Origin of the sequence: Psychrobacter sp. L7, from assembly GCF_002810365.1 — a bacterium.
GTDB classification, from domain to species: domain Bacteria; phylum Pseudomonadota; class Gammaproteobacteria; order Pseudomonadales; family Moraxellaceae; genus Psychrobacter; species Psychrobacter celer.
The window spans coordinates 461,374-519,044 of record NZ_NEXR01000001.1 but is presented as its reverse complement, the minus strand read 5'-3'; the positions used below and the strand labels follow the sequence as shown (position 1 = coordinate 519,044).

Genomic DNA, 57,671 nt, shown 5'->3' with positions numbered 1-57,671 from the left:
GGTGATTGCTTCGCGGCGACAAGAGTCTAGCATTTCGATAAAATCACTGCTGTGCTCGACGATACGCATGCCTTTACCGCCGCCGCCGGCACTGGCTTTAATCAACACAGGATAGCCAATCGCATCGGCCTTCGCTTTTAAAAACTCGGCATCTTGATTGTCGCCATGATAACCCGGTATCAGCGGCACGCCAGCCGCTTCCATCAAACGCTTGGACTCAGACTTGCCGCCCATCGCGCGAATCGCATCAGCGGATGGACCGATAAACACCAGCCCCGCATCCTGACAAGCCTGAGCAAAGTCGGCGTTTTCACTTAAAAAGCCATAGCCTGGATGGATCGCTTGCGCGCCCACATCGAGAGCAATCGCAATGATCGCATCGCCTTTTAGATAGCTGTCTTTCGGCGATGAGCCACCCAAATAAACGGCTTCATCACAGACAGCGACATGCTTGGCGCTGCGGTCGGCATCAGAGTAAACAGCGACGGTACGGACGCCTAAGCGCTTGGCAGTCGCGGCCACACGGCAGGCAATTTCACCACGGTTGGCGATTAAAATTTTAGAAAACATAACTATCCCTGTGTCTTGTCGTTTTTATTTGTCGGCTTGGCTATCGTTTTTTGTCGCTAGTCTGCCGTCAACCAATCAGGCTTACGTTTGTGCAAAAACGCTTGCACGCCTTCCTTACCTTGTGTGGATGAGCGGATATCAGCGATGCCTGTTACCGTCTCGGCGATCAGCTCGTCGCTAATGGGCGCGCCTGCGATATCATGTAATAGCTGCTTGCAGGTTTTTACCGCATCGGGGCTGTTTTTGACCATTTTGGCACAAAACGTTGCCACCGCATCGTCAAGCGCTTCCTCACTGACGCGCTCATGGATAAAGCCCAGCTGCCGCGCTTTTTTGGCATCAAACACTTCTGCACTTAAAAAGTAGCGATGCGACGCCCTAGCCCCTAATGCTCTTACAACATACGGACTAATGGTGGCAGGCGCTAAGCCCAAACGTACTTCACTGAGGCAGAAATTGGCAATCTTCACCGCGATGGCCACATCACAGGCGGCGACCAGACCCATGCCACCTGCATAGACATCACCTTGAATGGCAGCCACGGTTGGCTTAGGACATTCATAAATGGTCTTGAGCATTTGCGCCAGTTTATCGGCGTCGGCTAAATTTTCTTCATAGCTATAATCCGCCATGGCGCGCATCCAGTTTAGATCGGCGCCCGCACAGAACGCTTTGCCTGCTGCTGCTAGCACGATGACTCGCACATTATCATCAGTGCCAAGCATGGTGAAAACTTCCGTCAGCTCAGCAATCATTTCATCGTTAAAGGCATTACGTATCTCAGGACGGTTTAGCGTCACCGTCGCCACGTGCTGTTCGATATCAACCAATAGGCTTTTATAATTCTTCATATAGCGTTATCTCAATATTTTGTGGTAACTTTTTCATGTCTTTTTTTACGGATATTTTTGCGTAATGTTCTCGGCCTTAGTAACCCAGTTTTTATTTTAAACCAAAGCATTTTCTCATCGAAAACATGGTACCAATCTACATTCTAAAGACCCCAAACTTCGTCTCTTCAATCGGCGCGTTATAGGCGGCGCTTAGCCCCAATGCCAGCACTTGACGCGTATCAGCAGGATCAATCACCCCATCATCCCAGAGACGCGCGGTGGCATAATACGGATGGCCTTGCGCTTCGTACATATCTCGAATCGGTGCTTTAAAGGCCGCTTCGTCCTCGCTACTCCATGTCTCGCCCTTACGCTCGAAGTTGTCGCGCTTAACGGTTGCCAAGACCGAGGCCGCTTGCTCACCGCCCATCACTGAGATACGCGCATTTGGCCACATCCATAAAAAGCGCGGACTATAAGCGCGGCCACACATACCGTAGTTACCGGCACCGAATGAGCCACCGACGATGACGGTAAACTTCGGTACTTTGGCGTTGGCCACCGCCATCACCATTTTGGCACCATGACGGGCGATGCCTTCGTTTTCGTATTTACGGCCGACCATAAAGCCGGTGATGTTTTGTAAAAACACCAGCGGGATTTTACGCTTGCAGCACAGCTCGATAAAGTGCGTGCCCTTTTGTGCCGACTCACTAAATAAGATGCCGTTATTGGCGATAATGCCAACTGGCATGCCCTCGATATGAGCAAAGCCGCAGACCAGGGTGTTGCCAAAACGCGCCTTAAACTCATCAAACTCGCTGTCATCGACGATGCGAGCGATGATTTCCTTGATATCAAAGGGTTTGCGCTTATCGGTCGGGATGATGCCGTATAATTCTTTGGCATCGTAGCGCGGTGGACGTGGTTTGATTTGATTGGGGATGTGCTTGGCAGGACGGTTAAGGTGACTGACGATATCACGCGCAATCGATAGCGCATGCGTGTCGCTTTGTGCCAGATGATCGACGACTCCTGATAGACGGGTATGTACATCACCGCCGCCCAAATCCTCGGCGCTGACCTCTTCGCCCGTTGCTGCTTTTACCAGTGGCGGCCCACCCAAAAATATAGTGCCTTGCTCTTTGACGATGATGGATTCATCGCTCATCGCCGGTACATAAGCGCCGCCTGCCGTACAGCTACCCATAACCACCGCAATCTGCGGGATACCCGCCGCACTCATATTGGCCTGATTAAAGAAGATACGGCCAAAGTGCTCTTTGTCAGGGAATACGTCATCTTGGTTGGGCAAGTTTGCGCCGCCTGAGTCCACCAAATACACGCAAGGCAGATTGTTTTCTTGCGCAATCTCTTGCGCGCGCAAGTGTTTTTTGACTGTCATGGGATAATAGGTACCGCCTTTTACCGTGGCATCATTACAGACGATCATACACTCAGTGCCATTGATACGGCCAATACCGGCAATCACGCCCGCGGCGGGTATCTCTTCGCCATACATATCGTGCGCCGCCATCGGAGCCACCTCTAAAAACGGGGTGCCGGCATCCAGCAAACGCTCGACTCGCTCACGTGGCAGCAGTTTGCCACGCGCTACATGCTTGGCTCGCGCCCGCTCTGAGCCGCCCTGAGCGACTTTACGCAGGTGTACATATAAGTCATCGACCATTTCTTGCATGGCGGCACGGTTTTGCTGAAAATCGCTGGCGTTTGGACTCAGTTTACTGGTTATGATAGTGCTCATGATATCCCTTTTCTTTGCTGCGTAAGTGCAAGTGATTGATTGTGCGGTTTATAGTGACTGCTGGTTATACGACTGCTAACCGATAGCTTGCCAACCATTTGTCTTTTGTATCACTCACCGGTGTCGTAGATGTTTTGTACCCGAGAAGTGCGCTTAGTCTAAACCCAGCTCTGCTTTCATCTGCTCGATAATCTTATACTTTTGAATTTTACCAGTGATGGTCATCGGATACTCTTCAACAAACCGATAATAAGTCGGTACCTTATAATGAGCAATGTGCTCACTACAAAACTGGCGCACGTCGTCTTCACTCAAGCATCCTGGCTCTTTGGGAATAATCCAAGCGGCCAGCACTTCACCATACCGCTTATCTGGTACGCCAACGATTTGTACATCGCGAATCTTGGGATGGCGATATAAGTAGTTTTCGATCTCAACCGGATAGATGTTTTCGCCGCCGCGGATGACCATGTCTTTACTACGGCCGACGATTTTGACATAGCCGTCCTCATCCATGGTAGCCAAATCGCCAGTATGCATCCAGCCGTCTTGGATCGCTTCACGGGTTTTAAAACGGCTGCCCCAATAGCCTTTCATCACCGAGTAGCCGCGTGTGAGCAGCTCTCCTGTCTCCCCTAACGGCACAATCTCACCCGTCTCGGTATCGACGACTTTTACCTCAAGTGCAGGCTGTACCAAGCCAACGGTCGAGACTTGTTTCTCAAGCGGTGTGTGCTCGTTGGTCTGGCAAGAAACCGGGCTGGTCTCGGTCATGCCATAAGCGATGGTCACCTCTTTCATATGCATCTTATCAATGACACGGCGCATGACCTCAATCGGGCAGCTGGAGCCGGCCATAATGCCAGTACGCAAGGTCGATAAATCAAAGTTTTCAAACTCAGGGTGATCAAGCTCGGCGATAAACATCGTCGGTACGCCATGCAGCCCCGTACATTTTTCTTCTTCGACTGCTTGTAGGACTGATAACGGCTCAAAACCATCGTTTGGATAGACGATACAACCACCATGCGTCAAGATGGCCAAATTGCCGAGCACCATACCAAAACAGTGATATAGCGGCACCGGAATACACAGTCTGTCCTCGAAGGTAAGGTTCATCGCCTCACCGATGAAGTAGCCATTATTGAGGATATTGCGATGGCTTAAGGTCGCGCCTTTTGGCGTACCAGTTGTGCCACTGGTGAACTGAACGTTAATAGCATCGGTGTTTTTTAGCTGTGCTTGACGCTCGGCCACGCGCGGATCGTTGGCATCGCCTTCCGCCATCCAGTCAGAGAATTTTTGCATAAACCCAAACGTTTCGTCAGAGTCTGGCTCATCAATCCAAATGATACGTTCGATGGTGGGAATCTCGACCAAATCCAGCTGGGTGTAGTCTTTATGATAAATCTCAGGGCACAGCTCACGGATAAGGCCAGCGTAGTCGCTGCTCTTGAAATGGCGCATGAGTACGAGTGCTGAGCAGCCGAGTTTATTGAGCGCATATTGCAGCTCAAAAGTACGATAGGCCGGGTTGATATTGACGAGGATCACGCCGACTTTGGCCGTGGCAAGCTGCATAAGTAGCCATTCGGCATTGTTGTGCGACCAGATACCAATGCGATCGCCAATCTCAAGCCCCATCTCGATCATACTGCTGGCCAGCTGATTGACATGTTGCTGCAATTCGCGGTACGTCCAGCGGATGTTTTGATGACAGACAACCAGCGCTTCACGCTCTGGATATTTGGAAACAATGGCGTCAAAAAAGTCGCCGATGGTCGCCTCAATCAGCGGCACATCAGGGCCTTTGTCATAGCTTTGGGTCAGTGGCGCATTCGCCGAGCGCGCGCCCATATTTACGGTAGGGATGTTGCTTAATATGTGGTCAAATGCAGTAGGTTGCGTCATAACGAGTCCTTTCGTTGTGCTTTTTATTCTACTCAAAAACCGCCCGTGGGCCAATTTTTCTTCCTTGAGTATCTATCATAGATGATTCACTACTATACCGCCTAAAACGAAACTGTCAATAATAGTAATACATTATGTATCATTTAAATTAACTGCTAAAAATATTATCCCAGTAAAAGATAGCATAAAAATCCGCGATTATTGTCGGCAAAAAAGCCAGCTAGTATTTGTTACACAGCTGGCTTTTGAGAAAAATTAAAAATGAAAGCTAAAAGTTAAACTTACAGCGATTAAACGTTAGGCGCTTTAATCGTTACTGTCGCACTGACGTCATTGTTATCATCTAGCAATTCCATGATTAACGCGTCATCCGTGTCAGTCTTTACCTGCCAATTACCAGCAGCTTGTGGTACGCCAGTGGCCATGACAGAGATGGCTTTGTTTTTTAGGCGAATCATTGGCGGTTTATGATCATAGCCGTCATGTGCCACTCCTAAGAGGTCATCGGCAATGGTCGCCGCCTGCGCACGCAGCGGGGCAACATAACGGCAGGCAACGCCATTGATAGACATACAATCACCGATGGCATAGATATTTGACGCTTGCGTACGTAAGGTGGTGGCATCCACCACGATACCAGTCCGGCGATCGAACTCTACCCCTGCAGCAGTGGGCAGTCTTGCATCGACCGTGAGGCCAGTACTGGCAATCACATGATCGACGACCAAAGGCTCGGATGACTGAGCGGCCGCGCTGTCAGCACTGCCTGCCACTGGCGCATAGCGGACGTGTAGCTTGCCGTCCTCTTGACGCGTGACACCCGATACTTGATAACCACCCAAAAAGTGAATACCTTGGGATTGGACCGCCGCCGCGATACGAGCGGCCGCTTTTGTTGGTAGCATTTGTGATAAAGGCGCGTCATTTAAATCAATCAAGGTGACTTCATGTCCAGCTTTGAGTAAATCTTCGGCGATTTCTGTCCCCACCATACCAGCGCCAACGATGGCCACATGCTGACTGCCTGCTGCCAGCTTTTCTTGTAGCTGCCCAAAGCGCTCAATATGATTGACATGCCACACCAAATCCTCTGGCAGGCTCTTTGGAAAAATCGGCTGCGCGCCCATCGCCAGTACCAACTTGTCATAGCTGATGGTGGCATAATTGGTATAAACAGGATCGGAGCGCAGGGCAGAGACCAGCTGCAACTGCTGCGTAGTAGCATCAACATCCGTGACCTGCGTGTTGGCCAGCAGATTGACGTTTGCCGCTTTGGCAGCGTCAGCGCCAGTTGCGCGTACCAAGTCTGCCGCCCGCTTGTTTTGGCTGATGGCCATTGTCAGCATTGGCTTATGGTAACGATCGCCATTATCCGCTGTGATGAGAGTAATGGCGATGTCTTTGTCTTTTGCTCGAATGGCATCGATGACGTGCCAACCTGCCAAGCCGGCACCAACGATAACAATGCCCTTATTTTCCGCTGACGCATGGTTTTCCGCTGGTGCGGGGTTTTCAGTATGTAAAGGGTTTTCAGCATTGGCGGGGTTTGTTGAATTTGCTAGGGTGTCGGCATTTTCTATGCTCATAATAGCTCCAATATAATGTATAAACTTTTCATTGTCGGTATCTTGAGCGCTATTGTAGCAGTAAACAGTCATGCACTCATCTACTTGCTTATCCCTCCGCTACTGGATCGTTATAGCCAAAAAAACCAAAAAAGCGCCTAAAATTTATAGACGCTTTTTGGCAAATGCTTAGAGCTCATTGAACAGTCTCTACATCAAGGCGCTAAAGTAGCAGCAAAAACGTTGCTATTAATGATTTAAAATCTTGGACAAAAACAGCTGGGCGCGCTCGCTTTTTGCCCCTTCAAAAAACTCATCTTTGCTACAGTTTTCGACGATATGACCTTCATCCATAAAGATAATGCGATTGGCGACCTGACTGGCAAAGCCCATCTCATGGGTCACACACATCATGGTCATGCCATCACGAGTCAGCTCGACCATCACATCAAGCACCTCTTGAATCATCTCAGGATCAAGCGCCGAGGTTGGCTCATCAAACAGCATCGCCACAGGGTCCATCGCCAGCGCACGGGCAATCGCCACGCGCTGCTGCTGACCACCTGATAGCTCGGCGGGGTATTTTGGTGCCTGTGCACTCAGCCCCACGCGATCTAGATAAGCCATGGCTTTTTGTTTAGCCTCAGACTCTTTACGGCCCAGCACCTTGATTTGCGCGACGGTTAAATTGTCGATAATGGTCAAATGCGGAAACAACTCAAAATGCTGAAACACCATACCGACACGGCTACGTAGCTTGGGCAAGTTGGTTTTGGCCGCACCAACAGAGACACCATTGACCATAATCTCGCCTTGTTGAAAAGGCTCAAGCCCGTTGACCGTCTTAATCAGCGTTGACTTGCCACTACCCGATGGCCCGCAAACTACGACGACATCGCCTTTGTGTACATGGGCGGTGCAGTCAGTCAGCACTTGAAAGTCGCCATACCACTTACTGACATTTGCCATCTCAATGACCATCTCATCACTGGCATGACCATTATTGGTGACCAGCCCGCCAAAGGCATTTACATATGTATCAGCATTGTTCATTACTGGCTCCTAACCACATTATCTTGATAATCATTGTCTAAAAATCTCTTCAACCGCGACCGCGCAGTCTAGGGTGTGTCAGAACCGCAAACGCTTTTGTAGCTGCTGCACGCCCATAGACGCACTTAAGCTAATGACAAAATAAACCGCACCAGCGCCCAAGATATAAGGCGTCAGCAGCCCCATCAGCTCACCGCGCACGTAGGCTGCGCGGAAAAAATCCGTCAAACCAATGGCAAACACCAACGTCGTATCTTGGAATAAAATAATACACTGCTGCAAAATCAGCGGCAGCATTTTGCGAAAGGCTTGCGGCAAGATAACCAAACGCATGGTCTGTCCGTAAGTCATGCCCAGCGCTTTGGCGGCATTGACCTGCCCGCTGCCGATCGATTGAATGCCAGCACGCACCACCTCAGAAAAATACGCCGCCTCAAACATCATAAAGGCCACCACACAAGAGGCAAACGCCGCATCGAGCTGTAGATATTTACCCACGATCCAAAAATAAATCATCGGCACGGCAAAATAAAACCACAAAAGCACCAGCAGCAAGGGCACTGAGCGAAAATAATTCACATACAGTTTTGCTGGTATCTCAAGCACTTTGATACCCGATAAACGCATCAGCGCCAGTACCGTCCCCAAACTGATACCGCCCAAAATCGCCAAAAACAATACCTTAAGCGTGGTCAGCATGCCGCCCATCAACCCGGGATAGGCGGTGGCAAGCTCAGTCATCATATTCATTTTTGACCTCCTGCAATCAGCCCAGGCACGCGCAGTTTGCGCTCGATCAGTCCCATTATCGCGATTAAGGACAAGTTAAATACCAAGTAGATAATCGTCGCGTAGGTATAGATCTCAATGCTGTTTTGCGTGTATTCACTGATGGTTTTGGTTTGGCTAATCAGCTCCATCACCCCAACGAGCGAGGCGACTGAGGCGTTTTTAAAGCAGTTGGTCAGCTCAGAGCTGAGCGGCGGCAAGATGATACGAAAGGCTTGCGGCAGTAGGACTTCTTTGTAGACTTGCGGGATGCTAAAGCCAAGCGCATAGGCGGCGTTGACTTGGCCATCTGGTAGCGACTCGATACCCGTGCGCACCTGCTCGACGATACGAGCGGCGGTAAACAGCCCCAAACCGATACTCGCCGAGAGCATGGCAGAGGTATTGGGCGACAGGTCTTTATACCACCATTCTTGTATCGTCGGTGTCAGCCAACCAGGGGCGATATAAAACCAAAAAAACAGCTGTACGAGTAATGGGATATTACGAAAAAACGTCACGTAAGCGGTACCAATCGCTCGCGCCGTCTTGCTCGGCAGCGTGCGCATGATACCTAAGATGGTGCCGACGATCATGGCGATGGCCCAAGCGATACTGCCAATCAGTAGCAGCCAGCCAAGACCAGTAATCATCCAATGGATATACAGCTCGCTACCGATACCGGTCTGCTCAAACAGCACACCCCAGTTCCAGCTATAATTCATGGTTGTCTCTCCAAGCAGCGATAAAAAAGCCTATGCGTCAAACAACACATGACGTACGCATAGGCCAGCTAGGGTTTGGGACAACGATTACTGTGCTGGCGCCGCTTTTGGCTGCGCACCATCGTGCGGGTTGGCAATCAGTGCCTTTAGGTTGTCAGACATCTCAAAGTTGAGATTGACGTTTTTTGGCGGGATTGGGTTCAAAAACCACTTATCATAAATGCTATTGATCTCGCCTGAGCTAAAGACATTGGCCAAGGCTTCATCGACCACCGCTTTAAACTCAGGGTCGTCTTTACGCATCATACAGCCATAGATCTCAAACGATTGCGGCTCACCGACGATGACCCATTCATCTGGGTTTTTGGCTTTGGCTTTTTCACCAGCGAGCAGCACATCATCCATCATAAAGGCGCCAGCGCGGCCGTTTTCTAACATCAAGAACGCCTCGCCATGATCTTTTGCTGAGATGATGTTGGTGTCCATCTGATTGTCGTCATTATATTGACGGATATAGCGCTCTGATGTCGTGCCAGCAGTGGTGACTAGCGTCTTGCCTTTTAAGTCGGCAAAGTCATTGATACCAGAGTCTTTTTTGGTCAACAGACGCGTCCCAATCTCAAAAAAGCCATTGGAGAAGGCCACTTGCTTTTGGCGCTCTTCGTTGTTGGTGGTTGAGCCACACTCAAAGTCCACAGTACCGTTTTGTACCAAAGGAATACGCGTCTGCGAGGTAATAAGATTATAGCGGACATTAAGATCAGGCATATTGAGCCTTTGTTTGACGGCCTCGACGACTTTCATCTCTAGGTCGTGGGCATAGCCTATCGGCTGATTTGGGTCGTCCGCGATATAAGAAAAAGGAATAGAAGAATCACGGTGACCGACCACGATGGTGCCTGAGTCTTTGATTTTTTGTAGCGTGCCGTTTGCTGCGCTAGTCGCGGTACCCGCCTCATCGGCAGGCGCTGCTTCACTGGTAGCTTGGTTGCTGTTATTACATCCAGCGAGGCCAAACGCCATAAAGGCCGCTACGGTCAAGCTCTTAGAGAAAGGTTTGGAAGATAGATAGCTCATGAGATACATCCTTTTTATCACATTATCACTAAATTAAACGAGTGCTTGGACGATGAAGGGTTTATAAATCACCCCCTATCGACTGACTGGTTGTCATGCATCCTTGTCGTTGTTGCTATTGTTTATCACAATGCAACTTAATGTTACTGTACAACAAAATTGCAACGGGCGGTAAACTTTTTTGCGCAAAATATAGAATGATGGTTTTTGGCATTACCCATCTAGCCCACGCCGGCCATCAAGGGTAATTGATAAGATTGATAAATACGCAACAATCCCCATAAAGTTAGCAACTTCTCAATCACATAAGCCAGTTATGACTCAAGATATTCAAGCACCAAATACTGACACCCAAACCACCAGCTACAACGACATTCGCCAGCGTTTTTTTATTGAAGACTCGCCTGTACGCGGTGATGTGGTGCGTCTATCGCGCAGCTATGCGACCACGATTGCCCAAAAGCCCTATCCTGAAGCGATCAAACGCTTATTGGGCGAGATGATGACGGCGGCAAGTTTGCTGATCAGCACGGTCAAAATCAACGGCCGTCTGTCTATCCAGCTGCAGTCCTCAGACCCTGAGAGCCTGCTCAATTGGGCGATGGCAGAGTGTGACCAAGACGGCATCATCCGCGCGCTTGCCAGCTGGAAGGCCGACACCGACGCGCAAGCACAAGCGTGGGAGAGTATGACCACAGCCAAAGACGCTTTTGCCGAGCTTGGCGCGATGGGTCAAGGCGTATTGTTTATCAATATCCAGCCTGACGGCGGCGACTCTTACCAAGGTATCGTCGAGCGTAGTCATGACAATTTGGCAGACTGCTTGGCGCACTACCAAAAACAGTCCGCGCAGATTCCAACGCTAATCAACTTAGCATCAGACGGTCTACAAGCTGGGGGTATCTTGGTACAAATGTTGCCACGTACCGCTGAGGAAACCTACGAAGTCGAGCAAAACCAAGACGCCGGCATCGATGATGACCTATGGCCGCGCTTAAGCGTCCTTACGCGTACGCTAAAAGCAGAAGAGCTGACCACACTCGATACCAGCGAGATTTTATACCGCTTGTATCATGAAGAAAATATCGTGGCACCTGAGCCTGTGGCGTTATCATTTGGCTGTACTTGCTCACGCGAAAAATGCGAGATGGCCATCGAGCAAATCGGTGAAGCAGAAGCGTTAGATATCGTCGAAGAGCAAGGCGGGACGTTTGAGATGGACTGCGGTTTTTGCGGTGAGATCTATCCGTTCGATAAAGACGATGTGACCGCTATCTTTGCTAAATAGGCGGTATCTAGTAAAACATTTCTCAGTAAAAGAAAAGGCCCTCAACATAAAGCGTGAGGGCCTTTTTTTATGATGCTGTGCTTAGCAAAGGCAATCTAGCTTAACCTGCCTTTATACCATCAGTCCCAGACTTTTGGGATAAGAATATATCCGCGGCTGCTCAGCGTAGTCACTGCGGCCATTGTCTAACAGCCACGCCACTACTTGCTCGCGCACCCGTCTACTATGAATCAGATTCATATGACTGACGCCATAAAATAGTGCTTTATGCCCATCAGGGACAAACAAAGCATGTTCGGCATCATCTTCTCCAAGCGCTGAGGCGACAGAGACTAGACCATCGCCCAGCAGGTGTGTCATTCTCGAGTCATAATGGGTCTCGACCAATGCACTGGCGACAAAATACGTCTTTATACCACTTGGTAAGCGCGCAGGATGCCGAAAGTCTTGCGGCAGCACACTACGGCCCTCCAGCGCCCGCCAGTCTGCATCGCGAATACTACCGTGACGCAGATCAATGATACCCGCGCTGCGCATCTCGCCCAACTTGGCAAGCGAGCCTGCAAACGGCAGCTTGGCGATGATGTCTTGTACATGATGACCGATACGCTCTAGCACCGCGCCATGGTGCGGTGAGCCGAGGGTGATGAGATTGCCGGCCCGCTTAACCCAAGCCAGATGGTCTTGCTCGCCATAAAACAGCGCACTGCGAGCGACCAAGCCGCCCATACTGTGACCGACCAGATCGATCTGACCGATATCGGGATGCTGCTCAATCAAGTCCTGTAGCAGCTGGCAGAGCTTACGGCCGCTGCGCGAGATACGCCGCCCCGTATTATAATCAAGGTACAGCACTGTCGTTTCAGGCTGACTGCGCGCGATAGCCTCCCCCAGATGATTGCCTTCTGCAGATTGCCAGCTGAGATGACTCATACATAAGCCATGACATAAGATCACCACTCGCCCTGAGAGCGTCGCCAACTGCGTATCACCATTACCATCATAGAGCTGCATCGGTATGGCAAGCGCATTTTTATGATTGACCAGATGATCACCCATCACGCCGTTTAGCATATTGACCAGTTTTTTTAGGGTGTCGGGCAACGGCTGAGTATTTTTTTGGCGCATCATGGTTTTGTAGATACGCAGCACCGCGGCCAGATTGTTGCCCACCAGTAGCATGACTTGGCGTATGGTGCCATATATACGCCCCGTGATACCCCGTTGCCAATTGTTAAGGTGGTTTTCATTAAACCGTCCCAAAGGGCGTAAAATCACCTCGCGGTGAATGGCCTCCACAATCTCTGTCACCTCCATCACACCCATCGTCGCCAGCTGCGCAAGCCCTTCAAAAAAATCGGCATACAGTACAGGATGTGTCGTCACGGCATTGGCATCATCGGCTTGCAGTTTGATGATTTCGTCGATATCGATGGCGGCTAGCTGATCGATTTGCTCATACAGGTCGCGATGCGGCGCTACTGTGTGGTCTGTGGCGGCAGTCTCTGAGGCAAAATGCGCGGCCAGCTCATGACCTGCTTCATCTGAGCTATCAGGCCTCAAGCTGTCTTTCCTCATGCTGTCTTTATAAATAATCTCTACACTGTCCATAGTGTTACTCGTTAGTGCGTTCATAAAATGGACACATTTGGTCAAAAGATAGTTATATACTAGCCTGTAAACGCTTGAAATAGAAAAAAATGATGTAACCGGTAGCCGCTTTACGATAAAACATCGTGACATCTGCCGCTACTTACAGAAAAAAACCCCAAGCCTGCGCTTGCGGTTTTAGCTAACATCACTATCCGTATTTGTAATCACCGTGCCGCCGTTTTACCATCGCAGCCGTTCACTATTGCAGCCGTTTCACTATCGCAGCCGAGTCATCCAAGTACTCTAAGTAAAGGATTCTGCCAATATAACATCGCCATCTTCGCGCGTAATCATCACGGTGGCCGAGCGCGGCGTACTACCTCCAGCCACCGCGCCCCACGTGTTGCCAGGATGCTGGATATTGATAAATAGCGTTTTAAAATCTGGCGTCATGGTGATACCTGTCACCTCACAGCCTTCAGGACCGACAAAAAAACGTTTGATATTGTCATCACTAGCAGTCATTCCGACGCGGGTTTGCTGGCCTGCAGATGTGGTGATCGTCGCGCCATCATTGACCTGACCAGGCAACGCGGCCAATAGCATACAACTGCTGGTATCGGTATAGGCGCCATCATCGGTCTGAATCCATAATACCCCGCGCGGATCAAAGTACAGGCCATCAGGCGATGACAGGTCATTGTTTTTATTCAATTGCGATAAGTTCTCTGTCGCCAGCTCACTGGGCGCGGCAAACAAGTATATATCCCACTCAAAGCGTGTCGCCGCATGGTCACCGCCTGCTTCGGCCCAGCGAATGATATGACCATTATCATTTCCGCGGGATTTGCCACGCGCCTCGTAGCTGCGCGGGTTGGCTGCTGAGAGAGGCTGATCCTCACGCTCGCCGCGATATTTGTTGTTGGTTAAGGTCACATACACCTCGCCTGTCATGGGGCTCACCGATACCCACTCTGGACGATCCATCTTGGTCGCACCCAAGGCATCGGCAGCAGCGCGCGCAAAGACCAACACCTCATCTTGCCCAGCAAAGGGCAGCTCAGCATTGGTCGCATCTAGTCCATTTTGTCCATGGACCAGTGGCCGCCACTCGCCGCGACCGTCTTCGTGAAACACCGCCACATACAGCGTGCCTTCATTTAGGTACTTGTCGCCAGCTTTGAGGCCGCCGCCGATATCTGTATTGGACCATCGTGCCTTTGAGACAAACTTATAAATATACTCGCCACGCGCATCATCCCCCATATAAAACACCACAGGTTTACCTGACTCGACAGGTGCATACGCGCAGTTTTCGTGTGCAAAACGACCGAGTGCCGTACGTTTTTGCGGTGCTGAGTGCCGATCAAAAGGATCAATTTCGGCGATGTAACCAAAGGTATTAAAGCCATTGCGATAATCCTCAGTAGCATCAGCGCCTGTCGCGGTCATATCCCAGCGGGCAAACTCATCGGCTATGATTTCATCTTTGGCATAAGGCGTATGCCACAGATACTCCCAGCCAGGGAAGTTTTCGCCGGCCCCATAGCGCTCACGCCCGTAGTTATGAGTTGCGCTTAGCTGCTCGGCGTCTTGACCACGCGCAAATACGCCCAAGAAATTTTCTTCTGTCGTCAGGTAGGTACCCCACGGCGACAGTCCTGCGCCGCAGTTGTTATTGATGCCGCGCGTCTGAAACCCTGTTGGATCAAACTTTGTCTTGACCAAATCAGAGCCTGCCACAGGACCCGTCAGCTGGGCCGGCGTACTGCTGGTGATACGGCGGTTGTATTTTGAATCCTTGACCATCTCATAACCCATCCCATCGGTACGGCGCGTCATCTCAACGACAGCGACCCCGTGGCAGTTGACCTCGCGGCGCACATCACTGGCCAGACGACGGTTTTGATAAATGGGTGCCGCATTGTTATCCGAGATGACATGATAACCAAATGGGCTAAGCTCGCTGCTATTGACATACTCATGGTTCATGACCAGCAGGCCGTTTTTAGAGGCTTTGGCATCGTAGGTATTGCCTTTTTTGCCAAAAAACCACATGCCATCATGGTTGTCGCCCATGCGCCACTCAAACGACTCAGCGGACTGCTCACGGTTGTCCTTCCAGTCGGCGATACCAGACATCAGCGGTGTCCCTAGTGGCAATATCATCTCTGCCTGATAGCCTTCCGCCACACTCATGGTATCGGCTGTCGAATGCGCCACTGCAGTGAATTTTAGGGTATCAGGACGTTTGAGATTCCCTTGTGCTGGGATGGCGGCTTGGTCATCGTCGCTGGGCAGGCGAGATGGGCTGTCGTCATCATCGTCACTACAGCCAACCAAAGGCAGCGCCCCAAAAAACGCTGCCGCCGTCAGCCCTGTACCGCCTTTTAAGATATGGCGGCGATGCATACGGCGATTGATGATGGTTTGAAATTCGATATTATTGCTCGTGTTTGAGTCTTCTATGGCTTCATGAGCGAGCGGTTTGTTCAATAACGTCATGTTCAGTCACCTTGCTATTTGGCTATAGTGGCGTAAAGGATGGGTTGCGGCTTTATCAAATCCACCACAACGATATAAGTTACGCACAAGTCTACCGAGCATTTATGACAGTACGTTGACAATAACCGCTCAATCTATCACTCAGCGGCCCACCAAAGGCTGATAGATTGTTACAGAGATAAGCGTCAACCATGCTCATCAAATAGCTTCCTAAAACAGTCTTATAAAAACCACTCCCACAAAAGTCGTTTTCATAAAAAACAGCGCCAATAAAAAATCCCAAGCGGTCACTTGGGATTTTTTGAACAACTTCATTAGATAAAGTACGCACTAGCTAGGCAATGTCCTAGTGTACTTCTGCCTGCCACTCATGCGCGCCAAGCTTTAGAGTCAGCGTATCACCAGCATGTAACACCCCAACACCACTTGGCGTACCCGTCATAATCACATCGCCTGCCTGTAAGCTAAAGGCATGACTGATATTGACCAGCAGCTCATACACCGGAAACAGCATCAAAGCAGTATCGCCGTCTTGCTTGAGGCTATCATTGATATACAGCTGATAGGCGACATTGCGAAAGTCGCCAAACGCTTGGGGATCGAGCCAATCAGCCAGCACACAAGCGCCATCGAAGCATTTGGCGCGCTCCCATGGATGGCCTTTTGCTTTTAGCTCAGACTGCAAGTCGCGCAAAGTCAAATCCAGCCCCACCGTCACCGCACCGATGGCTTGCTTTGCTTCCTCCATCGTCGCAGCAGATAAATCCGTTGCCAGCTGGATACACAGCTCGGTCTCATAGTGCGTGTCACCAAATACTGCCGGATCTGGACGGACCACGCCTTGGCGGATAGACACCACCGAAGAGGCGGGCTTCATAAACAGCATCGGCGAGGTAGGTACCTCATTGCCCAGCTCGCGAGCATGCGCGGCGTAATTGCGACCGACACAAACCACTTTACCAATCGGCGCACGCAAGCTTTGATTGGCATCGGTCATGCTCTCATCATTATTGGCATTGGCCGCGATGGCATTGACCAGCGACATATGGGGCGATTGACTCATACTCGGCTCTCACAGCAAGTTATTCACAGACATCAAAAGCAGCGATGCTGACTGATATCCTTAAGGGATGGTATTGGTCGCCACATCGGGTGGTACATAGCTGGCATGGCGATTCATACGTTTTTCAAACATTCTAAAGCTAAACAAGATCACCCACGACAATAGCAGATAAATGACACCTGCTGCAAAAAACAGCTCCATCAAGGTATAGGTTCGCGCACTGATCGTCCGCGCCACCCCGGTGATGTCCATCAAAGCAATGGTCGAGGCCAGCGCACTACCTTTTAGCATAAAGATAACTTCATTACTATAAGCAGGGATAACGATACCAAAGGCGCGCGGCAGTGTCACGCGGGTCAGCTTTTGCCACTTCGACATACCCAGCGCATCCGCAGCTTCTAGCTCGCCTACGGGAATGGCCTGAATCGCACCGCGAATGATCTCTGCCAAATACGCACTGGTATTCATGGTAAAGGCGATGATCGCACACCAGTAAGCTTGACTGAGCACCGGCTCCCATAAAAACGAATCACGCACTGCCTCAAACTGACCCAGACCATAATAAATCAAAAATATCTGTACCAGCAGCGGCGTGCCACGGAAAAAGAAAATATATAAAAACGGTAATATCTGTACTGCCCAATTTTTCGATAGGCGTAGCAGTGCTAAAATCAGACCAAAAAACAATCCGATAATACCTGATACCACCACCAGCTGTACGGTCAGCACCGCACCACCCATCAAATCAGGGATATGGTCAAAGATGACCTGCCAATTCCAATCCATAGTCTCTCTCCTCTACCCTATGGTCGATTGACGTTGTGTTGACTGACGGCTGATTTTCTTGGCGTAGCGCGCCGCTGGGTTGGCACGCCACTCAAGCCACATCATAAAACCGGTAATCAACATGGTCAGACCCAAATAAATAATGGCCGCCGCCATATAAAATGTAAATGGCTGCTGTGTCGACTGCGCGGCCCGCGAGGACTGATACATGATGTCCTTGAGACCCACAACCGAGACCAGCGCTGTGTCTTTGAGCAGTACCAAAAACAAATTGCCCAAACCTGGCAAGGCAATCTGCCACACTTGCGGCAAGGTGATACGATAAAAAGTCTGCAGCGGACGCATACCAATCGCTTGCGCGGCCTCGCGTTGCCCGACTGGAATCTCTTGAATCGACATGCGAAAAATTTCGGTCGCATAAGCACCAAAGGCAATCGAGAGCGCCATGACCCCGCCCCAAAACGCGCTAATCTCGATATAATCGTTATAGCCGAATTTTTTGAGGATGCTCATCAGCAGTATGGAGCCGCCATAATAAATAAACAGCACCAACAACAGCTCAGGTATGCCGCGCATCGTGGCAGTATAGACAGTCGCCAGCTTACGCAGCACCCAGATATTGGACATCTTTGCTGTCGCGCCGAGCAAGCCCAAAGCCATGCCGATGACTAGGCTAGTCAACGCAAGCTTTATGGTGACGGTAGCGCCGCTTAATAAAAGCGCGCCAAATCCTTGTAAATCAAACACAATTATCCACTCAGTCTCTTTATATTAGCAAGTTGCAAAATATGAGTTAAAAGAATCAGCATCAATAGCTGAGCGCGGCTGATAGTCGTATAAAAAACTGCATAGACGGGCGGTTTTTTACGTCATAGAGTGACGTGATATTCATACGACTATGGCGACGGTAATTGACACAGTAGAAATGAGCGCTGATTTTATCATATTCGCTCGCCGCTATGTTAACACTCAGACGTAAAAGCGTTGCCTAAATAGACACTTATCAGGATAAATAGCAAACAAATCAGATAGATTTGATAAAAGTCGACCCTTCTTTGTAGCCATCACGCACCGATTTGCCCAAAACAAAAAAGACATCGCCAATGGCAATGTCCTTGTGCTGACTAATTAATAGCTAATGACTTTATAATGACCTTATAAAGACAACCACGCCATAAAATATCTCAGCAGACCTGTGGTTTTACCAAGCATGTGGCGACAAGCTTACTGCGCTGCGTCATCTACTGCTGGCATTGCCGCTGCACTGGTAGGCACGGCAAAGTATTTTTCATTGATTTTATCATAAGTGCCATTGGCCTTGAGATTGGCCAGCGACTGATTGATTTTGGCTTGCAAGGCTTCATCGTTAGGACGCACGGCAATCGCAAAGTTATCATTGATATCGATCTCCTCGCCTTTGAGCGCATAATTGCTGCCTGATGGCGAGCCGAGCCACTCTAGCGCTGGCAGTTTATCAGAGATCATGGCATCGACGCGATCTGAGCCCAAATCCAAAAAGGCATTACTCAAGGTATCATACAGCTTGATATCGGCCTTTGGATAGGCGTTCTCCAGCCACTGCGATGAGATGGTCGAGCGCTGAGCGGCGATAGAGTGCGCATTGATGTCGCTGCTATTGGTAGGATCAAAGCTGCTGTCTTTTTTGGCCAAAAACACCAGCGCATTACTAAAGTATGGCTCGGTAAATGCCACCTGCTTGGCGCGCTCAGGTGTGACCGACATCGCCGCGACGATGGCATCGTACTTACCTGCCTTGAGTCCTGGAATGATACCATCCCAGTCTTGCGCCATGATCTCACACGTCATCTGCATGTCAGCGCAGATGGCATTGGCGATATCGACATCAAACCCGCCAAGGCTGCCATCAGCATTGGTATAGTTGAACGGCGCATAAGCACCTTCGGTACCGATACGCAGCACCTCACCTGTCGCGGCGGCGGCTGTGTCTTGAGGGTCATCAGAGGCGGTTTCATTTTGACCAGTACCACAACCGACCAACGTAACAAGCGCACTTATCGCGATAAACGGTGCTAAACAACGTCGCAAGCTGATAGGGCTTTTGGCAGATACAGTGGCGACGGCGCGGCGTTGGTCAAAACGATTATTCATGATCATCCTTGAGAGTTGTGATAAAAACAATACCCATCGCTACCCTGCGCCAGCAGTCACAGAGATGACCCTATGCGCCCAAATAGCGATGAGCGGTAAGATTAGTTCGTTGCGGCTTCTGCTTGCTCTTGGTCAGCGATGACCGCATTGGCATCGACATCGCCATCATCAACGACCAGCACTTCTTCCACACCTTCTGTGGCGACGGCTTTTTGCGCAGCGGCGGTTGAGCTGGTACCAAAATAACTGCCCGTGATTTGATCGTAGGTGCCGTTGGCTTTTAGCTCAGACAAGGCTTTGTTAAACTTCGCTACTAGCGGATCGCCTTTACGAAAAGCAATACCCATCGCATCATCGTCGCTGCTGATCTCATTGCCTTTGACTTCGTAGTTTTGCCCAGCTTCTGTTTTTAGCCAGTCAATACCTGTCACTTTATCAGACATCATACCGCGCACGCGACCTGAGGTAAGGTCTAGATACGCGTTGTCTTGTGTGTCATAGAGTTTGATATCCGCATCGCTGTGCTCATCTTGTAGATACTGTGAGGCAACGGTTGAGCGCTGAGACGCAATCGGCTGACCTTTTAGCGCATCGATAGAAAGATCATCGCCTTTTTTACCGATCAAGATGATACCGCTATGGAAGTAAGGGTCACTAAAATCCACCACTTCTTTACGCTCAGGGGTGATGGACATACCCGCGATGGCGGCATCAAATTTTTGTGCATTGAGCCCTGGGATTAAGCCATCCCAGTCTTGTGATATGACTTCACATTCTGCTTTCATTTGCGCACATAAGGCATCGACCAGCTCAATCTCATAGCCGATCAGTTTGCCATCAGCATCGGTATAGCTAAAAGGCTTGTAGCTCGATTCGGTGGCGATTTTGATGTTTAACGGGGCGTCTGCTGCATCTGCCTCGGCGCTGTCTGCTGGTGCCGAGCTATTGTTACAGCCTGCCAGCATTAGCATGGCCGCGCTTAGTGGCGCAAGCCAAAGGGCTTTTTTGCTCATAGAGCGAGTCATTGAAATTGTCATAGGGTTATTCCTTAATATATTTACCAGCCGTTTGTCACTCATGACTTATGGGTTACTGTTTATTTATAAGGCGGGTCAGTATTCGTTTGCTGACACACCCGACAGCTTATTGACCAAAATTCATCTGCTCAAGACGCGCCAATTCACCGTTGCTACGGATTTCGCTCAGGGCTTTGTTAAAGTCTTCTTTGAGTGAGTCACCTTTGCGCACGGCAATGGCAATATTATCGTCATTGTCAATTTCATCGCCTACAATACCAAAGCCTTCGGTATTGTCTGCCAGCCAAGATTTGGCTGAGACTTTCTCGGCCAATACCGCATCGCTACGGCCTGATTTTAGGTCCAAATAAGCGTTGTCGTAGTTGTCGTACAACTGCACGGTGTTGCCGTCTTTGCCTTCGTAGTTATCTTGTAGATAAGCGCCAGGCGTGGTCGAGCGCTGACCGCCGAGCGTGAGGTTTTCGACCGAGGTCGGATCAAAGCTACCATCGGTTTTGGTCAGCCAAACCATGGTGTTGGCAAAGTATGGCTCGCTAAAGTCTACTTTTTCTTGGCGCTCAGCGGTGATAGACATACCTGCGATTACCGCATCGTATTTTTGTGCCAATAGACCTGGGATAATACCGTCCCATTCTTGAGCGACGATTTCACAATCCGCCTGCATTTGCTCGCATAGCGCATTGGCCACATCGATATCAAACCCGCCCAAGCTGCCATCGGCATTGGTATAGTTAAAAGGAGGGTAAGCGCCCTCGGTGGCGATACGAATGGTCTTGCCAGCAGTTTCTGCTGCCGGTGCGTCAGCATTGGTATCAGCAGTTTCATTGGCTGGTTGGCTACAAGCGCTCAGCATCAACGCTGCAGTAACGGTCATCGACGACCATAATAGGCGAGAATTCGACATCATACATTCCTTAAATTCTGATGAGTTTTTGATATAGGGTTCTGATATTTTGTTCTCTGACGTCCCTGCCAGACAAGCAATATAGATAGCAGAATAGACAGACAGCCGTCATGCACGGCCGCCTATAAACCTTCTGATAATACCTGAGTAAAATATCAAAAACAAACGTTTTACATACGGACTGTTATTGTTGGGTAATAAACCATCAATGCTAATGACCACATAGCCATGACTAAAAATCATGACCAAGCGCTAGATTTTATTATAGAAGTGGTTTTCAGACTTAGTTAATTAGTTAACTCGCTTTAGGACAGCGACGGCCGCGCTATCCTAATTTTTTGATGCTATCTTAGTTTTGAAATACAGTGCATAGCAGCCATGCGGCTAGTTTTGGCGATGAGAGGACATAAAGTCCTTGACGCGCTCAGAGGTAGGATTGTCAAATACTTGCTCAGGCGTGCCAATCTCCTCGATGATGCCTTGGTGTAAAAATACCACTTTACTGGAGACTTCGCGAGCAAAGCGCATTTCGTGAGTGACAATGAGCATGGTACGCCCTTCTTCTGCCAGCTCGCGCATCACCGCCAGCACCTCATTGACCAGCTCAGGATCGAGCGCCGAGGTCGGCTCATCAAATAGCAGTACTTGCGGCTGCATGGCAAGCGCACGAGCAATGGCGACACGCTGACGCTGACCACCAGAGAGATTGGCCGGATAGGCGTCTTTTTTGTCAAGCAGCCCTACTTTGTCGAGCAGTTTTTCGGCATCACTGATGGCTTGGTCTTTTTTGATTTTTAGGACCTGCGTCGGGCCTTCGATGATGTTTTGCAAAATGGTCTTGTGCGGCCACAAGTTAAAGTTTTGAAAGACAAAACCCACGCGCGCGCGCAAGCTTTCTAACTGCTTGATATCTGCCGCTTGTAGCTCGCCTGATTTGGCAGGCTTTAGCATCAGCTCTTCATCACCGATGAATATACGACCTTGATTGGGCTTCTCTAATAGGTTAATGCAGCGCAGCAACGTAGATTTTCCTGAGCCGGACGAACCCAAAATCGAGATAACATCACCATCATAGGCGGTGAGCGACACCCCTTTTAGCACTGCTAATGAGCCGTAGCTTTTATGGATATCTTGTAAATCTAAGGCGATAGGCCGAGTCGGATTTTTTGCAGTATCAAGCATGGTTTAGCAGACTTCCAATAAATATGAGTGAAAACACGAATAAAAATGTGCCATTGTCTCTTATTCCGCAGCAAAAAGGCAAATATTATCTATGTCAGGTACCTAAGCGTTTGGCCCGTGCACCACGTTGGCCGCCCTTTACACACATAAAAAAACCCAGTCTGCATCGACAGCACTGGGCGCTATTTTATCACTTTAGCAGGCTCGGCGTGCTGTTATCTTATCGCCTTTGACGCCTACTTGTTTTGATGCCTACTTATCTGCAAAAAACATCAGGCACCACCTATCATCTAATCCTCTTGTCTAATTATCTTGTCTAGTCAGACCGTTTAATAAGTCGAGATGTGCTCTGAACTCTCTGTACCATCCAGCACTTCGGCATCGTCAGCAGTTGCCACCGCGACATCATCATTGTCGCCTACCACCATTGCGTCTTCGACACTGGTATCAGCACTTGCCACTGCCACATCATCAGAAGACTCTGCAGTCGCAACACCCGTCGCCTCGGTCTCTACTGTGGTTTGTGCGTCGACAGCAGGCTCGGTCTCCATCGGCGCATCGTCTTTTTTGCCGCAAGCGCTGAGTGTCAAGGCTGCCGCCACCAATCCAACAGTTAGCCAGTTTTTGTCCATTTTATAGAGCATAGCCATGTCATTCTTCCTCATTAGTACAGAGTATATTGATTCACTTAACAGGGACATTGGCGTTCGGCTGCCCCCTACTTGACCCTTCACTATACTGGCGATGTCGTTTGACTACCTTAGTAGTTACAGCACAATTGTGTTAAAAACAGGTAACTGTCATGTAACCGCCCTTGGCACACCGCTGAAAGTCGACAAATAGATGCGGTCAAGCGGGCGCTGTTCACAAAATCGTCTTTACTATCGAGGCAATCTCCTCTATGTTAAATAGCACAATGCCATCTGAGCATTTAACCTTCTATATTTGTTAAACTTTTGCCTTGCTAGGCGCTTTTATTATTTATGGCATTGATCGCCCTGTCAAACACTGATAACCATAAGGACATATCTATGACTCAAACCACTACCACAGACGTTACCACTTATATGCAAACGGTCGGTAAGCAAGCACGCGCCGCCTCACGCGCCCTCGCGGCAGCCAATACTGGCGATAAGAACGCGGCGCTGATGGCGATTCATGACGTACTCCAAAACGCCAAATCAGACATCTTGGCCGCCAACAAAATCGATATGAACAACGGTCAAAAAAACGACTTGGACACCGCGCTACTAGATCGCCTTGAGCTAAACGACGCGCGCTTCGATGGTATGTTACAAGGCCTAAAAGACGTGGCTGCTTTGCCTGACCCTATCGGTGAGGTCACTGACATGACCTACCGCCCCTCTGGTATTCATTTAGGCAAAATGCGCGTCCCCCTCGGTGTGGTCGGTATGATTTATGAGTCGCGCCCGAACGTCACCTTAGAAGCCGCCTCTTTGGCGCTAAAATCAGGTAACGCCATCATCTTACGCGGTGGCTCTGAGGCTTTTGAGTCCAATCAAGCACTGGCCAAATGTATCCTACAAGGACTAAAAAAGGTCGGCCTATCTGAGCACAGTGTGCAGGTCTTACAAACGACTGATCGTGCGGCTGTCGGTGAGCTGATTACAATGACTGAATATGTCGATGTTATCGTGCCACGCGGCGGTAAAGGTTTGATTGCGCGTATCAGCCGCGATGCCAAAGTACCGGTCATCAAGCACTTAGATGGTAACTGCCATACCTTTATCGATAGCGATGCCGATGCCGAAACGGCGATTAAAGTCAGTGTCAATGCCAAGACCCATCGTTATGGCACCTGTAATACCATGGAGACACTATTGGTCGATGAGCATGTCGCAAGTGAGCTGTTGCCAAAGATTGCCGAAGCCATCATAAAAGCGGATGACGCCATGCAACTGCGCCTTGATAATAAGTCACAAGCCATTTTAAATGACAATGCGACCTTGCAAGGTCATCTATCAGCAGCCACTAGCGAGGACTGGGATACCGAGTATCTGGCCCCTATCTTGGCGGTTAAGGTGGTATATGGTATCGACGAGGCCATTGAACATATCAACACCCATGGCAGCCATCATACCGACGTTATCATCACCGACAACTATACCAAGTCGCAGCGCTTTATTCGTGAGGTTGATTCGGCCAGTGTGATGATCAATGCTTCTAGCCGTTTTGCCGATGGTTTTGAGTATGGCTTGGGTGCTGAGATTGGTATCTCAACCGACAAAATCCACGCGCGCGGCCCTGTAGGGCTCGAAGGTCTGACCTCACAAAAATGGATCGTCTATGGTCACGGCGAGACGCGCGCGTAACTTATCACATATTTATCGACCGCTTATTACAGGCGAATTGGACGCAAACCTATCATCCATCGCCTAACTTAACGTATAATCCACCAAAAACGTCAGCTAAGTTGCTGGCGTTTTTTATTAAATTGCGGCTGTGTGGTATTCAGCAGCCAGCGACAGCAAACAAAAAATAACTTTTATCTATCTAGCACATTCTTACCGCGTTATTACCTTGATATCCGCCATGAGCAAGGTATTGATTTTGAGCCGAACTTACGATATAAACCCACCCTTTGATGACGTTTTGCCCACGTCCGTATCGGTTGTGGCGCAAACCATCATGCGATAGGCTTTGCTGAGATCAGCAATCATGTGATAAGTAGTCCCATCATGGGATGAGTAGTCAATGGCTTCCAACGACCTAAAGGACGATGCCCTTATGCAAAGCGGCAAGCAAAACAATAACAGCCCACGTGCCACGTTATTTGGTGTGTTGGCTCTGATTGTCGCGGCGATTTATTTTTTCGCTGATATAAATGCTGCTATAAATACTGGGGCATTGGTCGATCGCTCTGAAGGTGCTGCGGTCACCGAGTATCGCGATAGCGCCGAGCCTGATCCGAGTATCGATTCGGCTGCCCTATCGCGGCCAGCTAACAGCGCCAACCCTATCACCGGTGACGCACAAATAGACCATACCATCGCGCTGATTCGACAAGGCGGGCCGTTTCCTTACCCTCATAAAGACGGCTCGACTTTTTATAACCGTGAAGGCAGGCTACCGATACAGACGCAAGGCTATTACCGTGAGTACACTGTGCCCATGCCCGGCGTATCGCACCGCGGTGCTAGGCGTATCGTCACAGGCGGTCATCCGCCCACCATCTACTATCTGACCGTGGACCACTACGATAGCTTTCGCAAACTGGAAGTAAAATAACATGAGCCAAGCCATTTATTATGTCAATCCTGACAGCGCCGAGCACGATAGGGCGCTACAGCAGGCAACTGTCATTCCTATCGCTGACGTACTCAACAAGCACACGTTGCTGAGCAGTCTGGCAGCAGCGTGCCACTTTCCCAGTTATTTTTCGCACAACTGGGACAGCGCTTGGGACTGTTTGACCGACAGCGATGTGACCAAGCTAGTGCTGGATTTGACGACGGTAACCGACATAACGACTAAAGACTTTACGATGTTTCAACGCATCATTGAGGACGCCTATAAAGAGTTTGGCAAGCCGCAACTGTGGGTCATAACACCGCCGACAGACTCCGCTTAACCAAAAATCATCACCAAACCTGAATTCGAGATAAAGCCATATTTATCCCGAATTCAGGTTAATTTATTTTTATAGAAAGGATTAACGTATGGAAATTACCTTAAACGGCTATTACACGCTGATACTGGCCACTTTAGTGCTGCTAATGGGGCGCTTTTTGGTCAAAAGGATTAAATTCTTAGAAGACTTTAATATTCCAGAACCAGTGGCTGGCGGCTTGGTCGCGGCAATCGTGGTCTATATTCTCAATATGGTGTGGGGCTATACTTTCAACTTTCATCAGGGACTCCAAACCGCGACCATGCTGATGTTTTTTGCCTCCATCGGTCTCAGTGCTGATTTTAGTCGCCTAAAAGCTGGTGGCACACCGCTGCTGATTTTTACGATCGTGGTGTCGGTGTTTATCGTGCTACAAGACATCGTGGGCGTTGCTATGGCCAGCGTGTTGGGACTCGATCCTCTGCTTGGGCTGGTGACAGGTTCCATCGCTCTGACGGGCGGACATGGCACCGCAGGCGCTTGGGGCATTACGCTAGAAGAAGACTATGGCGTGGTGGGTGCGACCACGCTTGGTATCGCAGTGGCCACTTATGGTCTGGTCGCAGGCGGTATCATCGGTGGCCCTGTGGCGCGCCGCCTGATTCGGCGGCTCGGTCTCAAGCCAACCCCTGCCAATCCCAACCCTAGTGATATCGAAAAAGTCGCTGGGGCGCAATCGCTATATAGCACTAAACATGATGAAGACTCTGCACACAGCAACAAAGAAATCTTTGAAAGACCCGACAGTATGCGTTTTATCACCGCCTCCTCGACCATTGAGACCTTGGCGCTATTTGCCGCCGCTTTGGCGTTTGCCGATGTGATGACGCTGCTGGCCGCCGACACTTGGTTTGAGCTACCTACCTTCGTTTGGGCGCTGGCAGGCGGTGTTATCATTCGTAATGTGCTCACCACTTTATTTAACTTCGATATGTTTGATCGCTCAATCGATGTGTTTGGTAATGCCTCTTTGAGCTTGTTTTTGGCCATGGCGCTATTGTCTCTCAAGCTATGGCAGCTGACTGATCTGGCAGGCCCTGTGCTTATCATCCTATTGGTGCAGACCGCTATTATGATCATCTATGTTTACCTGATTACCTTTAAAGTCATGGGCAAAGACTATGACGCGGCGGTGTTATCAGCGGGGCACTGTGGGTTTGGTATGGGTGCGACGCCGACGGCGATTGCCAACATGCAGGCGGTCACTGATCGTTACTTGCCTTCGCCTAAAGCGTTTTTGATTGTGCCGATGGTTGGGGCGTTCTTTGTCGATATCGTCAACGCCACGATATTACAAATATTTATCAAACTGCCGTTTATGTAAGCTATTTAATCAAAAGTTAACCTGAATTGCGCTTTATAAGCCTCGATTATTTTTATAATCGGGGCTTTTTTGGGCGTTTGAGGTTTTTTTGGACGTTTAATATAAAAAAGCAGAGCGCTAACAGTACCTAACCCGGTCGTTACGCAACTTCTAATGACACAAAACCCGTTAGCCGTTATCAATACCTTATAAAAATAATGAGGCATACTATGTTGATATTTGCAGTGATTGTTGTGGTATCCGGCGCTCTGATTATCGGAGCACTATGGGGGATTTATGGCCGCTTGCCAAGCTGGCTTGAGGGGAATTTATTGGCGGTCGCTGGCGGCGCGCTAATGATATCAGTGGTCATCGAGCTGGTGCAGCCGGCAGTGACTGACAGCGGGGTTTGGATTACCGCAGCTTTTGCCCTGTTGGGCGCAGTGGTATTTGCGAGTGTCGATTATCTACTCGATGAAAAGCTCAATGCCGATGGCGGCTCGGGGCTGCTGGCGGCCATCACTCTCGATGGCATCCCAGAAAACTTAGCGCTGGGTGTGGCATTAATCAGCGGCAACGTCATGCAAGTGGCGGCACTGGCCGGCTCTATTTTGTTATCGAACCTGCCAGAAGCAGCAGGCGGTGCCAAAGAAATGCGCCGCAACGGTGCCAGCAATAAAAAAGTGCTGATGCTTTGGATTGGGGCCGCAGTTTTATTATCACTGGCGGCTATCTTGGGCAAGATACTGCTAAAAAATGTCGATGACGCCGTTATTAGTGCGATCAATTGCTTTGCCGCTGGGGCAGTCATTGCCTCTTTGGCAACCGAAGTCTTCCCGACCGCCTTCAAACGCAGCAACCATTGGGCGGGTATTAGCACCACCATTGGCCTCATCTTAGCATTGGCTCTAAACCAGCTTGGTGGCTAAAAGGTGTATTAGGTAACTTTGTATAGTCAGTTCAAATTAAAATTGTTATAAACCTAAACGCGCTACTGGTATAAATTTTACTTGCGTGCTGTTATCACAGAGGCTGCGCAAAATTCATCCCAGCAGCGCTATGTCATTTTTAGAATGAATTGACTATACTATCAAGTCGTATTAACAGAGAGTTTTTTAAAGTGACGGATTGCCCAGCTTTGTATGTATAGACGGTTTAATTCGCATAAACTGACCACTTAAAAAATAAACGCCAGTGCAATAAAAAACCGCCTAGCCATTAAGCTAAGCGGTTTTTTTCAACCTAACTGTAAAAATCAAGCAATCGAAAATTACTGGTTTTTTTCGTAAACTGGTAACTCTTTACAGATGGCTTCTACTTTGCCGCGTACTTCAGCAGCGACTTTTTCGTCACCGCGGCTGTCTAGTACGTCACAGATCCAGCCTGCCAACTCGCCTGCTTGTGCTTCGTTAAAGCCGCGCGTGGTAATCGCTGGCGTACCGATACGGATACCAGAGGTAACAAACGGCGATTTTGGATCGTTTGGTACAGCGTTTTTGTTCACCGTAATGTGGGCATCACCAAGCCATTTGTCTGCTTCTTTACCCGTCATTTCTTGCTTGACGAGGCTGATGAGCATCAAGTGGTTTTCAGTACCGCCAGAGATGATTTCATAGCCACGCTCTTGGATGACTTTTGCCATCGCTTGGGCGTTTTTGACCACTTGCTGCTGATAGGTTTTAAAGTTGTCTTCTAGCGCTTCTTTAAAGCAAACCGCTTTTGCCGCGATGACGTGCATGAGCGGGCCACCTTGGTTGCCTGGGAAGACAGCAGAGTTTAGCTTTTTCGCCAGCTTCTCATCACGCGCCAAGATCATACCTGAGCGCGGGCCACGTAGGGTCTTGTGCGTGGTGGTGGTGACCACATCGGCAAAGGGTACTGGGCTTGGGTAAACGCCGCCTGCAACCAGACCCGCCACGTGTGCCATATCAACCAGCAAGTACGCGCCCACTTCGTCGGCGATATCACGGAAACGCTGCCAATCAACGACTTGTGAATACGCGGAAAAACCTGCGATGATCATCTTTGGCTTGTGCTCACGAGCCAGAGCATCAACTTGGTCATAGTCGATCAGGCCAGTGCCTTCGACGAGGCCATACTGTACGGCGTTGTAGTTCAAGCCTGAGAAGTTGATGTGCGCGCCGTGAGTCAAGTGACCACCAGCGTCTAGGCTCATGCCAAGTACGGTGTCATTGGCCTCTAACAAAGCCAAAAATACGGCAGAGTTTGCTTGACTACCAGAGTGTGGCTGGACGTTGACGTATTCTGCACCAAACAGCTCTTTTGCGCGGTCGATGGCCAATTGCTCGATCACATCGACGTGCTCACAGCCGCCGTAGTAACGCTTGCCTGGATAGCCTTCCGCGTATTTGTTGGTTAGATCGGTGCCTTGTGCTTCCATGACTGCTTGTGAGCAGTAGTTTTCTGAGGCAATAAGCTCGATATGGTTTTCTTGACGCACGCTTTCGGCGGCCATGGCTTCTGCAAGTACTGGATCAAACTCTTTGATAGAAATATCTTTAAACATAATAATGTCCTAGGTAGTGGCTATCGTTAATGGTAGTGTTTATCGAAAAGAAGCGAGTAGCAAAAGGAGGTAAAACAGGCAAGCACAGGCAATTGGCCTGTCATTGACGTGTCTATATCGACAATCAAATCGACACGCAGGCGTCGATATCATCGCTAAAGTTTAAGTGTAACATGAAAATTTGTATGGTGAGCGCAAAAAAACCTCACGCTAAGCTGAACAAATTAAATGGCCTTATAACGCAAATAAATAGCCAATAAAATAAAGTATTTATCACGGTATATTTATATGCTTGGATATAAATTTTTCTGTTCTCTGTTGCAGCCTATCTGTGGTTGTCTATTTTGGCTGAACGCGGGCAAAAACGTCTCGCTGATCAGCAGCGTCCGCCCATACCAGTCATAACGCGTTTGCCGTTGCCAGCCTTTGGCCGTATGCGAGATAAAACGCTGATTGGGCAACGTGCGACTGCGCTTAAATAACACATAACCGATGGGCGTACCCTTGAGTTGCTGCAAACGGCGGGCGCGGCCTTTGAGACTGGACAACGGAAAGATGCTCTGCGCCTCGACCCACGGCTGCTCATCATTGCCATATAGGTACACCTCGCGTACCCACGCCAGCATCGGCCGATTTAGCTGCGCGCCTCGTACACCCAGCTGGCGTTTTTGTGCCAGTGTCAGCGCGCGATAGCCCTCAAAACTGCGCTCAACGCGCAAGGGCTGCCGAGCTTTTACCTCAAGTACAGCAGTCAAAGAGCCTTCGACATTGAGCCAAGCGTGTAGATCGGCGGGCGGCGGTACAGGGCAAAACAAAGGATTATTAGGCATAATAAGCGGCTAATGATGACGGATAAAAGACAGATAAAAAATAGATGAGAGCAGCGCTAGCGACTGGCATCAGCGGCGGGCATATTATCAGCATTGAACGGTAAGGCGTCAAATGCTCGCCGGCGATACTCGGCCATATGCTCTCTGTCTCTACGGCAAAAGTCCGCAATTGCTGGCACAAACCGCCCATCATAAACACGGTGCAACGAGTGGGTGGTCGTCGGTATAAAACCGCGAACCAGCTTATGCTCGCCTTGCGTCCCTGGATCAAAATAGCTCAAACCCTGCTCGATAGCAAACTCGATGCCTTGATAATAGCACAGCTCAAAATGCAAGCTGTCATAATCCGCCAACGCGCCCCAATAGCGACCGTATAAAGTCGCGCCTTTGCTATCGGGCTTATCGTACAAAAACAAACTACTGGCAATGATATCACCATGCGCATCACGCGCTTGAGCCAGCATCAGGTGCTCAGGCATACTCGCGGCCAACGCCATAAAAAAATCTAACGTTAAATAAGGCTGCTGGCCGCGCACCGCATAGGTCATCACATAGCAATGATAAAAAGCGTGCCAGTCCTCCTCACAAATCGTATTCCCGCATTTACGCTGACAACGGATGCCTTGCTCGCCGACCTTGCGGCGCTCAGCGCGGATGGTCTTGCGCTTTTTGGCTCTTAACGTTGCCAAAAACGCCTCAAAATCTGCAAATGGCTGCGCGTTTTTTAATAGGTCTTTGTTTTGCCACAAAAACTGACAGCCCTGACGCTCCAGTATCGGTATGTCGATGGCCGCAGCTGCGCCGCCCTGCTTTTGCGCCGCCAGTGCACTCATGACATCGCTATCTGTCGGCATGGCGGCAGCTACAATATCGGCCAGCTCAGGCGTGACAAACAGTCCATGCCAGCTTGATGCCCCCACTTGCTGAGCAATATCATCTACGCCTGCTAGGGCAGTTTGAATGATATCGGCACGCAGGCGCTCGCCATCAGCCAGCCAAAACCGCTGATCGGTAATCGGCGTATAAGGTACGCTACTGACCAGTCGCGGATAGTAGTCAACACCATAGCGCGCGTAGGCCTCTGCCCAAGCATGATCAAACACAAACTCACCGCGGTGATGACCCTTAATAAAGACTGGCAGCACCGCTATAGGATGCGTGACGGATACCTTGTCGCCTGCAGCTAATGCCTTATTGTCACCGTCAGAGTGTGCCTTGCTGTTTTTGATGTCAGCGGCGTTTGGCGGCGTTGTACCCTCATCGACCTGATGGATCAAGACATATATCGGTAGCCAGCCTGCCTGCTCACCGATGGCGCCCGTGTCTGCCAGCGCTTGCCAAAAATCAAAGGACATAAACGGCGTGTCTGGCGTTTGCCACTTTGCCATCTGCTGCCAGCTGGTATCACTCATCAGTGCGTATTTTAAACGTATGCTCATGGTCACTCTAGCCGCTCTATGTGTGTCAATTTTTTATTTAGGACGTATATCAGTCAATCACTCACAAAAACAGCCAAACATGGTGAGATGCCTGCGCGCGTCAAAACGGCAGCAAATATCAGCCATCGCCGCTTTACCTCAGGCTTATCGCTGTATGTGAGACAAAGGTATGCCCTCACCTACAATAGCCTAGCAAATTTTTGCCGGTTTGCTGTCACAATTTGCAAAGCACACTCACCATTTTATAAAAACCACTGACAGTGAAGGCGCGGTTTTAGAATGACACACGGTTTGGATTTACTTAATTGATAACGGGTAAGCACCCATGAAATGACAGTAATCGCTGGGAAGGGATGATATAAAAGCGGATGACTGGTAGAATAACGCTGTTCTTAGCTTAATATAATTCTGGTACATAGGACATAAGCGAAAACAGTATACTTAGTTCATGATATAGGATTGACACCGTATCGAATTTATAGTGGATCCTTTATAATATACTCTTAGCCATTTGCTTTTAGGTCGCTTTTTTTAGATGGTGATATCATCATTGCAAGCGTCTTTTGAATAAAAACCAATCAAAGCTAGCCACTACGGTTATAAAGGCTAGCCAACAGCAACAAGAAACTTAAGTAGCCTCAACCATTGCAAGAGACTACATATAATGTACTAGATCGAACCATAGCGTTTGCTATTGCATAGTATTATTTAACGATATGTCGTTTAACGATTTGTAGCATTATATTTGAGCTTTATTATTCACTACAGCCTATAGGAATATTCTACTAATATGTCAAAAATTATTTATACAAAAACTGACGAAGCCCCAGCGCTGGCGACCTTATCATTCTTGCCGATTGTCAAAGCCTTTACCAAGACAGCAGGCGTCTCTGTCGATATCAGCGATATCTCTGTGGCCGCGCGTGTGTTGGCCGAATTCCCTGAGTACCTCACTGAAGAGCAGCGCGTAGCTGACAACCTCGCAGAGCTAGGTCGCCTAACCCAAGACCCAAATGCCAACATCATCAAACTGCCGAACATCAGTGCCTCAGTACAGCAGCTAAAAGCCGCTATCAAGGAATTGCAAAGCAAAGGCTACGCTCTACCTGACTTCCCTGATGAGCCAAAAACTGAGGAAGAAGAAAACATCCGTAAGCGCTACGGCAAAGCACTAGGTAGCTCGGTCAATCCCGTACTGCGTGAAGGTAACTCTGATCGCCGCGCGCCAAAAGCGGTCAAAAACTACGCACGTAAGCATCCGCACTCAATGGGTGAGTGGAAACAGTGGTCAAGCACCCACGTCTCACACATGCACAGCGGCGACTTTTATGACGGCGAGCAATCGATGACCCTCGACAAGGCTCGTACCGTACGTATGGAGCTGTTGCTCGAAGATGGCACCACCAAAGTCCTAAAGCCAGAGATTGCTTTGTTGGACAAAGAAGTCATCGATCTGATGTTTATGAGCAAAAAAGCGCTACTTGAGTTTTATGAGCGCGAAATGGAAGACTGCCGCGAAGCAGGTATCTTATTTTCATTGCACGTCAAAGCCACGATGATGAAAGTCTCGCATCCAATCGTCTTCGGTCATGCGGTCAGAACGTATTATAAAGACGCTTTTCAAAAACATGGTGCGCTCTTTGATGAGTTAGGTATCAACGTCAATAACGGTATGGCATCACTTTACGACAAAATCAAAGAGCTGCCAACCTCTCTACAAGAAGAGATTGAGCGCGACTTGCATGCTTGTCAAGTGCATCGTCCACGTCTGGCGATGGTTGACTCCTCAAAAGGCATCACCAACTTCCACTCACCAAGCGATGTGATCGTCGATGCCTCAATGCCTGCGATGATTCGCTCCGGCGGTAAGATGTGGGGCGCGGATGGCAAAATGTATGACTGTAAAGCGGTTATGCCAGAGTCTACCTTTGCGCGTATTTATCAAGAAATGATTAACTTCTGCAAATGGCATGGCAACTTTGACCCAACCACCATGGGTACAGTACCAAACGTCGGCCTCATGGCTCAAAAAGCTGAAGAATACGGCTCACACGACAAAACCTTTGAGTCAAGCGACGCTGGTATCGCTCGTATCGTAGATGTGGATACTGGTGAAGTCCTCATGGAGCAAGCCGTCGAAAAAGGCGATATCTGGCGCATGTGTCAGACCAAAGATGCCCCGATCCAAGACTGGGTAAAACTGGCCGTACGCCGTGCCCGTGAGTCAGACACGCCAGTGATCTTCTGGCTAGACCCATACCGTCCGCACGAAAACGAGCTGATCAAAAAAGTCAAAATGTACCTAAAAGACCATGACATCGATGGCCTACATATCGAAATCATGTCTCAGGTTCGCGCCATGCGTTATACCTTAGAGCGCGTCGCTCGCGGTCTAGACACCATCTCTGCTACTGGTAACATCTTGCGTGATTACTTAACAGATTTGTTCCCTATCTTAGAGCTTGGTACCAGTGCCAAGATGCTATCGGTCGTGCCACTCATGAAAGGCGGCGGTTTGTTTGAGACAGGTGCAGGCGGTTCAGCACCAAAGCATGTCGAGCAGTTGGTAGAAGAAAACCACTTGCGCTGGGACTCATTAGGCGAGTTCTTAGCCTTGACCGAATCTTTGGAGCATTTGGCCAAAAACGACAACAATGCCAAAGCGCAAGTATTGGCAGATACCCTCGACAAAGCCACAGAAAAACTGCTAATAAACAACAAGTCACCATCGCGTAAGACAGGCGAGATTGACAACCGTGGTAGCCACTTCTACCTAGCGATGTACTGGGCAGAAGAGCTGGCGGCTCAAGACAAAGATAGTGAGTTAAAAGCGCAGTTTACACCACTAGCAGAACAGCTGCAGCGTGACGAAGCGGCGATCATTAAAGAGTTGAATGATGCCCAAGGCAAGTCGGTAGATATCAAAGGCTACTACTTAGCCGATGAAAAACTGGCTGAGCAAGTGATGCGTCCAAGCACGTTGTTCAACGAAGCGATCGCCTCATTATAATCTGATGCGCCGCTGATATGCCTGAGCGTTGGGCGTAAAGGATGTATTTAAGCCTTTACGCCCACTTTTAGCATAAAAAACACCCTTTAGATCTGAAATCTAAGGGGTGTTTTTTTGCTTATTTTTAGGGTGCGTCCTTATGTAAAAACGCATTGATTAAGTTGCAGACATGCCCCGGCGTTTAAGCGTGCATGTGCTTGATAATGGCTTTACCAAACTCAGAAGTACTCAGCAAAATAGCATCTGGCATCAACCGCTCAAAATCATAGGTCACTGTTTTATTAGCGATAGCACCTTGGATACCGCTGATGATCAAATCGGCCGCTTCCGTCCAGCCCATGTCTCGCAGCATCATCTCAGCGGATAAGATAAGCGAGCCTGGGTTGACTTTGTTTTGTCCAGCGTATTTGGGCGCCGTACCATGCGTCGCTTCATAAACCGCGATTGCGCCGCCTTTATTGGCACCTGGTGCGATACCGATGCCGCCAACTTCTGCTGCGAGGGCGTCGGATATATAGTCGCCGTTTAGGTTGAGCGTCGCCACCACTGAATAATCAGCAGGGCGCATGAGGATTTGCTGCAAAAAGGCATCAGCGATGACGTCTTTGATGACGATGTCATTGCCTGTTTTTGGGTTTTTCATCGTCATCCAAGGCCCGCCATCCAATAGCTCGGCACCGAAGCGCTCGGCGGCAAGCTCATAGCCCCAATCCTTAAACGCGCCTTCAGTAAATTTCATGATATTGCCCTTGTGCACCAAGGTGACACTAGGCAAATCATTGTCGATGGCATACTGAATGGCCTTACGTACTAAGCGCTGCGAGCCTTCTTTTGAGACAGGCTTGATGCCGATACCGCAGTCATCATCGAAGCGAATCTTGGTGACGCCCATCTCTTCTTTTAAAAACTTAATGACTTTTTTAGCCTCATCACTGCCTGCCTTCCATTCGATGCCAGCATAGATATCTTCTGAGTTTTCGCGGAAGATTACCATGTCTGTCAGCTCGGGATGCTGCACTGGGCTTGGCACTCCTTCAAACCAGCGCACGGGTCGCTGGCACACATACAAGTCGAGCTCTTGGCGTACCGCGACGTTGAGCGAGCGAAAACCACCGCCCACTGGGGTCGTCAATGGCCCTTTGATACTGATGACATAGTCTTTTAAAATCTCCAGCGTCTCGTTGGGCAAATAATCCCCATCGTATACTTTTGCCGCTTTTTCGCCGAGATAGGTCTCCATCCAAATGATGGATTTTTTGCCATGATAAGCCTTGTCTACTGCTGCATTGACGACTTTTATCATCACAGGCGTGATATCGACTCCGATACCATCACCCTCGACAAAAGGGATAATCGGATGATTGGGCACATTTAAAGACAAGTCAGCATTTACCGTGACTTTTTCGCCGTCTCTTGGGACGATCACTTTATCGTAGGACATGAGTAACACTCCTTAATGATTTAATTATGAGTTATTTAATTATATATCTTGGTCATTTATCGTACTTTTGCCAATCTGATAAGTAACTCCTTGTGTCATTTACCATACTGCAAAACTTGCCTAAACCATAGAGGACAAAAACACAATTGGCCCATAACGAGCATAATTATAAAGATAGTTTATACAGTATTAACAAATCACAAGGCGTTATATGCTAGGGTTTTGATGAGACGTTACTGTATGCTGCTTCGCCATTTATCGTTTAAAATCGAATACGTGGCTATCAATGCGCTCCAATGAAACGTTGTATCGTTTTATATCGGATTAACTATAGTGCCTATCGGGATGCCAAAGACATAAAACCATAATGATAACATGGTGTTTATTCGCTGATGGGACGGTGTTATAGTCGCAGCATTCAAGATCGATACCACACCAACGGCTGCAACTGGCGCTGTTTATACTTGTTTTATACTTAATAGTACCCTTTGACCGCTTTGTCAGTTTATTTTAGGAATGTTTACACCATGCCGAGCTCTAGTCTCATTTTGTTCAATAAGCCTTATGGGGTGCAAAGTCAGTTCCGTGACGACAGTAATAATGACCACGCCACCCTATCGGCATACTTTACCGATAAGTCGCTGCGAGTGGCGGGCCGGCTTGATGCAACTTCAGAGGGGCTACTGATTTTGACCAGTGATGGCCGCGTCAATAAAGCCATTACCCAGCCACCATCGGCGGCGAGCTTTAAAAAAGACAAGCACAAACAAGGCAAGACCTATTTGGTACAGGTCGAGGGGATCGTAACGCCTGCACAGCTACAAGCCTTGAGCGAAGGCATGCACCTAAAAGACGGTAAAACCTTACCTGCACTCGCCCAGATGGTCACAGAGGCGGATTTGCCAATAGCCTTATGGCCCCGCACTCCACCGATACGTGAACGCAAAAACGTCCCAACGTCTTGGCTAATGCTGACCATCTACGAAGGCAAAAACCGCCAAGTCAGGCGTATGACCGCTCATGTGGGTCTGCCTTGTCTGCGTTTGATACGCTGGTCGGTTGCAGGGTTTGAGTTAGGCCGTTTGGGGGTCGGTGAGTTTGTCCGTATTCATCTAAATGACGAGCGCTGTCGACAATTAGGGATTGGGCACACGCTCTAAACATCATGTCTCGAACTGGTAAGGTTTATCTGTTAAGATTCAGCACATTACGGATATTATCTCATCACTCGTCTGTTTTTATCATTGCCGCTTTATAATAGGAATATGTCATGATTGCTTCTCGTCGCTTTTCTTTGCTTGCCACCAGTATTGCTGCTGCGCTGATATTAAGTGCCTGTCAGCCGGCGACTGAGGATGAGGCGACGCCTAGCGATACCGCAACGCCGCCCGTGACCGACCTAGAGGTCAACCCAGCTGATGCGCAAACGGATGATGTGCTGGCTAAAGATGATGCAGCAAACGAGGCACAAATGACCGATATGCTCAGAGACTATACGAGGGCGATGACGCGTATGCACGATGAGATGATGATCGGTATGGGTTATAACGATCCTGATACCGCGTTTGCCAAAGCCATGCTTGGTCATCATCGCGGGGCGATTGAGATGGCCAAGATCCAGCTAAAACACGGGACAGATGATAGCATGCGGCAACTGGCGCAAAACGTCATTGATGCCCAGCAGCTAGAGCTCGATACGTTAAATAAGTGGCTTGCCAGCCACCCCGACACCGTCAAAACCAACCCGCACACAGAAGCCATGCAGCAGGCCTATGCCAGAAGCATGGATGTTTTACACGGTGATATGGTGCTTGGTATCGCCGACCCGCAGCCAGACATGGCGTTTGCTCGCGGTATGCTGCCGCATCATATCGGCGCGGTAGATATGGCCAACGTACAGCTCAAGTACGGTACTGACGAAGAGATGCGCCAGTTGGCACAAAGCATCATCGACACCCAGCAAGCTGAGATTGAGCTGATGCAAAACTGGATTGCAAGCCGCAGTGCGGACGCCGCTGAGACCAATACCAATGCAGATGCGGACTCTACGATTGACGCGTCAGACGATCAAGCTCAATCGTCTCAATCTCAGCTGTCTAAGGAGCCTGCTACAGCACCTGCCGAAGATGGTGAGTCATAAATACACACAAACATAGCAAGCCAGCTGTGTCACCAAGCCTCTCTTTGGCGACACAGCGAACAGTCTTTAGCCCTTAGCCTCTAATCTACTCTCAGACAAATAAAGGGCGACTTTAGCCTACCTCTCTGCCCACACATTTAGCCATGTATGCCAGCCTGCTTGGGTCGGCGATGCCGCCTCATCATTGGGCGATGTGCTGGTGGGCGTTGCAAGATGCAAAGTGACTTTATAAGGGCTATCTTGATGGAGGCCATCTTTATAAAGGCTGTCTTGCTCAGTATCTGCCGGTGCTCCTTTGTTTTCGGCGGCCGCTTTGGGTAATACGGTGACCGACATCAGCTCATCTCGGCGAAACAAATGACAGTCAATCTTGCGCGCAGACGTACTCAGAGACGATAGCTGTTTGGCATCGGCTTTGATACCGTCGATGGCGACGATCACATCATGGGCGGAGATACCCGCACGCGCCGCCGCACTACCGCGTAGGACTCGATTGACTTTGAGACCTGCTGGGGTGTCGCTACAGCGCATACCCCAAGGCACATGCTTGTCCGCCGTCTCCTTACTATTGACATGTAACTTGACACCATTGGCACTCAGCAATGTCTGTATCGGCAACGCCTCAACGCCATTGACGTAGCGGCGCTCAAAGTCCTGCCAGACATCAAGCGGCATAAACTGACTGATAACCGCGCCCATATCGGCACTGCTGATACCGATGCGCTTCTTGTCATTTTGCTTGGCCTGTCGATAGAACTCCTGTATCACATCAAACAAGCGATAGCGACCCTTGGTTTTCTCAAGCAAAGTCAAATCCAAGCAAAGCGCCACCAAGGCGCCTTTATTATAATAGCTGATACCTGCGTTGCCTGTGTTTTCATCATTGCGATACAGCTTAATCCAAGCATCAAAGCTCGACTCAGCCACGCTCTGATATGCGCGTCCTGGCGTCTGGTAGTAGCGATTGATTTGCTCAGCCAGCAGCTTCAGATAGCTGGCTTTATCGATGACGCCTGATGCTTGCAGCATAAAGTCGTCCACATAGGAGGTAAAGCCCTCAAACACCCATAGCAAAGGCGTAAACGCCTCTTTTCGCAGATCAACCTCGAGCATCACATCGGGGCGCACCGTCTTGACCCACCATGCATGAAAGTACTCATGACTACACAAGCCCAAAAAACGCTGATAATCGCTGCTGGGTATTTTTGGCTCACCGACACTTGGCAGGTCGCGGCGCGGGGTGATCAGGCTGGTAGAATTGATATGCTCAAGCCCGCCGTAGTCCTGCCCACTGGCAAAGGTCATAAAAGTATAATCCGTAAAAGGCGCATCGCCTAGCCAGTCTACATAGCTCTGGCAGATCTGGGTGATATCTTGCTGCAACCTGCCCATATTGCTGCTGTGTTTGCCTGACAGATAAAAACGGTGACGCAGTGTCTGATGCGCGCTGTCTTGAATAATAAAGTCAAACCTATCTTGCTCGGCAATCTCAAACGGATAGTCAATCAAGTCATGATAGCTGGGCACTTGTAGCGCAAAGCACAGCTGCCCCTCTAGCTGCAGCTCTGTATAGTCCACGCCTATCGCCAGACAAACACGCGCCTCATCTTTATCTGCCAAAAACGTTGCAGGAACGATAAGACTGACTTGCAGCTTTTGCTGCTCTTGTCCTTCAACAGCCAATGCAAGCGAGGTAAAATTGCCATACAGTCGCTGCTGATCGACGTAGGCGGTGCGCACCGACAGATCATAACAGTAGACCTCATAATGAACGCTGACGCTCTGTCCTGCCTTTATCTGCGGGAGCTGCCATGTGTGCTTGTCTATTTTTTGGCCACGATAAAGCTGTGACAACGTATCACGAGCTGTATTCTGCTCATCTAGCGCCTGATAATGGACAGCGGTGATATTGCGAGCAAACTCGCGCATCAAGTAGCTGCCTGGTATCCACGCAGGTAGCCAAAGCTGCGGCGCATCGGTACTGGCGGTAAAGCTCAGCGTCACATCCACCAAATGCTCAGCAAAACGGGCAAAATCAAAACGATAACGAATATCGATGTCTGCTGTACTCTGTACGTTGGCATCATAGTTGGCTGGCTGCTCATTGGTCTTTGAGGTAATCTGTGTCATTTTCTTGTCTCATTTTTATGGTTATCATTATGGTAGAAGCCCGACAGACAAAACGCAACTGATAAGCGTTTTATACTGGAGCGTTCAGGCATCTGACTGGTCCATCCGTTTATATTCCAAAAAAAATAGTTATTTAACGTGATTAATTGGCATTTTTTCTGTTTTTTGCCTTGAAAGTTATCAAAGCCATCTCAATTAAAGATGCTAACTGCTAAAGTTACTTTTACAAACCGAAATAAACTGATGATAATTGACTAATGACGTGGCTATTTGGCTGGCTGATTGGCTTTTTTAGGTTTATTGCAACCGTATTTAATTTTTTACATCGATATATTTAGGATATTTTATGACTACTATCGCAAAAGACACCGCCGTCACATTCAATTACACGCTAAAAGACGACGAAGGCAACATCCTTGACCAGTCACCAGAAGGTCAACCACTTGCCTATCTACATGGTCACAGCAATATCATCCCAGGTCTAGAAAAACAACTAGAAGGCAAATCTGCTGGCGAAAAAGTAAACGCTGTCGTAGAGCCTGCTGACGGCTACGGTGAGTACCAAGAGCAAGCGGTACAGCACGTGCCACGTGAAAACTTCCAAGGTGTCGACGATATCCAGCCTGGTATGCAGTTCCAGTCAGAAGCGGGCGGCCAAGTGATGCTAGTGACCGTCACGGCAGTAAACGACAAAGAAATCACTGTCGATGCCAACCATCCATTGGCTGGTAAGCGTTTGACGTTTGATGTTGAGATTCAAGAAGTGCGCGCTGCTACTGAAGACGAGCTAAACCACGGCCATGTACATGGCGCTGGTGGCGTTCAGCACTAATCGCTACTTGCATTTGGTAAGCAGTAAAAGGTCTGGTGGCTATAAGATAAATCAGCCAACTGGCCAACAGGGTCGACTCAATTGAGTCGGCTTTTTTTATGCCTGCTGTTTTGTGCCTGCTCGTTTATACGATGCTTTTGTGGAAGCAGCGTTTTTAGCAGCTGACCGAACCATGCTAGTACAAGCGTCGTTGAGAGCGGCGCAATGGTTTATCAATAAATCGCCATCCTTTAGACGTAACAAAGCCGCATAACGACAAGCATTATGCGGCTTTTATCACTAACCATCCATGTTAATGTTATCAAATACCTAATCCCGGGGTATCTCATAACTGACAGGCATCCAGCCTTATCATCCCTAATCAGCAAACCACCTATCCCTGATGCGACCTTTAAGATACCAATCCCTAGTATCCATGAACCGTTCCGTTCAATCGTGCCGTACAGTTATAATCGCAGATTGCCCTATCGTTAGTAAGAGGTCGAAACGTCAATCGGTGTAAGCATATGCTTACATACTATTGTTGTTTCGATAGCACTCGTCATTTCTCTAGTGCCTCTTTAGGGCTTAGCAGCTGCTTTGGTTCTGCGCTTAGCATGATATAGGCAGCTTCATTGATAAAGACTTCATCCTCTGGCAGCTCTGGGCGCTCATTGGCTTTCATCTGACTGCGCTCTTCAAACTTTGCATCCATCGCCGCTTGATAGGTATTCCAATCACTATAAGGCTTTTCGCCCGTTGCAATCAGGCGCTTGTTTTCTGCCTCAAGCGAGCGTTTTTCGATCAGCTGCATCTTGGCGCGGCGACTGTTGATATCTAAGCGAATGGGTTTTTTCTCATCTTCCATATCACGGATATCATTAAGCGTTGATAGATAGACGAACTGCGGGTTTTGCTGTTGGCGAATCTTGGATTGTTGGTTGAGTGTCGCCAAGGTATCGCTGCTAAACTTGCCCTCAGGCTTGTACGGCGCTGTTTTGATGGTGTCCCAAGGCAAGGCTTTTTTCTGCGCGCGCTCTCCAAAGGTTGCATCATCATAGATATTGACCAGCTCGATATCTGGGACGACACCTTTGTTTTGCGTACTGCCGCCCGTCACACGATAAAACTTACGCTGGGTCAAGGTCGCTGTCCCAAGCGCTAGGCTATCGAGCTGGATTTGAGCAGAGCCTTTACCGGTGGTCGTACTACCAACGACCAGTCCGCGTCCGTAGTCTTGGATAGCGGCAGCAAAGATTTCGCTGGCCGAGGCAGATGCTAAGTTGGTCAGTACCACCATTTTGCCATCATACAGCTGCTCGCCGCCATCGTTATCGCGGTAGACTTGGATGTTGCCACGGTTGTCACGAATCTGCACGAGCGGCCCGCTCTTGATAAAAAAGCCTAGCATCTTGGCCACTTCATCCAAAGAGCCGCCAGGGTTGTTACGCAAATCCACCACAAGCCCATCGATATTTTCTTTATTAAGGGCTTTTAGCGCCTTTTCGGTATCGATGCTGACGCTGCGATAGTCTTCGCCATTGCGCCGTGCGCGATAATTGAGATAAAAACTTGGTATCTCAAGCACACCGATACGTTTGGGCGTTTTGTCGATATTAGGACGCTGTACTTCGACGATGCGATGCTTGACGCCCGACTCTTCTTGTTGAATGATATCGCGCACCACCGTCACGGTGCGAGCACTTGAGTCTGGCGTATTGGGCTGACGTAGTTTGAGAGTCACTGAGGTACCGCGCTTACCACGAATCAAACTGACAATCTCTCGCGTCGACCAGCCGACCACATCGGTCATGTTTTTGCCGTCTTTGGCGATACCGACGATCAAGTCATTGGGCTTTATCTGGCCAGTTTTGGCTGCAGGGCCACCATCGACTAGCGTGACAATGCGCGTATAGTCTGGGTTTTTGCGATCTGGGCGAATAGATACACCGATGCCTTCTAGCTGCAAGCTTGACTGAATTTGCAGCTCAGTCGCTTGAATAGGCGCATAATAGTTGCTGTGTGGGTCATAGGTCAGCATCGCTGTATTTAAAATCGTCTCCATGATTTCATCGTCTTTGAGACGTTTAAACTGCTCTTGCTGACGTGTGAGACGTTTGAGTAATATCTCACTTGGTGTGCGTTTGTCATCACGGACGAGGTCTTGACCACGCGTGATATCGGGGTTGTTTAAAAACACCTGCTCTTTGGCTTTTTCGTCTTCTTGCCCTAAGGTGATGCTGATCAGCTGAAACTTTAGCTGGCGCGTCCAGTAGTCACGTTGCTCTTTTTTGGTCTTAAAATGCCCAAGCTTTTCACGGTCTAAAACGATGGTCTCATCACCCGTCAAATCAATATCGGTCTTGAGCATTTTACTTGCCATGGCGAAGTACTCACTTGAGCGCTTGCGATAACGCTCAAATATCTCTACCCCCGCCGACAAATCTCCGCGCTTGAGGCGTGCGCCAAACTCGTCAGCATATTTTTTCTTAAACTCATCGACATCAGATTGCAAAAACAAAGTGTGATTGGGGTCTAGGCTATCGATATACATCGATAAAATCTCGCTACCCATTTTGCTATCGAGTGGCTGATTGAGATAATGACTACGATCTAGCAAGGCGGCGACTTGGCGCGTGGTGACTTTTTGTTCAGGCGTCGGTACAAAGCCTTCGGTGCTGGTCTCTGCCACAGCGGTGCTATAGCTTTGGGTTAAAATGATACCGGCGATGCCCACTGACACTGCACTGAGTAACCACTGTGCTGGTTGTTTTTTCATCATATATACCTAGTTTTTTAAGTGAGTAATAATATCGTTATTGTAAAAATCCAGAAGGCTTTGCTCTGCTGCTATCTTGATACCCTCTCTGTTATTACAATCATTGGTATCGCAGATTGTAGTGATTGTAATAGCTGACTACCTATACGGCATTCTATACAGAAGTGATCAGATAGCATTAAAATATCGTGAAAAATCAATCAATATTATCACGAGCATCCATATAAAACTGTCTTAAACTGTATAAACAATCTTACACGCTACGCCGCTCTGTACCAAACTTTCTGTCATATTTATCGCAGTCCATCTTTGCGCTGCTAGCGCTTTTCGTACATCGACGAGATCACTCATTAAACCCCATAAGCTCATCAATTTAAAGCCATTTATCTGGCGCATTATACGCCGTGCCTAATAACTGTCATAATAAGGCCATCTACACAATATACTAAGGCGTGTCTGTAACGAATCGATGGGACTCAAGCTGTACAGTCTTCACAAATACCGTCACCCGTCTTAGTACTCCTTATTGTTAATCTTATTAAATGACAGTAACAGCCGCATTTTAAGATAACCACTTATCAAGTAATAACCAAAAAGGATAACGCAATGTATGGCGTTTTAATGATTGATATCGATAGTACTGCTCTGACCGCTGAAGATGTCAGTTTAATCAAACAAGCACAAGTCGGCGGTGTGATTTTGTTTGCCCGCAACGTCGCTGACGCCGCGCAAGTGCGCCAGCTTTGTGATGACATACGCTACCACAATCCTGATATCTTGATCGGCGTCGATCAAGAAGGTGGGCGCGTGGCACGACTACGCAACGGCTTTAGCCCTTTGCCAGCGATGGGCAAGCTGGGTGAGCGGTTTGAGCAAGATCCGGCGCAGGCGCTAAGCCTCGCTTATGACTGCGGTTATCTGATGGCGACAGAAGTGCTGGCCGTGGGGATTGATTTGAGCTTTGCACCTGTGCTTGATAGAGGCGGTATCAGCCAAGTCATCGGCGATCGCAGCTTTCATCAAGAGCCGCAAGCCATCATTGCCTTGGCCTCTCAGTTTATGCGCGGCATGAAAGCGGCTGGCATGGCGACCACAGGCAAACATTTCCCTGGGCACGGTGCCATCGTACCTGACTCACACGTGGCAGAAGCGATTGATAATCGCAGCTTGGATGAGATCATCAATAGTGATATGCAGCCCTTTGCCCAAACCCTACCATGGCTCGATGCGCTGATGCCCGCCCATGTGATTTTTTCGCAAGTGGATAATAAACCTGCAGGATTTTCAAAGATTTGGCTACAAGACATCATCCGCGAGCAGTTAAAGTTTGATGGCGTGCTGTTTTCAGATGATTTGTCGATGGCAGGTGCGCAGGCAGCAGGCGATGTCAGTGCGCGGGTAAAAGCAGCCATCAACGCAGGCTGCGATATTGCTTTGGTCTGTAATGACCGTATCGCGGCTCATGAAGCCGCCCAAGCAGCGCAAGAGCTGCCCTATCCCAACCAAAACCGTGTCAAATCTATGTCCGGCAAGATACCAGCATGGCAAGGCGATCTTGAGTCAACTTGTCAGCAGTTTGACCACTGGCAGCAAGCCAAGCAAAACGTGACGCAGGCGTTTTTTGCAGCAGCCGAGACCCCTGCTAATCATTCTGCTAGTGACTCAATAGACCCTACCGCTTATAAATAATCGCAGCTCGTTTTTATCGCTATTTTTAAAATGAGGGCACGCCCTAGATTCAATACTTTATTTTGTCTTCATTGCATTCGTGATAAATAAAAACCGCATCTTAATAAGATGCGGTTTTTTTTGAGCGTAGCTGTTATTTGAGCGTAGCTGATATTAGTTTGCTGGATCGATAGCGCTACCTTGAGTGACATCATCACCATCTGGCAATACGTCATCGTTGTTACTATCTAGAGGGTTTAAGTCTGGATCAAGCGCATCGTTACTGATTACCATGCCTTCATTTGCTACATTGATCTCATCATTGACGACAAACTCGATGCGGCGATTGCGGAAACGGCCTTGTTCAGTTGAGTTATCGGCGATTGGCTCTGACTCACCCATACCTTTGGTGGACAGTTTGCTGGCATCGACTCCTTGGGCGACCAAATACTCTTTGACAGCATCGGCGCGCTCTTGTGACAGCTCGATATTGTAGTCGTCAGATGCTTGGCTATCTGTATGGCCGATAATCATCAGCTCCATATCTGGTACTTCATTGATGATTGTGGCCGCGCGGTCTAGTAGCGCTTTGTTGGCATCAGGGATGATCGCTTTGTCTAATTCAAAATTAATCACTTGTATGCTCAAGGCGCGCGCCACATCACGAGGGTCTGGATTGTCACCCAAGTTGTTCATAGCGGCATCAGCGGCCGTTAGACTGTCGTCAATCTCGCCTTGTAAGTCTAGTGGGCCTTCCGCTTGGACAGTCATGGCAGGCGCAGCCGCTTGTAAATCGGTCACTAGCTGTTGTAACGCTGCTTCGTCTGGGGCGTTGACGGTGATGGTATCACCTTTGATGACCATACTGGCGTTTGGCACGTTTTTGACGATGGGTAAAATAGAAGCAAGCTGAGCGGCGGCTGGCATATCGGTGGCAAAGTTATCATCGACGTCTGCGCGGCATTTATTGGCTTCATCGCCAAATGCGGCAGTCAACGCATTCATCACTTTGATTTGTAAGGTTTCGTCACCGGCATTCATACGGCAGGCATACAGCTCATTGTTTTCGCCCGTCGCGATACGCAGTGAAGCAGGCTCTACATCTGCTGCAACTGCTACTTGCTCATTGCCTGCTGCTTGTTGCTCACTGGCAACTGGTGTGGCAACAGGTTCAGGGTTCTCTTGACAGCCTCTGAGTAGCGCCCATGCCAGCGCCCCCAAAATGATCAAACCAATAATCGGTAGCAGCGCTTTCATAAAGCTGCCTTTTTCTTCTTCGGTATGCTGCAATGGTGCGGTGCTGGTGGTATCAGAGATACGAGTACCACCCGCAGCTGGGGTAGCCGCCAACATGCCAGCTGGCAAGACCGTACTTGCCCATGCAGGAATATGATGCTGATAACTGGCCAAATTATCATTTAAGAACTGCGGCACAGGTGTGGTGCCTGCTAAACTTTTGATTTCATGAAATGCGAGCGGTGCTGCCATCGCAATCAAACCACGAGCGGCGGTAGCATCGACATTGTGCTTACCCGCCAGCTCACGCGAGATTTGATCGCGGTGAGCGCCTTCTGTCCAGACGCGGTCATAAAATTCTTGATCGTCACGGGCGATGTTTTCATTTGCAAAGCGTCCATAAGTATCATGATCAGCAAGACGCGCGGCAAAGATAGCATAAAACTGCTCAAGCAAGCTTTCTTTGGCTGGGCTGTGATCATCTCCTAGTACTGCAGGGCTGACGGTCCGTGTTAGATGACTGATAATATCCATTGGATAATTCCTCCGTTAATACCTATTTATGTAATTACACTCTTCACAATGCTTTTTTTAACAATACTTTATAAGTTCAACGCTTTGTAGGTTCAACTCATACATTCAACTTTTGTTATTATAAAAGTATTAAGCATCCGCTCACAATCAACAGGTTGTTGTGCAAATGCTACGTTAAGTAATGTTTCAGTTGAGACACGTAACTATCCCACCCTGCGACCCGCCCAAATGCGACCGTCCGACAAAAGCTTAGAGAAAGACTTAAAGGAAAACACAGAGATAATTTTTTAGTAAAACGAGCCATCTGTAGCGATCACATCGCTACCTAACTTGTGCTGGCTCGGCGACGATCACACTATTTGCCATCTCATCTACCTCTGATAGCGAAATAGGGCCTGACGGCCTAGTTTGGCTGTTATTAGACGTATGGTTAGACGGTATGTTATTGGGCAGGTTATTAGGGGCGGTGTTGGGCATATCGGCAGGTATACTGGCATTATTGTTGGGCGCAGGCATGACGCTATCGCCTGTTTCATCGTCTGCCGCCTGATATTCGCCAGCACCAGTAGCATTATTGGGGTATTGATCATTGCTCAGACCTTCAGCATCACCCAGTTCGCTGGTTGCGACGTTCGGGGCATCAGGTAAAGGGATGGGCGCGGTACTATCGATGACCATGGCTGGCACCAAAGCCCGCATCTCACTGAGCAAGCGCTGTAGCAGCATGGCATCTGGCGCTTCTAGCGTAAGTCGATCGTTTTGTAGATGCAAGCGGGCAAAGGGCGTGGACCTCAGCATCGTCAACACATTGGGCAATAGCTCTGCTGGTAGGTTGGCAATACTGTTGGCAACCCCTTGTTGTACGGTAAACTGACAGATCGCTGCCTGCTCGCCAAAGCTTGATCTGAGCGCTTGCTGTAAGGTGTTTTGTAGTGCTGTATCACCGACAATCGCGCTACAAGTGTATAAACTACCACTATCGTCCACACCTACGATAAGCTCAACAGGCGTCGGCGCGGCTACTGGTTCAGGCGCAGGCGGCACGGCCACAGGCTCGGTGACAACAGGCTCGGCTGGCGGCGCGCTATTGGGTTTTAGGACAAACGCCCATAAAGCAAGGCCAAGCGCAGCCACCGCCAACAACAACAAAAACACCCGCACCAACAAGTCGCGGCGCAGGTTACGGCTGCGTACTCTTTCTTGCTTTAGACTGATGTTTTCGGCCAGATGATGCGCCGCTGGACTGGCGTGGATAGCGCTACCTGCTTTATCAAAATGCCCCTCAGAACTATGTGTACCATAGGCACGTGCATCAGAGTCATCGGTATCGTTTGGGTTAATAGGCGCATTGGTAGCCATCTCAAAATTCGTTAAGCCGCCGCTGGCTGCTGCGGTGATGATAGGTGCTGACCATATCGGTAAATATTGGCGCAGCGCTGACGTCTGCTGCTGTAGAAATGCGGGCAAAAACTGACCATTTGCCAAGATCATAAGCTCCCGATAGACCAGCGGCGCGGCATTTGTCAGTAGCTGTTTGGTCGCAGTTTCATCAATATGATGATCGGCCGCCATCGCTTGTATCATCCCTTGCTGTACGGCAGAGTCTGGCCATAGCTGCACAAAAAACGGACGCTCTACAGCCGCCTCTGTACTGATTGTCTCATCGCTACGCAATAGCTCAGAGTATATATCTGGCTGCGCCAAACGGGCAGCCAAAACCGCATAGAACTGCTCAAGCAAACTGATATAAGCCACGCTTTGGTGACTCGCCTGCTCACCTAAGACAGCTGGGGTCACGGTTTGCTCTAGTTGATCGATGATACTCATAGATGACTGCCTCTATCGGCCATTGATGGAAATTTACAAAATGACAAGCTTGTATTTTATTATGACTAGGGTTGACGCTATTGAAAAGCAGTATCGGTAAAGAAAAAGTACTGGCTGTATGCTTTCAATAACAGCGCCAGTGTAGCAAAATCACATCGACATTGATGACTTATCATGCCAGCTCAAACTCATGCCAGCTCAAACGCTACCTAAGTCAGGTTTGACTGCTATCAATCATTGCATGGCTACATTATTCACCAGAAAAGCATAAAAACGCAGCGTTTTGTCACATAATAGGTTTTGGCATTGGCTCAACTACTGTTAGTATTGTGACTTACCTCGGTGCTCGATCAGCGATAATTTGGTTCACTATAAAATATAACACCACTAGCGCATGGCTGGGATAAATATGGCTTATGCTGAGATTACCTAGACTTAAGTTACGTAAAGATAAAGTGAGATAGCTTCAGCAGACACAGCCGATAAGTAAAATATATCCCTCTAAGAGCGCATTTTTAGCGTATTGACTTTTAAGCGAACTATCGCTAAAAAAATCAATTTATCATAAACCCTTGGTTATGAAGTTAGTAACGATCGTCAGTTTTTATGCAGCCGTAACGCTTAGGCTTTGAACGTTGTCATTTCTCGCATTGTCATACATCAGGCGCGGCCTAAGGATTTTTCTTTGTTAAACCATACCACTCTTATCATTATTATTACGGTTATCATCAGCTTGTTGGCATGGCAAAACAAACGCTTGTTTAACCGTTTTATTTTTTATCCACCAGCGGTAAACAACGGACAGTGGGATCGTTTTGTGACACATGGTTTTATCCATGCCGACAGCATGCATCTATTGTTTAATATGTTTACGCTGTATTTTTTTGGTCGCGCCATCGAAGGGCTGTACCAGCCGTTTTTGTTTGGCTATGGGTTTGTGGTGTTTTATGTGCTTGCCATTGTTATCGCTATGGTGCCAAGCTATCTAAAAAACAAAAACAATGCCAGCTATCTGAGTCTTGGCGCGTCAGGCGGGGTTTCAGCAGTGCTGTTTGCCTTTATCTTGCTGGCACCGTGGGAAAGCCTTTACTTATTTGCCATTGTTCCAATTCCGGCGATTTTGTTTGCAGTAGCGTATGTGGCTTATAGTATTTATGCAGATAGGCGCGGCGGCTCAAATATCAATCATATGGCGCATATGTGGGGCGGCGCGTTTGGGGTGGTGGCCACGATTGTTTTAGAGCCGCGTGTCTTGCCGCACTTTATCAACGCGCTGCTGTCGCCAGGTTTTTAGAGCCGCTATGGCTATGGCTATGGCTATGGCTATGGCTATGGCTATGGCTATGGCTGATAATGGCCGATAGACGATCATCTCATTGATGGTTTGACTTTTTATGTATTGCGTTTTTATAAGCGCATAACTTCTCCTTTATGTTGTTTTATTATGATTATAGATGTTATTGGTGATATTCACGGCTACGCGGACAAGCTTGTCGGTTTGCTTAAACAGTTGGGTTATGTCCATAATGGTCAATACTTTGTGCCGCCAGAGGGTCATCGAGCGCTGTTTATTGGCGATTTGATGGATCGTGGGCCACAGCAAGTGGCGACGTTGGAGATTGTGTTTGCCATGCTAGATGCTGATGTCGCCGATGCGGTGATGGGCAATCATGAGTATAACGCGCTGGCTTTTGCCACACCCGACCCAGACGCGCCTGGCGAGTATCTGCGCTCGCACGATACGGTGCATACCCGTCAACACGAGGCGTTTTTGGCAGAGGTGCCTTTTGGCTCGGCGGCGCATCAGTACTGGCTTAAGCGTTTTTATGAGATTCCGTTGTGGCTCGAGACTGACTATGCCTGTTTTGTCCATGCTTGCTGGGATGTAGATAGCATGGCTGTGCTAAAGCCGTTGCTCACCGCAGATAATTGTTTGACGCCGCATGCGCTTGAGGTGACCTCGCGTGAGTTTAGCACAGCCTTTGATGCGCTAGAGCGGGTGCTAAAAGGTGTGGAGACACCTTTGCCAGACGGCTTAGTGATGGTCGATAAAGAAGGCACGGAGCGCAAGCGGGTACGGGTACGCTGGTGGCTGGATGCGTTGAACCAGCGTACGCTGTATGAAGTTGCTCGCGCGCCCGCTTCGGCATTGGCGCAGATTCCACAAGACGTCTTGGCTGATAATATCGATTTTGCCTTAAAAACCCACAAACCTGTGTTTGTCGGGCATTATTGGCTGACAGGTACGCCTGAGCCGCTCAGCGCGCAAGTCGCTTGTACAGATTATTCTGCCGCTGTAGACAGCGGCTATCTGACGTGCTATCAGCTTGATACGACCAAACCATTACCACTCACAGCAGATAACTTTGTACAGTATCGTCACGATCAGCACTAAGACTGCGTATGATGAGCGCTACCTGCTGACGCTTCTGTGATGCCTGAGGGGACAAAAACGCGATAATATAGCGAAACCTCAATCTTGGCTTTACGAATGCGGCAAAACTTTTGTATGATGGTCTTTTTGAGGATATCGCATCATGAGCACCCAATCAGCTACGACTCAACCTAATCCTATCGCCTCTCCTGCTGGCCAGCCAAAAGTCGGCATCATTATGGGCTCACAATCTGATTGGGCCACCATGAGCGCCGCCGCCCAGCTACTAGCCGACTTTGATATTGCCTTTGATTGCGAAGTGGTCTCAGCGCACCGTACGCCTGATAGATTGTTTGACTACGCCAAGTGTGCAAAAGACAATGGCCTACAAGTGATTATCGCGGGTGCTGGCGGGGCGGCACATCTGCCTGGTATGTGTGCCAGCCAAACGCCGCTCCCTGTCTTTGGTGTACCGGTCAAGTCCTCCATGCTCAGCGGCTGGGACAGCCTACTCTCTATCGTACAGATGCCAAAAGGCGTGGCGGTCGGCACTCTCGCTATTGGAACGGCAGGCGCATATAACGCCGCTCTGCTGGCGATTCAAGTGTTGGCATTACATGACGAGGCGGTGGCCAGCAAGCTCGATACGCTGCGTCAGACGCAAACCGATACCATCCTTGCCAGCCCAACCCCAGGTATCATTAATCAATCTGCCTAGCGATTTATGGTATCTGAGCTGATGGTTAATTATACGAAACAACCATGCAAAAACATGCAAAGCCAAGCGATCACTCATCTTAGCGCGTCTAGCGATTATTTTAAAATGCGCGTTTAGCATGCGGGTTCACCCAAGAATAAGGTGCAGACATTGCGCCTTTTCCTATTTTAATACGTTCGTTTTCATCCATTATTTATTCAAAGAGTTACTATCATGACCACAGCCAATGCTTATCCTGTTACTCAAACTATTCGTACCATCGGTATCTTAGGTGGTGGTCAGCTGGGCATGATGCTCGCCCAAGCTGCGCTACCGCTCGGCTACCGATGCGTGTTTTTAGAGGACAATGCGGACTGTCCAGCCAGCCTTTATGGTACGGTGTTTTCAAGCGCGCAGCTCGATGACTTTATCGCAGCGGCCGATGTCTTTACTTTAGAGTTCGAAAACACGCCAACTGCCACGGTCGAAAAACTGGCCAGCCTCTCAAAATCAGGTAACAAGCAAGGCATGTTTCCGCCGCCAGTGGCCTTAGATATCGCCCAAGACCGCTTAAAAGAAAAGCGGATGTTTAACAATTTAGAAATCGCCACGGTGCCTTTTCAAGAAGTCAGCTCTGAGGCTCAGTTAAAGCAGGCCTGCGATGAATTAGGGCTGCCCATCGTTCTAAAAACCAGCCGCGGCGGTTATGACGGCAAAGGCCAGTATGTCATCAAACAAGACAGCGACATCACCAAAGCTTGGCACGACCTCAAAGACGCGGTCAGCGGCAAAGGCAGCCTAACGCCTACCCCAGCGCCGCTGATTGCCGAAGGTTTTATCAACTTTAGCCGCGAGGTATCTATCATTGCGGCGCGCGCCCAAGACGGTAGTGTGCGCTGTTATGATTTGGTCGAAAACCACCATCATCATGGTATTTTGGCCAAGACCCAAGCGCCTGCTGTCGGCACCAGCCACATCTTTAGCCAAGCCAAAGAAGCCATCACCACGATCATGAACCACTTAGGTTATGTAGGCGTGATGGCGCTTGAGCTGTTTGTCACCAAAGATGCGCGCGGTCATGACTATCTGCTGGCCAATGAGATTGCGCCGCGTGTACACAACTCTGGGCATTGGAGCATCGAAGGGGCGATTACCAGTCAATTTGAAAACCATATCCGCGCGGTGGTCGATTTGCCATTAGGCGATACTGATAACGTCCATCCAGCGATTATGGTCAATGTGCTGGGTCAATACCCTAACATCAGCGACGTACTGGCTATCGATGGTGCCCATTATCACAGCTACCACAAGGCTGAGCGCGACGATCGTAAAATCGCTCATATCACCTTGATGCCCAATGACGTCACTGATTTAGAGCCATCGATGGCCAAGCTGGTCGCCATCTTGCCCAACAAAGTCGGTTTGGATAAAGAGTACGCTGCCATCCAAAAGCCTCAAGAGCCGGCCAGTCCACAAACGAATAGCACTGCCCAAAATACCAAATTGCTCGATAGCAAGGTCGCTAACACCGCTGTAACCCAAGCTACAGAGGGCCAAGTGGACAGTGAGGCGAAGGCACAGCCCACACAGGCCAAAACCACACAGGCCAAAAAATAATGCAGATTTGGGTAGATGCAGATTCGGTACCATCCATTGCCAAAGACTTGATTATCAAGACTGCTGAGCGCACGCAAACGGCGGCGATATTCGTCGCCAATCAGCCGATTAAACTGCGCCGCTCACCCCTGCTTACCATGACGGTGGTACCATCGGGGTTTGATAAAGCCGATGATTATATCGTTGAGCAAATACAGGCAGGCGATCTGGCCATCACCAGCGACATTCCTTTGGCCAATGATATTTTAGACAAAGGCGCGTTGGTCCTTACCACGCGCGGCGTCATTTATAATAAAGAAAATATTAAGCAAAAGCTGAACATGCGTGACTTTATGGATACCATGCGCGGCACTGGCGTCCTAGAGCCACAAGAGATGAGCGGACAAAAGCCTTATGGCGAGCGTGACAAAAAGGCCTTTGCCGATGGTCTAAATAAGCTAGTGCGCTAATCTCCCGCGTATTTTTGCCACTCTTGCAAACCCTATACACTCTATAACCAAACACTATGCAAACGGCACGCTTCATAACGAAGTGTGCCGTTTATTATTGTTAGCCTATATACAGTTTTTAAGATGTACGTTTTCAGACACGCTTTGATAAGACGATGACATTGGCAACATGCAGTATCGTTTAAAACACCGCACTATCAAATGTTCAATGATAAAAACGAGAACGTCATCGCAATTTATATATATAACAATAGGAATGCATATGAAAATTTTAGTGATTGGAGCAAGTGGCCGTGTGGGTACAGATTTGGTCGAGCAACTATTGGCAGACGACCATCAAGTCATCGGTACCACGCGTCAGGATAAAAAACTGTTTGATAACGACAATTACCGTCAGCTAGACTTAGATATCACCGCCGAAAAAGACGCCATCGCCGAGCAAATAGAGCAAGATATCGATGCGGTCTATTTTGTCGCAGGCTCAGGTGGCAAAGATGTTTTAGAAGTGGACTTACATGGCGCTGTAAAGACCATGCAAGCGGTAGCAGACAAAGGCATCAAACGCTATATCATGCTAAGCACGGTGTTTTCGTTAGACACCAGCAAGTGGGACACTCCTGGCATCGCTGATCTAAAAGAATACTATATCTGTAAGCATTACGCCGATCAGTGGCTGGTCAACGATAGCAAGCTTGACTATACCATCGTACAAGCAGGGGCTCTAAAGGAGCGTGCAGGTACTGGCAAAATCACCATCAATGATGACAATGCAGGCGAAAATGCGATTGCAGATGTGGCGGCGACCTTGACTGCGGTATTGGACGCAAACAATACCATCAAAAAAGTCTTTAGTCTGCATAATGGTGAAACCGCCATCAACGAAGCCATCGCCACGTTGTAGTAGATTAACGACAGTTACAGCTAAAAAAGACAAAAGCGAGTCAACCTTTTTGCTTGACTCGCTTTTTTATGATGGTCTATTAGAAGACATAATATCAGAACGCTTGCACTTACAGCCCAGTTACGCCAAACCACTAGGAAAGGCAATCACTTCCTCCAAGCTGCGCGCCCCTGTTGTCACCATCAATAACCGATCGATACCAACTGCGATGCCGCTACAAGGCATCAACGCATCAGAGGCTGCCAATAGATGCTCATCGATTGGCATGGCTGGCAGGTCATGCTGCTGACGCCGCTCATTGTCCTGCTCAAAACGCTGGCGTAACGCTGGCCCATCTGCCAGCTCATCATACGCATTGGCAATCTCGATGCCATTGATATACAGCTCAAAGCGCTTGGCAACGGTATTACCTTCTTTATCCACCGCGGTCTTTGCCAGTGCTGCCGTCGCTGGTGGATATTCAATAATCAGCGTCGGCAGATCATGACCTAAGTTTGGCTCGACGATGTGGCTAAACAGCAAGTCAAGCCAGCTTTGGCGGATGCTATCCTCGCTCTGACCGGCGTCATTTTTTTCGGCCTCGTTGATGCCCGCATTAAAATCAAACCCCATCAACCCTTTATCTTCTGCAACTGCTTGTAGCGTCGCAAGGCTGGCGGTCAGCGGATGAATCCCGACAAAATCCATAAAAGCATCGACATAGCGATAGTGACTTAGCACCACTGAATGACCATATAGCGCTTCTAATAACGCCCCCAGCTCGGCGGCCATATCCTCAAGACTATAATGAGGCTGATACCACTCCAGCATGGTAAATTCGATATTATGCCGCGCTCCTATCTCATTGTCTCGAAACACAGGACAGATCTGATAAATCGGCACTTGCCAGCTGGCGAGTAAACGCTTCATAGCAAACTCAGGCGAGGTATGTAGATAGTAGGTGCGCGGTTTGTCTTGATAGGTGACCGCCGCGGCGACCGACTGCAAAAAAGTATCGGTATTGCCCGCTTGCGACAGTAACGGCGTCTGCACCTCTAATACGCGCCGCGCTGCAAAAAACTGCCGCACCTTACTCATAAAATGCGCGCGCTGCTGTGCCATGGCAAGCGTCATGGTCGGCGCATAACTGGGCTGGGAGCAAGCGTTTGGGCTTGATGTGACTGATGCTTTGGAACTCATGATGATGTACTACAACTTTTATAAAAACCTATGGAAAATACGCCTAAAACTGCCACTCGCGGCGCAAATGATAGTCACGGCGAAGCTGATCAAAAGCCGCGGCCTTTACCTGACCCTCAGCGAGCGTGGCTCGCAGCGCTTTATCATCTTGCATGATGTCATAAAACTTAACCAGCCTATCAGGGTGCGCCTTTAGCTCAGACCACAAAAACATATTGAGCGGTAGCAGCTGATGCATCGACTGCGCAGGGCTGATTGAGAGTTTTTCACAGAGCGCATCATAGATCATTTGAGTGCCGCGCAGCTTACCTTCCAAGGTGTAGCCAGCGATATGTGGGGTGGCAATCGCCAGTTTGCTGAGCAGTGCTTCCTCAATTTGCGGCTCATGCTCAA

At 49.0% G+C, this 57,671-nt stretch carries 47 protein-coding genes (2 of these 47 only partly in view); 17 read left to right on the top strand and 30 right to left on the bottom strand.

Annotated features, from left to right (window positions below):
* From CAP50_RS02205 to CAP50_RS02165, 9 genes are all read right to left on the bottom strand, one after another.
* Positions 1 to 570: the 5' end (the start) of an acetyl/propionyl/methylcrotonyl-CoA carboxylase subunit alpha gene (locus CAP50_RS02205; protein ID WP_100748885.1), read on the bottom strand. Its footprint begins 1,536 nt before the window's first position; the window shows 570 of its 2,106 coding nt (coding positions 1-570); it begins with the start codon at positions 568 to 570; its stop codon lies beyond the left edge, outside the window.
* 56 nt (positions 571 to 626) lie between these two features.
* On the bottom strand, positions 627 to 1,421 hold the full coding sequence (locus tag CAP50_RS02200; RefSeq protein ID WP_100748884.1) for an enoyl-CoA hydratase/isomerase family protein: 795 nt from the start codon (positions 1,419 to 1,421) through the stop codon (positions 627 to 629).
* A gap of 136 nt (positions 1,422 to 1,557) precedes the next feature.
* Positions 1,558 to 3,168 carry a carboxyl transferase domain-containing protein gene (locus CAP50_RS02195; RefSeq protein WP_100748883.1) on the bottom strand — a complete coding sequence of 537 codons (1,611 nt, stop codon included), beginning with the start codon at positions 3,166 to 3,168 and terminating at the stop codon, positions 1,558 to 1,560.
* A 153-nt stretch (positions 3,169 to 3,321) separates the two neighbouring features.
* The gene (locus tag CAP50_RS02190; RefSeq protein ID WP_100748882.1) at positions 3,322 to 5,079 is read right to left on the bottom strand and encodes an AMP-binding protein; all 1,758 of its coding nucleotides are present in this window, start codon (positions 5,077 to 5,079) and stop codon (positions 3,322 to 3,324) included.
* A gap of 290 nt (positions 5,080 to 5,369) precedes the next feature.
* Positions 5,370 to 6,665, bottom strand: coding sequence for an FAD-dependent oxidoreductase (locus CAP50_RS02185; protein WP_100748881.1), 1,296 nt, complete (start codon positions 6,663 to 6,665; stop codon positions 5,370 to 5,372).
* A gap of 228 nt (positions 6,666 to 6,893) precedes the next feature.
* Positions 6,894 to 7,625: an amino acid ABC transporter ATP-binding protein gene (locus CAP50_RS02180; RefSeq protein WP_100748976.1), complete on the bottom strand. Its 732-nt coding sequence runs from the start codon at positions 7,623 to 7,625 to the stop codon at positions 6,894 to 6,896.
* 150 nt (positions 7,626 to 7,775) lie between these two features.
* Positions 7,776 to 8,447 carry an ABC transporter permease subunit gene (locus CAP50_RS02175; RefSeq protein ID WP_075101981.1) on the bottom strand — a complete coding sequence of 224 codons (672 nt, stop codon included), beginning with the start codon at positions 8,445 to 8,447 and terminating at the stop codon, positions 7,776 to 7,778.
* Positions 8,444 to 9,190 carry an amino acid ABC transporter permease gene (locus CAP50_RS02170; RefSeq protein WP_075101980.1) on the bottom strand — a complete coding sequence of 249 codons (747 nt, stop codon included), beginning with the start codon at positions 9,188 to 9,190 and terminating at the stop codon, positions 8,444 to 8,446. The genes CAP50_RS02175 and CAP50_RS02170 overlap by 4 nt, the downstream gene beginning before the upstream one ends.
* 87 nt (positions 9,191 to 9,277) lie before the next feature.
* A complete protein-coding gene (locus CAP50_RS02165; protein ID WP_100748880.1) occupies positions 9,278 to 10,267 on the bottom strand; it encodes a glutamate/aspartate ABC transporter substrate-binding protein in 990 nt (329 codons plus the stop codon).
* Positions 10,268 to 10,583: 316 nt separating this feature from the next.
* Here CAP50_RS02165 and hslO point away from each other — a divergent pair, with 316 nt between their 5' ends.
* Positions 10,584 to 11,555, top strand: coding sequence for an Hsp33 family molecular chaperone HslO (gene hslO, locus CAP50_RS02160; protein WP_100748879.1), 972 nt, complete (start codon positions 10,584 to 10,586; stop codon positions 11,553 to 11,555).
* A 111-nt stretch (positions 11,556 to 11,666) separates the two neighbouring features.
* Here hslO and CAP50_RS02155 read toward each other — a convergent pair whose 3' ends face one another.
* From CAP50_RS02155 to CAP50_RS02110, 11 genes are all read right to left on the bottom strand, one after another.
* A complete protein-coding gene (locus CAP50_RS02155; protein ID WP_241900604.1) occupies positions 11,667 to 13,190 on the bottom strand; it encodes an alpha/beta fold hydrolase in 1,524 nt (507 codons plus the stop codon).
* Between the two features lie 261 nt (positions 13,191 to 13,451).
* Complete coding sequence (locus CAP50_RS02150; RefSeq protein WP_100748877.1) at positions 13,452 to 15,653, bottom strand: PhoX family protein; 2,202 nt, start codon at positions 15,651 to 15,653, stop codon at positions 13,452 to 13,454.
* Positions 15,654 to 15,744: 91 nt separating this feature from the next.
* Positions 15,745 to 15,984: a hypothetical protein gene (locus CAP50_RS12595; protein WP_153045421.1), complete on the bottom strand. Its 240-nt coding sequence runs from the start codon at positions 15,982 to 15,984 to the stop codon at positions 15,745 to 15,747.
* Between the two features lie 15 nt (positions 15,985 to 15,999).
* Complete coding sequence (locus CAP50_RS02145) at positions 16,000 to 16,716, bottom strand: fumarylacetoacetate hydrolase family protein (RefSeq protein ID WP_100748876.1); 717 nt, start codon at positions 16,714 to 16,716, stop codon at positions 16,000 to 16,002.
* Between the two features lie 60 nt (positions 16,717 to 16,776).
* A complete protein-coding gene (locus tag CAP50_RS02140; protein WP_100748875.1) occupies positions 16,777 to 17,502 on the bottom strand; it encodes an ABC transporter permease in 726 nt (241 codons plus the stop codon).
* 12 nt (positions 17,503 to 17,514) lie between these two features.
* The gene (locus CAP50_RS02135; RefSeq protein ID WP_075101739.1) at positions 17,515 to 18,249 is read right to left on the bottom strand and encodes an ABC transporter permease; all 735 of its coding nucleotides are present in this window, start codon (positions 18,247 to 18,249) and stop codon (positions 17,515 to 17,517) included.
* 477 nt (positions 18,250 to 18,726) lie between these two features.
* The gene (locus tag CAP50_RS02130; protein ID WP_100748874.1) at positions 18,727 to 19,632 is read right to left on the bottom strand and encodes an ABC transporter substrate-binding protein; all 906 of its coding nucleotides are present in this window, start codon (positions 19,630 to 19,632) and stop codon (positions 18,727 to 18,729) included.
* A 101-nt stretch (positions 19,633 to 19,733) separates the two neighbouring features.
* Complete coding sequence (locus tag CAP50_RS02125) at positions 19,734 to 20,669, bottom strand: transporter substrate-binding domain-containing protein (protein ID WP_100748873.1); 936 nt, start codon at positions 20,667 to 20,669, stop codon at positions 19,734 to 19,736.
* A 106-nt stretch (positions 20,670 to 20,775) separates the two neighbouring features.
* Positions 20,776 to 21,576: a transporter substrate-binding domain-containing protein gene (locus CAP50_RS02120; RefSeq protein WP_172953041.1), complete on the bottom strand. Its 801-nt coding sequence runs from the start codon at positions 21,574 to 21,576 to the stop codon at positions 20,776 to 20,778.
* 381 nt (positions 21,577 to 21,957) lie between these two features.
* Positions 21,958 to 22,755: an ABC transporter ATP-binding protein gene (locus CAP50_RS02115; RefSeq protein ID WP_100748871.1), complete on the bottom strand. Its 798-nt coding sequence runs from the start codon at positions 22,753 to 22,755 to the stop codon at positions 21,958 to 21,960.
* A gap of 329 nt (positions 22,756 to 23,084) precedes the next feature.
* Positions 23,085 to 23,405 carry a hypothetical protein gene (locus tag CAP50_RS02110; RefSeq protein ID WP_172953040.1) on the bottom strand — a complete coding sequence of 107 codons (321 nt, stop codon included), beginning with the start codon at positions 23,403 to 23,405 and terminating at the stop codon, positions 23,085 to 23,087.
* A gap of 381 nt (positions 23,406 to 23,786) precedes the next feature.
* On the opposite strand from CAP50_RS02110, the gene CAP50_RS02105 reads away from it, so the two are divergent.
* From CAP50_RS02105 to CAP50_RS02085, 5 genes are all read left to right on the top strand, one after another.
* Positions 23,787 to 25,088: a glutamate-5-semialdehyde dehydrogenase gene (locus tag CAP50_RS02105; protein WP_100748869.1), complete on the top strand. Its 1,302-nt coding sequence runs from the start codon at positions 23,787 to 23,789 to the stop codon at positions 25,086 to 25,088.
* A 382-nt stretch (positions 25,089 to 25,470) separates the two neighbouring features.
* A complete protein-coding gene (locus CAP50_RS02100) occupies positions 25,471 to 26,004 on the top strand; it encodes a ribonuclease domain-containing protein (protein WP_198411583.1) in 534 nt (177 codons plus the stop codon).
* A gap of 1 nt (position 26,005) precedes the next feature.
* Entirely contained in the window at positions 26,006 to 26,347 is a 342-nt protein-coding gene (locus tag CAP50_RS02095) for a barstar family protein (RefSeq protein ID WP_100748867.1), read from the top strand.
* A gap of 88 nt (positions 26,348 to 26,435) precedes the next feature.
* Entirely contained in the window at positions 26,436 to 27,710 is a 1,275-nt protein-coding gene (gene gltS, locus CAP50_RS02090; protein WP_100748866.1) for a sodium/glutamate symporter, read from the top strand.
* A gap of 209 nt (positions 27,711 to 27,919) precedes the next feature.
* Complete coding sequence (locus CAP50_RS02085) at positions 27,920 to 28,618, top strand: ZIP family metal transporter (RefSeq protein ID WP_100748865.1); 699 nt, start codon at positions 27,920 to 27,922, stop codon at positions 28,616 to 28,618.
* A gap of 341 nt (positions 28,619 to 28,959) precedes the next feature.
* Here the strand turns inward: CAP50_RS02085 and glyA are convergent, their stop codons facing one another.
* The 3 genes from glyA to CAP50_RS02070 form a co-directional block, all read right to left on the bottom strand.
* A complete protein-coding gene (gene glyA, locus CAP50_RS02080; protein ID WP_075101749.1) occupies positions 28,960 to 30,216 on the bottom strand; it encodes a serine hydroxymethyltransferase in 1,257 nt (418 codons plus the stop codon).
* Positions 30,217 to 30,500: 284 nt separating this feature from the next.
* Positions 30,501 to 31,046 carry a chorismate--pyruvate lyase family protein gene (locus CAP50_RS02075; RefSeq protein ID WP_100748864.1) on the bottom strand — a complete coding sequence of 182 codons (546 nt, stop codon included), beginning with the start codon at positions 31,044 to 31,046 and terminating at the stop codon, positions 30,501 to 30,503.
* Positions 31,047 to 31,102: 56 nt separating this feature from the next.
* On the bottom strand, positions 31,103 to 32,479 hold the full coding sequence (locus CAP50_RS02070; RefSeq protein WP_100748975.1) for a GNAT family N-acetyltransferase: 1,377 nt from the start codon (positions 32,477 to 32,479) through the stop codon (positions 31,103 to 31,105).
* Positions 32,480 to 33,275: 796 nt separating this feature from the next.
* Between CAP50_RS02070 and CAP50_RS02060 the strand changes: the two genes are divergently transcribed.
* The gene (locus CAP50_RS02060) at positions 33,276 to 35,495 is read left to right on the top strand and encodes an NADP-dependent isocitrate dehydrogenase (RefSeq protein WP_100748862.1); all 2,220 of its coding nucleotides are present in this window, start codon (positions 33,276 to 33,278) and stop codon (positions 35,493 to 35,495) included.
* Between the two features lie 181 nt (positions 35,496 to 35,676).
* Here CAP50_RS02060 and icd read toward each other — a convergent pair whose 3' ends face one another.
* Positions 35,677 to 36,936 (bottom strand): NADP-dependent isocitrate dehydrogenase, encoded by a 1,260-nt coding sequence (gene icd / locus CAP50_RS02055; RefSeq protein ID WP_100748861.1) that lies wholly within the window; start codon positions 36,934 to 36,936, stop codon positions 35,677 to 35,679.
* Between the two features lie 527 nt (positions 36,937 to 37,463).
* On the opposite strand from icd, the gene CAP50_RS02050 reads away from it, so the two are divergent.
* Together CAP50_RS02050 and copM are read left to right on the top strand one after the other, a co-directional pair.
* Positions 37,464 to 38,096 (top strand): pseudouridine synthase, encoded by a 633-nt coding sequence (locus CAP50_RS02050; protein ID WP_100748860.1) that lies wholly within the window; start codon positions 37,464 to 37,466, stop codon positions 38,094 to 38,096.
* A 110-nt stretch (positions 38,097 to 38,206) separates the two neighbouring features.
* Entirely contained in the window at positions 38,207 to 39,076 is an 870-nt protein-coding gene (gene copM / locus CAP50_RS02045) for a CopM family metallochaperone (protein WP_100748859.1), read from the top strand.
* A gap of 117 nt (positions 39,077 to 39,193) precedes the next feature.
* On the opposite strand, the gene CAP50_RS02040 is transcribed toward copM, so the two are convergent.
* A complete protein-coding gene (locus tag CAP50_RS02040) occupies positions 39,194 to 41,206 on the bottom strand; it encodes a M61 family metallopeptidase (RefSeq protein WP_100748858.1) in 2,013 nt (670 codons plus the stop codon).
* A 346-nt stretch (positions 41,207 to 41,552) separates the two neighbouring features.
* Between CAP50_RS02040 and CAP50_RS02035 the strand changes: the two genes are divergently transcribed.
* Positions 41,553 to 42,038 (top strand): FKBP-type peptidyl-prolyl cis-trans isomerase, encoded by a 486-nt coding sequence (locus CAP50_RS02035; RefSeq protein ID WP_075101756.1) that lies wholly within the window; start codon positions 41,553 to 41,555, stop codon positions 42,036 to 42,038.
* A 541-nt stretch (positions 42,039 to 42,579) separates the two neighbouring features.
* Here the strand turns inward: CAP50_RS02035 and CAP50_RS02030 are convergent.
* Positions 42,580 to 44,796, bottom strand: a complete 2,217-nt coding sequence (locus CAP50_RS02030) for a carboxy terminal-processing peptidase (protein WP_100748857.1) — start codon at positions 44,794 to 44,796, stop codon at positions 42,580 to 42,582.
* 606 nt (positions 44,797 to 45,402) lie between these two features.
* Between CAP50_RS02030 and nagZ the strand changes: the two genes are divergently transcribed.
* On the top strand, positions 45,403 to 46,485 hold the full coding sequence (nagZ, locus tag CAP50_RS02025) for a beta-N-acetylhexosaminidase (protein ID WP_100748856.1): 1,083 nt from the start codon (positions 45,403 to 45,405) through the stop codon (positions 46,483 to 46,485).
* A gap of 153 nt (positions 46,486 to 46,638) precedes the next feature.
* Here nagZ and CAP50_RS02020 read toward each other — a convergent pair whose 3' ends face one another.
* Positions 46,639 to 48,234, bottom strand: a complete 1,596-nt coding sequence (locus CAP50_RS02020; RefSeq protein WP_100748855.1) for an OmpA family protein — start codon at positions 48,232 to 48,234, stop codon at positions 46,639 to 46,641.
* Positions 48,235 to 48,555: 321 nt separating this feature from the next.
* Positions 48,556 to 50,061 (bottom strand): hypothetical protein, encoded by a 1,506-nt coding sequence (locus CAP50_RS02015; RefSeq protein ID WP_100748854.1) that lies wholly within the window; start codon positions 50,059 to 50,061, stop codon positions 48,556 to 48,558.
* A 685-nt stretch (positions 50,062 to 50,746) separates the two neighbouring features.
* Between CAP50_RS02015 and CAP50_RS02010 the strand changes: the two genes are divergently transcribed.
* From CAP50_RS02010 to CAP50_RS01985, 6 genes are all read left to right on the top strand, one after another.
* Complete coding sequence (locus CAP50_RS02010) at positions 50,747 to 51,355, top strand: rhomboid family intramembrane serine protease (protein ID WP_075101761.1); 609 nt, start codon at positions 50,747 to 50,749, stop codon at positions 51,353 to 51,355.
* A 150-nt stretch (positions 51,356 to 51,505) separates the two neighbouring features.
* Positions 51,506 to 52,456, top strand: a complete 951-nt coding sequence (locus CAP50_RS02005; RefSeq protein ID WP_100748853.1) for a metallophosphoesterase — start codon at positions 51,506 to 51,508, stop codon at positions 52,454 to 52,456.
* Between the two features lie 142 nt (positions 52,457 to 52,598).
* Positions 52,599 to 53,153: a 5-(carboxyamino)imidazole ribonucleotide mutase gene (gene purE / locus CAP50_RS02000; protein ID WP_075101763.1), complete on the top strand. Its 555-nt coding sequence runs from the start codon at positions 52,599 to 52,601 to the stop codon at positions 53,151 to 53,153.
* 213 nt (positions 53,154 to 53,366) lie between these two features.
* Positions 53,367 to 54,749, top strand: a complete 1,383-nt coding sequence (locus CAP50_RS01995; RefSeq protein ID WP_100748852.1) for a 5-(carboxyamino)imidazole ribonucleotide synthase — start codon at positions 53,367 to 53,369, stop codon at positions 54,747 to 54,749.
* On the top strand, positions 54,749 to 55,198 hold the full coding sequence (locus tag CAP50_RS01990; RefSeq protein ID WP_075101764.1) for a YaiI/YqxD family protein: 450 nt from the start codon (positions 54,749 to 54,751) through the stop codon (positions 55,196 to 55,198). Before CAP50_RS01995 ends, CAP50_RS01990 begins: the two co-directional genes overlap by 1 nt.
* 262 nt (positions 55,199 to 55,460) lie before the next feature.
* On the top strand, positions 55,461 to 56,099 hold the full coding sequence (locus CAP50_RS01985) for an NAD(P)H-binding protein (protein ID WP_100748851.1): 639 nt from the start codon (positions 55,461 to 55,463) through the stop codon (positions 56,097 to 56,099).
* Between the two features lie 120 nt (positions 56,100 to 56,219).
* Here CAP50_RS01985 and epmA read toward each other — a convergent pair whose 3' ends face one another.
* A complete protein-coding gene (epmA, locus tag CAP50_RS01980) occupies positions 56,220 to 57,278 on the bottom strand; it encodes an EF-P lysine aminoacylase EpmA (protein ID WP_100748850.1) in 1,059 nt (352 codons plus the stop codon).
* Positions 57,279 to 57,321: 43 nt separating this feature from the next.
* Positions 57,322 to 57,671 carry the 3' end of a 4-phosphoerythronate dehydrogenase gene (locus tag CAP50_RS01975; RefSeq protein ID WP_100748974.1) on the bottom strand. The gene runs 808 nt beyond the window's last position, so 350 of the gene's 1,158 nt are visible here — the last part of the coding sequence; its start codon lies off the right edge, out of view; its stop codon occupies positions 57,322 to 57,324.

Bases quoted from the DNA above. Each gene is read 5' to 3' on its own strand.
- CAP50_RS02200 (WP_100748884.1), bottom strand. From the start codon at position 1,421: ATGAAGAATTATAAAAGCCTATTGGTTGATATCGAACAGCACGTGGCG.
- CAP50_RS02195 (WP_100748883.1), bottom strand. From the start codon at position 3,168: ATGAGCACTATCATAACCAGTAAACTGAGTCCAAACGCCAGCGATTTT.
- CAP50_RS02190 (WP_100748882.1), bottom strand. From the start codon at position 5,079: ATGACGCAACCTACTGCATTTGACCACATATTAAGCAACATCCCTACC.
- CAP50_RS02185 (WP_100748881.1), bottom strand. From the start codon at position 6,665: ATGAGCATAGAAAATGCCGACACCCTAGCAAATTCAACAAACCCCGCC.
- CAP50_RS02180 (WP_100748976.1), bottom strand. From the start codon at position 7,625: ATGGTCATTGAGATGGCAAATGTCAGTAAGTGGTATGGCGACTTTCAA.
- CAP50_RS02175 (WP_075101981.1), bottom strand. From the start codon at position 8,447: ATGAATATGATGACTGAGCTTGCCACCGCCTATCCCGGGTTGATGGGC.
- CAP50_RS02170 (WP_075101980.1), bottom strand. From the start codon at position 9,190: ATGAATTATAGCTGGAACTGGGGTGTGCTGTTTGAGCAGACCGGTATC.
- CAP50_RS02165 (WP_100748880.1), bottom strand. From the start codon at position 10,267: ATGAGCTATCTATCTTCCAAACCTTTCTCTAAGAGCTTGACCGTAGCG.
- hslO (WP_100748879.1), top strand. From the start codon at position 10,584: ATGACTCAAGATATTCAAGCACCAAATACTGACACCCAAACCACCAGC.
- CAP50_RS02155 (WP_241900604.1), bottom strand. From the start codon at position 13,190: ATGAACGCACTAACGAGTAACACTATGGACAGTGTAGAGATTATTTAT.
- CAP50_RS02150 (WP_100748877.1), bottom strand. From the start codon at position 15,653: ATGACGTTATTGAACAAACCGCTCGCTCATGAAGCCATAGAAGACTCA.
- CAP50_RS02145 (WP_100748876.1), bottom strand. From the start codon at position 16,716: ATGAGTCAATCGCCCCATATGTCGCTGGTCAATGCCATCGCGGCCAAT.
- CAP50_RS02140 (WP_100748875.1), bottom strand. From the start codon at position 17,502: ATGGATTGGAATTGGCAGGTCATCTTTGACCATATCCCTGATTTGATG.
- CAP50_RS02130 (WP_100748874.1), bottom strand. From the start codon at position 19,632: ATGAATAATCGTTTTGACCAACGCCGCGCCGTCGCCACTGTATCTGCC.
- CAP50_RS02125 (WP_100748873.1), bottom strand. From the start codon at position 20,669: ATGACAATTTCAATGACTCGCTCTATGAGCAAAAAAGCCCTTTGGCTT.
- CAP50_RS02120 (WP_172953041.1), bottom strand. From the start codon at position 21,576: ATGATGTCGAATTCTCGCCTATTATGGTCGTCGATGACCGTTACTGCA.
- CAP50_RS02115 (WP_100748871.1), bottom strand. From the start codon at position 22,755: ATGCTTGATACTGCAAAAAATCCGACTCGGCCTATCGCCTTAGATTTA.
- CAP50_RS02110 (WP_172953040.1), bottom strand. From the start codon at position 23,405: ATGGCTATGCTCTATAAAATGGACAAAAACTGGCTAACTGTTGGATTG.
- CAP50_RS02105 (WP_100748869.1), top strand. From the start codon at position 23,787: ATGACTCAAACCACTACCACAGACGTTACCACTTATATGCAAACGGTC.
- CAP50_RS02100 (WP_198411583.1), top strand. From the start codon at position 25,471: ATGGCTTCCAACGACCTAAAGGACGATGCCCTTATGCAAAGCGGCAAG.
- CAP50_RS02095 (WP_100748867.1), top strand. From the start codon at position 26,006: ATGAGCCAAGCCATTTATTATGTCAATCCTGACAGCGCCGAGCACGAT.
- gltS (WP_100748866.1), top strand. From the start codon at position 26,436: ATGGAAATTACCTTAAACGGCTATTACACGCTGATACTGGCCACTTTA.
- CAP50_RS02085 (WP_100748865.1), top strand. From the start codon at position 27,920: ATGTTGATATTTGCAGTGATTGTTGTGGTATCCGGCGCTCTGATTATC.
- glyA (WP_075101749.1), bottom strand. From the start codon at position 30,216: ATGTTTAAAGATATTTCTATCAAAGAGTTTGATCCAGTACTTGCAGAA.
- CAP50_RS02075 (WP_100748864.1), bottom strand. From the start codon at position 31,046: ATGCCTAATAATCCTTTGTTTTGCCCTGTACCGCCGCCCGCCGATCTA.
- CAP50_RS02060 (WP_100748862.1), top strand. From the start codon at position 33,276: ATGTCAAAAATTATTTATACAAAAACTGACGAAGCCCCAGCGCTGGCG.
- icd (WP_100748861.1), bottom strand. From the start codon at position 36,936: ATGTCCTACGATAAAGTGATCGTCCCAAGAGACGGCGAAAAAGTCACG.
- CAP50_RS02050 (WP_100748860.1), top strand. From the start codon at position 37,464: ATGCCGAGCTCTAGTCTCATTTTGTTCAATAAGCCTTATGGGGTGCAA.
- copM (WP_100748859.1), top strand. From the start codon at position 38,207: ATGATTGCTTCTCGTCGCTTTTCTTTGCTTGCCACCAGTATTGCTGCT.
- CAP50_RS02040 (WP_100748858.1), bottom strand. From the start codon at position 41,206: ATGACACAGATTACCTCAAAGACCAATGAGCAGCCAGCCAACTATGAT.
- CAP50_RS02035 (WP_075101756.1), top strand. From the start codon at position 41,553: ATGACTACTATCGCAAAAGACACCGCCGTCACATTCAATTACACGCTA.
- CAP50_RS02030 (WP_100748857.1), bottom strand. From the start codon at position 44,796: ATGAAAAAACAACCAGCACAGTGGTTACTCAGTGCAGTGTCAGTGGGC.
- nagZ (WP_100748856.1), top strand. From the start codon at position 45,403: ATGTATGGCGTTTTAATGATTGATATCGATAGTACTGCTCTGACCGCT.
- CAP50_RS02020 (WP_100748855.1), bottom strand. From the start codon at position 48,234: ATGGATATTATCAGTCATCTAACACGGACCGTCAGCCCTGCAGTACTA.
- CAP50_RS02015 (WP_100748854.1), bottom strand. From the start codon at position 50,061: ATGAGTATCATCGATCAACTAGAGCAAACCGTGACCCCAGCTGTCTTA.
- CAP50_RS02005 (WP_100748853.1), top strand. From the start codon at position 51,506: ATGATTATAGATGTTATTGGTGATATTCACGGCTACGCGGACAAGCTT.
- purE (WP_075101763.1), top strand. From the start codon at position 52,599: ATGAGCACCCAATCAGCTACGACTCAACCTAATCCTATCGCCTCTCCT.
- CAP50_RS01995 (WP_100748852.1), top strand. From the start codon at position 53,367: ATGACCACAGCCAATGCTTATCCTGTTACTCAAACTATTCGTACCATC.
- CAP50_RS01990 (WP_075101764.1), top strand. From the start codon at position 54,749: ATGCAGATTTGGGTAGATGCAGATTCGGTACCATCCATTGCCAAAGAC.
- CAP50_RS01985 (WP_100748851.1), top strand. From the start codon at position 55,461: ATGAAAATTTTAGTGATTGGAGCAAGTGGCCGTGTGGGTACAGATTTG.
- epmA (WP_100748850.1), bottom strand. From the start codon at position 57,278: ATGAGTTCCAAAGCATCAGTCACATCAAGCCCAAACGCTTGCTCCCAG.